Source organism: Salibacterium halotolerans (genome assembly GCF_900115625.1).
GTDB lineage: Bacteria > Bacillota > Bacilli > Bacillales > Marinococcaceae > Salibacterium > Salibacterium halotolerans.
In genome coordinates this window covers 57,672-114,589 of the sequence record NZ_FOXD01000011.1, presented here as the reverse complement: position 1 = coordinate 114,589, position 56,918 = coordinate 57,672, and the positions used below count along the sequence as shown (strand labels likewise).

61 protein-coding genes and 2 riboswitches (2 of these 63 cut by a window edge) are annotated in these 56,918 nt (G+C 48.7%); of the genes, 16 read left to right on the top strand and 45 right to left on the bottom strand.

Annotation, left to right across the window (positions count from 1 at the left end):
• Both nirB and nirD read left to right on the top strand, forming a co-directional pair.
• Positions 1-2,199 carry the 3' portion of a nitrite reductase large subunit NirB gene (nirB, locus tag BM124_RS10850; protein ID WP_093337506.1) on the top strand. 234 nt of this gene lie to the left of the window's left edge, so 2,199 of the gene's 2,433 nt are visible here — the last part of the coding sequence; its start codon lies beyond the left edge, outside the window; it ends in the stop codon at positions 2,197-2,199.
• A 15-nt stretch (positions 2,200-2,214) separates the two neighbouring features.
• Positions 2,215-2,535 (top strand): nitrite reductase small subunit NirD, encoded by a 321-nt coding sequence (gene nirD, locus BM124_RS10845; protein WP_093337504.1) that lies wholly within the window; start codon positions 2,215-2,217, stop codon positions 2,533-2,535.
• A 152-nt stretch (positions 2,536-2,687) separates the two neighbouring features.
• Here the strand turns inward: nirD and thiE are convergent, their stop codons facing one another.
• The 5 genes from thiE to coaW all read right to left on the bottom strand — a co-directional run bounded on the left by thiE (position 2,688) and on the right by coaW (position 6,557).
• Positions 2,688-3,323, bottom strand: a complete 636-nt coding sequence (gene thiE, locus BM124_RS10840; protein ID WP_244504307.1) for a thiamine phosphate synthase — start codon at positions 3,321-3,323, stop codon at positions 2,688-2,690.
• Entirely contained in the window at positions 3,313-4,134 is an 822-nt protein-coding gene (gene thiM, locus BM124_RS10835) for a hydroxyethylthiazole kinase (protein WP_093337503.1), read from the bottom strand. The genes thiE and thiM overlap by 11 nt, the downstream gene beginning before the upstream one ends.
• A 13-nt stretch (positions 4,135-4,147) precedes the next feature.
• Entirely contained in the window at positions 4,148-4,963 is an 816-nt protein-coding gene (gene thiD / locus BM124_RS10830) for a bifunctional hydroxymethylpyrimidine kinase/phosphomethylpyrimidine kinase (protein ID WP_093337501.1), read from the bottom strand.
• A gap of 73 nt (positions 4,964-5,036) precedes the next feature.
• Positions 5,037-5,145, bottom strand: a riboswitch (TPP riboswitch).
• A gap of 77 nt (positions 5,146-5,222) precedes the next feature.
• The gene (locus tag BM124_RS10825; protein ID WP_093337499.1) at positions 5,223-5,681 is read right to left on the bottom strand and encodes a MarR family winged helix-turn-helix transcriptional regulator; all 459 of its coding nucleotides are present in this window, start codon (positions 5,679-5,681) and stop codon (positions 5,223-5,225) included.
• 24 nt (positions 5,682-5,705) lie between these two features.
• On the bottom strand, positions 5,706-6,557 hold the full coding sequence (gene coaW / locus BM124_RS10820; RefSeq protein ID WP_093337497.1) for a type II pantothenate kinase: 852 nt from the start codon (positions 6,555-6,557) through the stop codon (positions 5,706-5,708).
• A gap of 174 nt (positions 6,558-6,731) precedes the next feature.
• On the opposite strand from coaW, the gene cls reads away from it, so the two are divergent.
• Positions 6,732-8,180 (top strand): cardiolipin synthase, encoded by a 1,449-nt coding sequence (cls, locus tag BM124_RS10815; protein WP_093337495.1) that lies wholly within the window; start codon positions 6,732-6,734, stop codon positions 8,178-8,180.
• Between the two features lie 316 nt (positions 8,181-8,496).
• Here the strand turns inward: cls and BM124_RS10810 are convergent, their stop codons facing one another.
• From BM124_RS10810 to BM124_RS10750, 13 genes are all read right to left on the bottom strand, one after another.
• The gene (locus BM124_RS10810) at positions 8,497-9,642 is read right to left on the bottom strand and encodes a glycerate kinase (RefSeq protein ID WP_093337493.1); all 1,146 of its coding nucleotides are present in this window, start codon (positions 9,640-9,642) and stop codon (positions 8,497-8,499) included.
• 30 nt (positions 9,643-9,672) lie between these two features.
• Positions 9,673-10,143: a hypothetical protein gene (locus BM124_RS10805; RefSeq protein WP_093337492.1), complete on the bottom strand. Its 471-nt coding sequence runs from the start codon at positions 10,141-10,143 to the stop codon at positions 9,673-9,675.
• 159 nt (positions 10,144-10,302) lie between these two features.
• Entirely contained in the window at positions 10,303-10,758 is a 456-nt protein-coding gene (locus tag BM124_RS10800) for a GtrA family protein (RefSeq protein WP_093337490.1), read from the bottom strand.
• 41 nt (positions 10,759-10,799) lie between these two features.
• The gene (locus BM124_RS10795) at positions 10,800-11,942 is read right to left on the bottom strand and encodes a glycosyltransferase family 4 protein (protein WP_093337488.1); all 1,143 of its coding nucleotides are present in this window, start codon (positions 11,940-11,942) and stop codon (positions 10,800-10,802) included.
• Positions 11,943-11,962: 20 nt separating this feature from the next.
• On the bottom strand, positions 11,963-13,111 hold the full coding sequence (locus BM124_RS10790) for an NAD-dependent epimerase/dehydratase family protein (protein ID WP_093337487.1): 1,149 nt from the start codon (positions 13,109-13,111) through the stop codon (positions 11,963-11,965).
• Positions 13,112-13,756: 645 nt separating this feature from the next.
• Positions 13,757-14,770 (bottom strand): ThiF family adenylyltransferase, encoded by a 1,014-nt coding sequence (locus tag BM124_RS10785; protein ID WP_093337485.1) that lies wholly within the window; start codon positions 14,768-14,770, stop codon positions 13,757-13,759.
• Positions 14,770-15,537, bottom strand: coding sequence for a thiazole synthase (locus BM124_RS10780; RefSeq protein WP_093337484.1), 768 nt, complete (start codon positions 15,535-15,537; stop codon positions 14,770-14,772). Before BM124_RS10780 ends, BM124_RS10785 begins: the two co-directional genes overlap by 1 nt.
• A gap of 6 nt (positions 15,538-15,543) precedes the next feature.
• Positions 15,544-15,747: a sulfur carrier protein ThiS gene (gene thiS, locus BM124_RS10775; RefSeq protein ID WP_093337482.1), complete on the bottom strand. Its 204-nt coding sequence runs from the start codon at positions 15,745-15,747 to the stop codon at positions 15,544-15,546.
• Positions 15,731-16,879 (bottom strand): glycine oxidase ThiO, encoded by a 1,149-nt coding sequence (gene thiO, locus BM124_RS10770; RefSeq protein ID WP_093337480.1) that lies wholly within the window; start codon positions 16,877-16,879, stop codon positions 15,731-15,733. Before thiO ends, thiS begins: the two co-directional genes overlap by 17 nt.
• Positions 16,876-17,472 (bottom strand): thiamine phosphate synthase, encoded by a 597-nt coding sequence (locus tag BM124_RS10765; RefSeq protein WP_093337479.1) that lies wholly within the window; start codon positions 17,470-17,472, stop codon positions 16,876-16,878. Before BM124_RS10765 ends, thiO begins: the two co-directional genes overlap by 4 nt.
• Positions 17,473-17,553: 81 nt before the next feature.
• A riboswitch (TPP riboswitch) is annotated at positions 17,554-17,663 on the bottom strand.
• Positions 17,664-17,743: 80 nt separating this feature from the next.
• On the bottom strand, positions 17,744-18,508 hold the full coding sequence (locus BM124_RS10760) for a FixH family protein (RefSeq protein ID WP_093337477.1): 765 nt from the start codon (positions 18,506-18,508) through the stop codon (positions 17,744-17,746).
• Between the two features lie 68 nt (positions 18,509-18,576).
• On the bottom strand, positions 18,577-19,476 hold the full coding sequence (locus BM124_RS10755) for an AEC family transporter (protein WP_093337476.1): 900 nt from the start codon (positions 19,474-19,476) through the stop codon (positions 18,577-18,579).
• 40 nt (positions 19,477-19,516) lie between these two features.
• Positions 19,517-20,983, bottom strand: coding sequence for a potassium/proton antiporter (locus BM124_RS10750; RefSeq protein WP_093337474.1), 1,467 nt, complete (start codon positions 20,981-20,983; stop codon positions 19,517-19,519).
• Positions 20,984-21,069: 86 nt separating this feature from the next.
• Here BM124_RS10750 and moaC point away from each other — a divergent pair, with 86 nt between their 5' ends.
• Positions 21,070-21,558 carry a cyclic pyranopterin monophosphate synthase MoaC gene (moaC, locus tag BM124_RS10745; protein ID WP_093337472.1) on the top strand — a complete coding sequence of 163 codons (489 nt, stop codon included), beginning with the start codon at positions 21,070-21,072 and terminating at the stop codon, positions 21,556-21,558.
• A gap of 65 nt (positions 21,559-21,623) precedes the next feature.
• On the opposite strand, the gene BM124_RS10740 is transcribed toward moaC, so the two are convergent.
• From BM124_RS10740 to BM124_RS10720, 5 genes are all read right to left on the bottom strand, one after another.
• Entirely contained in the window at positions 21,624-21,953 is a 330-nt protein-coding gene (locus tag BM124_RS10740; protein WP_093337470.1) for a DUF1516 family protein, read from the bottom strand.
• A 93-nt stretch (positions 21,954-22,046) separates the two neighbouring features.
• The gene (locus BM124_RS10735; protein ID WP_093337469.1) at positions 22,047-22,361 is read right to left on the bottom strand and encodes a DMT family transporter; all 315 of its coding nucleotides are present in this window, start codon (positions 22,359-22,361) and stop codon (positions 22,047-22,049) included.
• A gap of 3 nt (positions 22,362-22,364) precedes the next feature.
• Positions 22,365-22,697 (bottom strand): DMT family transporter, encoded by a 333-nt coding sequence (locus BM124_RS10730; RefSeq protein WP_093337467.1) that lies wholly within the window; start codon positions 22,695-22,697, stop codon positions 22,365-22,367.
• 126 nt (positions 22,698-22,823) lie between these two features.
• Positions 22,824-23,489: an anti-sigma factor family protein gene (locus BM124_RS10725; RefSeq protein WP_170841103.1), complete on the bottom strand. Its 666-nt coding sequence runs from the start codon at positions 23,487-23,489 to the stop codon at positions 22,824-22,826.
• Positions 23,479-24,048 carry an RNA polymerase sigma factor gene (locus tag BM124_RS10720; protein ID WP_170841102.1) on the bottom strand — a complete coding sequence of 190 codons (570 nt, stop codon included), beginning with the start codon at positions 24,046-24,048 and terminating at the stop codon, positions 23,479-23,481. The genes BM124_RS10725 and BM124_RS10720 overlap by 11 nt, the downstream gene beginning before the upstream one ends.
• 193 nt (positions 24,049-24,241) lie before the next feature.
• Between BM124_RS10720 and BM124_RS10715 the strand changes: the two genes are divergently transcribed.
• Genes BM124_RS10715 through BM124_RS10705 form a run of 3 tightly spaced genes read left to right on the top strand, consistent with a single transcriptional unit; the run spans position 24,242 to position 27,257 of the window.
• Entirely contained in the window at positions 24,242-25,360 is a 1,119-nt protein-coding gene (locus BM124_RS10715; protein WP_170841101.1) for a COG1470 family protein, read from the top strand.
• 2 nt (positions 25,361-25,362) lie between these two features.
• A complete protein-coding gene (locus tag BM124_RS10710) occupies positions 25,363-26,307 on the top strand; it encodes an ABC transporter ATP-binding protein (RefSeq protein ID WP_093337461.1) in 945 nt (314 codons plus the stop codon).
• Positions 26,304-27,257 (top strand): ABC transporter permease, encoded by a 954-nt coding sequence (locus tag BM124_RS10705; RefSeq protein WP_212634959.1) that lies wholly within the window; start codon positions 26,304-26,306, stop codon positions 27,255-27,257. Before BM124_RS10710 ends, BM124_RS10705 begins: the two co-directional genes overlap by 4 nt.
• Before the next feature lie 71 nt (positions 27,258-27,328).
• Here the strand turns inward: BM124_RS10705 and BM124_RS18970 are convergent, their stop codons facing one another.
• A complete protein-coding gene (locus BM124_RS18970) occupies positions 27,329-27,490 on the bottom strand; it encodes a hypothetical protein (protein WP_170841100.1) in 162 nt (53 codons plus the stop codon).
• A 276-nt stretch (positions 27,491-27,766) separates the two neighbouring features.
• Positions 27,767-29,941, bottom strand: a complete 2,175-nt coding sequence (locus tag BM124_RS10700) for a type IA DNA topoisomerase (protein WP_093337522.1) — start codon at positions 29,939-29,941, stop codon at positions 27,767-27,769.
• A gap of 141 nt (positions 29,942-30,082) precedes the next feature.
• Here BM124_RS10700 and BM124_RS10695 point away from each other — a divergent pair, with 141 nt between their 5' ends.
• The gene (locus BM124_RS10695) at positions 30,083-30,889 is read left to right on the top strand and encodes a 2OG-Fe dioxygenase family protein (protein ID WP_093337459.1); all 807 of its coding nucleotides are present in this window, start codon (positions 30,083-30,085) and stop codon (positions 30,887-30,889) included.
• A 38-nt stretch (positions 30,890-30,927) separates the two neighbouring features.
• Here the strand turns inward: BM124_RS10695 and BM124_RS10690 are convergent, their stop codons facing one another.
• On the bottom strand, positions 30,928-31,170 hold the full coding sequence (locus tag BM124_RS10690) for a DUF2584 family protein (RefSeq protein ID WP_093337458.1): 243 nt from the start codon (positions 31,168-31,170) through the stop codon (positions 30,928-30,930).
• 220 nt (positions 31,171-31,390) lie between these two features.
• Positions 31,391-32,308 (bottom strand): EamA family transporter, encoded by a 918-nt coding sequence (locus tag BM124_RS10685; RefSeq protein ID WP_093337521.1) that lies wholly within the window; start codon positions 32,306-32,308, stop codon positions 31,391-31,393.
• Positions 32,309-32,533: 225 nt separating this feature from the next.
• On the opposite strand from BM124_RS10685, the gene BM124_RS10680 reads away from it, so the two are divergent.
• Positions 32,534-33,922: an MATE family efflux transporter gene (locus tag BM124_RS10680; protein ID WP_093337456.1), complete on the top strand. Its 1,389-nt coding sequence runs from the start codon at positions 32,534-32,536 to the stop codon at positions 33,920-33,922.
• On the opposite strand, the gene BM124_RS10675 is transcribed toward BM124_RS10680, so the two are convergent.
• From BM124_RS10675 to BM124_RS10665, 3 genes are all read right to left on the bottom strand, one after another.
• Positions 33,843-35,507, bottom strand: a complete 1,665-nt coding sequence (locus tag BM124_RS10675) for a YndJ family protein (RefSeq protein ID WP_093337454.1) — start codon at positions 35,505-35,507, stop codon at positions 33,843-33,845. The two genes, BM124_RS10680 and BM124_RS10675, sit on opposite strands and share 80 nt — an antisense overlap.
• Positions 35,500-35,994: a GNAT family N-acetyltransferase gene (locus tag BM124_RS10670; protein WP_093337453.1), complete on the bottom strand. Its 495-nt coding sequence runs from the start codon at positions 35,992-35,994 to the stop codon at positions 35,500-35,502. The genes BM124_RS10675 and BM124_RS10670 overlap by 8 nt, the downstream gene beginning before the upstream one ends.
• Before the next feature lie 146 nt (positions 35,995-36,140).
• The gene (locus tag BM124_RS10665) at positions 36,141-38,222 is read right to left on the bottom strand and encodes a methyl-accepting chemotaxis protein (RefSeq protein ID WP_093337451.1); all 2,082 of its coding nucleotides are present in this window, start codon (positions 38,220-38,222) and stop codon (positions 36,141-36,143) included.
• 336 nt (positions 38,223-38,558) lie between these two features.
• Between BM124_RS10665 and BM124_RS10660 the strand changes: the two genes are divergently transcribed.
• Both BM124_RS10660 and BM124_RS10655 read left to right on the top strand, forming a co-directional pair.
• Positions 38,559-39,332 carry a class I SAM-dependent methyltransferase gene (locus BM124_RS10660; RefSeq protein ID WP_093337450.1) on the top strand — a complete coding sequence of 258 codons (774 nt, stop codon included), beginning with the start codon at positions 38,559-38,561 and terminating at the stop codon, positions 39,330-39,332.
• A 97-nt stretch (positions 39,333-39,429) separates the two neighbouring features.
• Positions 39,430-40,587 (top strand): acyl-CoA dehydrogenase family protein, encoded by a 1,158-nt coding sequence (locus BM124_RS10655; protein ID WP_093337448.1) that lies wholly within the window; start codon positions 39,430-39,432, stop codon positions 40,585-40,587.
• Between the two features lie 22 nt (positions 40,588-40,609).
• Here the strand turns inward: BM124_RS10655 and BM124_RS18965 are convergent, their stop codons facing one another.
• Positions 40,610-40,777, bottom strand: a complete 168-nt coding sequence (locus BM124_RS18965) for a hypothetical protein (RefSeq protein WP_170841099.1) — start codon at positions 40,775-40,777, stop codon at positions 40,610-40,612.
• Between the two features lie 145 nt (positions 40,778-40,922).
• Here BM124_RS18965 and BM124_RS10650 point away from each other — a divergent pair, with 145 nt between their 5' ends.
• Positions 40,923-41,792 (top strand): SDR family oxidoreductase, encoded by an 870-nt coding sequence (locus BM124_RS10650; protein WP_093337447.1) that lies wholly within the window; start codon positions 40,923-40,925, stop codon positions 41,790-41,792.
• 43 nt (positions 41,793-41,835) lie between these two features.
• Here BM124_RS10650 and BM124_RS10645 read toward each other — a convergent pair whose 3' ends face one another.
• Positions 41,836-42,723, bottom strand: a complete 888-nt coding sequence (locus tag BM124_RS10645) for a DMT family transporter (protein WP_093337445.1) — start codon at positions 42,721-42,723, stop codon at positions 41,836-41,838.
• A gap of 148 nt (positions 42,724-42,871) precedes the next feature.
• On the opposite strand from BM124_RS10645, the gene BM124_RS10640 reads away from it, so the two are divergent.
• The 4 genes from BM124_RS10640 (at position 42,872) to BM124_RS10625 (ending at position 46,350) form a co-directional block, all read left to right on the top strand.
• Positions 42,872-44,179, top strand: a complete 1,308-nt coding sequence (locus BM124_RS10640) for a globin-coupled sensor protein (protein WP_093337444.1) — start codon at positions 42,872-42,874, stop codon at positions 44,177-44,179.
• Between the two features lie 106 nt (positions 44,180-44,285).
• Positions 44,286-44,750: a MarR family winged helix-turn-helix transcriptional regulator gene (locus BM124_RS10635; RefSeq protein ID WP_093337442.1), complete on the top strand. Its 465-nt coding sequence runs from the start codon at positions 44,286-44,288 to the stop codon at positions 44,748-44,750.
• Positions 44,751-44,753: 3 nt separating this feature from the next.
• A complete protein-coding gene (locus BM124_RS10630) occupies positions 44,754-45,731 on the top strand; it encodes a ring-cleaving dioxygenase (RefSeq protein WP_093337441.1) in 978 nt (325 codons plus the stop codon).
• A 13-nt stretch (positions 45,732-45,744) separates the two neighbouring features.
• Entirely contained in the window at positions 45,745-46,350 is a 606-nt protein-coding gene (locus BM124_RS10625) for an alpha/beta hydrolase (RefSeq protein WP_093337439.1), read from the top strand.
• Between the two features lie 260 nt (positions 46,351-46,610).
• Here BM124_RS10625 and BM124_RS10620 read toward each other — a convergent pair whose 3' ends face one another.
• The 13 genes in view from BM124_RS10620 to BM124_RS10560 are tightly spaced (at most 32 nt apart) and all read right to left on the bottom strand, a layout consistent with a single transcriptional unit that may run on beyond the window.
• Positions 46,611-48,077, bottom strand: coding sequence for a hypothetical protein (locus BM124_RS10620; protein ID WP_093337437.1), 1,467 nt, complete (start codon positions 48,075-48,077; stop codon positions 46,611-46,613).
• Positions 48,078-48,101: 24 nt separating this feature from the next.
• Positions 48,102-49,583 carry a hypothetical protein gene (locus tag BM124_RS10615; protein WP_093337436.1) on the bottom strand — a complete coding sequence of 494 codons (1,482 nt, stop codon included), beginning with the start codon at positions 49,581-49,583 and terminating at the stop codon, positions 48,102-48,104.
• Between the two features lie 21 nt (positions 49,584-49,604).
• Positions 49,605-50,111 (bottom strand): hypothetical protein, encoded by a 507-nt coding sequence (locus tag BM124_RS10610; protein WP_139217117.1) that lies wholly within the window; start codon positions 50,109-50,111, stop codon positions 49,605-49,607.
• Positions 50,098-50,553, bottom strand: coding sequence for an RDD family protein (locus BM124_RS10605; RefSeq protein ID WP_093337433.1), 456 nt, complete (start codon positions 50,551-50,553; stop codon positions 50,098-50,100). The genes BM124_RS10610 and BM124_RS10605 overlap by 14 nt, the downstream gene beginning before the upstream one ends.
• A 3-nt stretch (positions 50,554-50,556) precedes the next feature.
• Positions 50,557-50,970: a TadE/TadG family type IV pilus assembly protein gene (locus BM124_RS10600; RefSeq protein ID WP_093337431.1), complete on the bottom strand. Its 414-nt coding sequence runs from the start codon at positions 50,968-50,970 to the stop codon at positions 50,557-50,559.
• A 15-nt stretch (positions 50,971-50,985) separates the two neighbouring features.
• Positions 50,986-51,399, bottom strand: a complete 414-nt coding sequence (locus BM124_RS10595) for a TadE family protein (protein ID WP_093337430.1) — start codon at positions 51,397-51,399, stop codon at positions 50,986-50,988.
• A complete protein-coding gene (locus BM124_RS10590) occupies positions 51,393-51,869 on the bottom strand; it encodes a prepilin peptidase (RefSeq protein WP_170841098.1) in 477 nt (158 codons plus the stop codon). Before BM124_RS10590 ends, BM124_RS10595 begins: the two co-directional genes overlap by 7 nt.
• 32 nt (positions 51,870-51,901) lie before the next feature.
• On the bottom strand, positions 51,902-52,075 hold the full coding sequence (locus BM124_RS10585; protein ID WP_093337427.1) for a Flp family type IVb pilin: 174 nt from the start codon (positions 52,073-52,075) through the stop codon (positions 51,902-51,904).
• Positions 52,072-52,776 (bottom strand): SLAP domain-containing protein, encoded by a 705-nt coding sequence (locus tag BM124_RS10580; protein WP_093337426.1) that lies wholly within the window; start codon positions 52,774-52,776, stop codon positions 52,072-52,074. The genes BM124_RS10585 and BM124_RS10580 overlap by 4 nt, the downstream gene beginning before the upstream one ends.
• Position 52,777: 1 nt before the next feature.
• Positions 52,778-54,622 (bottom strand): hypothetical protein, encoded by a 1,845-nt coding sequence (locus BM124_RS10575; protein WP_093337424.1) that lies wholly within the window; start codon positions 54,620-54,622, stop codon positions 52,778-52,780.
• Between the two features lie 23 nt (positions 54,623-54,645).
• Positions 54,646-55,539 carry a type II secretion system F family protein gene (locus BM124_RS10570; protein ID WP_093337423.1) on the bottom strand — a complete coding sequence of 298 codons (894 nt, stop codon included), beginning with the start codon at positions 55,537-55,539 and terminating at the stop codon, positions 54,646-54,648.
• A 10-nt stretch (positions 55,540-55,549) separates the two neighbouring features.
• Positions 55,550-56,461 carry a type II secretion system F family protein gene (locus BM124_RS10565; protein WP_093337421.1) on the bottom strand — a complete coding sequence of 304 codons (912 nt, stop codon included), beginning with the start codon at positions 56,459-56,461 and terminating at the stop codon, positions 55,550-55,552.
• Positions 56,458-56,918 carry the 3' end of a TadA family conjugal transfer-associated ATPase gene (locus BM124_RS10560; protein WP_093337420.1) on the bottom strand. Its footprint extends 919 nt past the window's final position, so only the last 461 of its 1,380 coding nucleotides appear in the window; its start codon lies beyond the right edge, outside the window; its stop codon occupies positions 56,458-56,460. The genes BM124_RS10565 and BM124_RS10560 overlap by 4 nt, the downstream gene beginning before the upstream one ends.

The following is a 56,918-nucleotide window of genomic DNA, read 5'->3' as shown; positions in this document are numbered from 1 at the left end:
TACACGGGAGATCCAGTCGTTGACATTGATACTGAAAAGCAGGTCGTAACGAGTGAAAACAACAAGACTGTAACCTATAACCGTCTTATTCTTGCGACCGGCTCCAACCCCTTTATGCTTCCGCTTCCAGGTGCTGATAAAGAAGGTGTCATTGCCTTCCGCGATATCGAAGACTGTGAAACCATGATTAACGCTTCTTCGCATTACCAGCGTGCTGCCGTGATCGGCGGAGGCCTTCTCGGTCTGGAAGCCGCCCGCGGCCTGTTGAATCTGAATATGGAAACGGAGGTCATTCATCTTGCCGATTCCCTCATGGAACGTCAGCTCGACAGCACCGCCGGACAGATGCTGAAAGAGGAACTTGAACAGCAGGGCATGCGGTTCCATATGGAAAAACAAACGGAACAGATTGTCGGCGGAGACCGCGTCGAAGGATTGTACTTCAAGGACGGCACGAAATTATATGCCGACCTCATCGTCATGGCCGTTGGAATCAAACCCAATATCGCATTGGCACAGAAGACAGGCATCGGAACCAATCGTGCCGTAGTCGTCAACGACTACATGGAGTCCGACGCTTTGAATGTGTACGCCGTCGGGGAATGCGCAGAGCACAACGGCATCGCGTACGGCCTTGTCGCACCGCTTTACGAACAGGCAAAGGTGCTCGCCGACCGGCTCTGCGATGACAGCTCGACCGCCTCCTATACCGGTTCTCTCATGTATACGCAGTTGAAAGTGTCCGGCGTGGACGTTTTTTCCGCCGGTGATTTCATGGACGGGGAAGGGAAGAAAGCGGTACGCGTTCACGATGAATTCGAAGGCGTCTATAAGAAAGTAATGGTTCAGGACGAAAAAGTCGTCGGTTCCGTTCTGTTCGGTGACACCTCCGACTCTCCCCGGCTTCTGGATATGATGAAAAAGCAGGAAGATATCAGCGGGATGAGCAAAGCTGTACTGCTGCCGTCCGAGGACGGCGCCCGGACGGAAAGCCCCGTCCTGTCCATGGCACCTGACGAAACCATCTGCGGCTGTAACGGCGTTTCCAAAGAGGCGATCGTTCAGTCTATTGAGCAGGAAGGTCTGTCATCGGTCGAAGAAATCAAACAGCACACCAACGCCTCGCGCTCATGCGGCGGCTGTAAACCGCTTGTTTCCGACCTGCTGCAGGCTGTGCTCGGCGATGAGGTCACAGAATCCCAGGTAGAGCCGATATGCGGATGCACGACGATGTCCCACGAACAGGTGCAGGACGCCATCCGCACCAGACAGCTCACCCATCCACGCGAAGTCATGAACGTGCTCGGCTGGGAGCATGAGGAAGGCTGCACGAAATGCCGTCCAGCTGTCAACTATTACCTTGGCGTTATTCATCCCGAAACGCATGAAGACGACGACCGGTCGCGTTTTGTGAACGAACGGATGCACGCCAATATTCAGAACGACGGCACGTACTCGGTCGTGCCGAGAATGTACGGCGGGGTGACCAACTCCGATCAGCTTCGCACCATCGCCAATGTAGCTGAAAAATACGACGTGCCAATGTTAAAACTGACGGGCGGACAGCGCATTGATATGCTCGGAGTTAATAAAGAAGACCTGCCGGATATCTGGTCTGACCTTGATATGCCGTCCGGACACGCTTACGGCAAAGCTATCCGAACCGTCAAAACATGTGTCGGGGAAGACTTCTGCCGCTTCGGCACGCAGGACTCGATTGGTATGGGCATTGCCATTGAAAAGAAATTCGAACGTCTCCAGACTCCCCACAAAATAAAGATGGCCGTATCAGCCTGCCCGCGGAACTGCGCAGAATCCGGTATTAAAGATATTGGCATTGTCGGAGTGGAAGGGGCATGGGAGATGTATGTCGGCGGAAACGGCGGAGTTGAACTAAGAGCCGGCGACAGACTTGTGAAAGTATCTTCGGGAGATGAACTGCTCGATATCATGAGTGCCTTCATGCAGTATTACCGCGAAGACGCCCGCTATCTGGAGCGGACGTCCCACTGGGTGGAACGTGTGGGACTGGACCACATCAAGAGCACGATTATTGATGACAAAGAAACCCGCCGTTTCTATCAGGAGCGCATGGAGCACGCCCTCGAACACAAACCGGAAGATCCGTGGGCGAGCTTAACTCATAACGAAAACAAACGGAAAGAACTGTTTGAGCGTAAAGCCGTAGAAATGGTATAAAAAGGAGAGAAAAATATGGATGCGCTGCAGGGAAAAAAACTATATATTCTGGATTATGAAGAACTTGATTCCCATCTTCCGAAAGAAGTTCTCATAGGAGAGCAGTCTATTGCCGTTTTTTTGAATGACGGAGATGTCCACGCGATTGAGAACAGCTGTCCGCACCGCGGCGGACCGCTGTCGCAGGGAATGGTAAGCGGAAAATACGTCTTCTGCCCGCTCCATGACTGGAAAATTGACGTAACCGACGGCATCGTCCAGGGCGCCGATGAAGGCTGCGTCAAAACATTTGAAACCACCGTGGAAAACGGAGCTGTTTACCTGAAGTACGAGTGACACGCACGCGGGCAGTTCCCGCTTCCAAAAATTGATCCAAAGAAAAGCACGGCCGGTGACTACGCCTCATCATCGGTCGTGCTTTTGTCTTCCGGGCATTGTTACATGCCCGGCTCGTATGTGAGATGGTGCTTATGGTAACGTCCCGTCTCTCACCGCAATACATTCCGCAGTGACTGCGCCGCCTGCTGGATATCAGGGGCCCGGCTGATGGCCGATATGACCGAAACACCGTCCGCCCCGGCTTCCATCACCGATGCCGCATTTTCGGTGCCGATGCCGCCAATGCCGACAATGGGCAGCGTGATACCCGACTGCCGGAGCATGCGGACTGTTTCCGGCCCTACCGGTGCTTCAGCGTCTTCTTTGGTGGATGTGGCAAACATCGGGCCTGCTCCAAGATAGTCCGCGCCGTCCTGTACAGCCTGCTCTGCTTCAGCCTTTGTTTTAGCAGACACGCCGACCGTCATCGAGCCGGAGCACCGTTTTTTTATATCGCGGAGCGGCGTATCCTCCTGACCTGCGTGTATTCCGTCGGCGCCGAGTTCGAGCGCAAGATCCACGTCATCGTTCACAATAAACGGAACCCCGGCCTCCCGGCAGATCACCTGGAGACGCTGCGCCAGCTCCTTTTTCCCGCTGGCTTCGCGGGCGTCCTCCCCTTTTTCCCGGAACTGAAAGCAGGTGATTCCTCCCTGCACGGCTTCACGCAGCGCCTCTTCCGGATCCTTGTCCGTATTATTGCTTCCCATTATAAAATACAGAAGATACTGCTCTTTATTCATCATCGTTTGTCACCTGTTTCATGTTGAGGCTCTGGCGGAGATCAAGTTCGCCCACATGATACAGGGCATTCAGCAATTCGACCTGGAACGTGCCCGGGCCTTGATTGGCGGCAAAACCTTCCGCCCGTTCCGCTGCCGTGCCGTAAAACCCGAGTGCGGCCGCCGCAGCTTCTACCACTTGATCCGAAACGGTCAAAAAAGACGCCGCCACGGCGCTTGCAAGACAGCCGCTTCCGGTGATTTTTGCCATCATGGAATGTCCGTTGTATATTTGGTACGTTTCCCGGCCGTCAGACACCGCATCAACCGGACCGGTAACAGCAACCGGGATACCAAGAGTTTGGGCCGCATGTTCGGCAATCACCGCTGTGTCTTTTCGGTCCCCGGAAGTATCCACACCTTTCATATCACTTTCGAGCCCGGTAATGGCCGAAACTTCCCCTGCATTGCCGCGGAGCAGGGTGACTTCGAGCTGTTTCAACAGTTCCCGGGCCGTATCGGTGCGGTACGGCGTGGCGCCGGCCCCTACCGGATCCACGACAATCGGTATGCCTTTCCGGGACGCGGCGCGGCCTGCTGTGAACATGCTCTCGACCTGTTCCGGATGAAGGGTGCCGATGTTTAAAACGAGAGCGTCTGCCGCCCCTGCCATGTCCGCTGCCTCTTCCGGGGCATCCGACATAACCGGGGACGCTCCGGCAGCAAGCAGACCGTTTGCGTTAAAATTGGCAACGACCGTGTTGGTTATATTGTGAATCAATGGATTCTGCGTTCGAACCTGCTCCAGATAAACGGAGGCTTCTTTTGCTTTCATTCCCGATCCCTCCTTATTTTTTCAGCAGTTCCTCTATAGTAAGCCGCAGCCCCCAGTGATTAACCGGCCCGTTTCCTCTACCGATTCCAAGCGTTTCGGAAATCGCATGTGAGATAAAGTCTTTGCTTTTTTGAATGGCGCCCTTTACGTCTTCCCCCCGGGCAAGGTAAGCTGCTATAGCTGCCGAAAACGTGCACCCGGTGCCATGGGTATGCTTGGTTTCTGTTCTGGGAGCACGTACAACATCCAGTTCCCCATTGTAGTAGATAATATCTTCTGCATCGCCGTCCGCGTGGCCGCCCTTCACGACAGCCGCCGTTACGCCCATGTCCTCAACTATCACACGCGCCGCTTTTTCCCCGTCTTCCCGGGAACGGATGGTGATGCCCGTCAAGAGCTCGGTTTCAGCCATATTCGGTGTCACCACTTCAGCAAGAGGAAACAGCCGCTTTTTCATCAGCGACGTTGATTCATCCTCCATCAGTGAATCACCGCTTGTTGCCACCATAACCGGATCAATGACAAGCGGAATGTTGGTGCCGTCCAGCAGGTCCGCCGTCTTTTCAATCATGGCCGGTGTTGCTATCATGCCTGTCTTGACGACACGGGGTTCGATATCTTCGAGAACCGCCTTTATCTGTTCTTCCAATGCTTCAACGGGAAGGTGCCATACGTTACGGACCCCTTCTGTATTCTGTGCCACGACCGACGTGACAACCGCCATGCCGTAAGCCCTGCATTCCTGAAACGTTTTAAGGTCTGCATGAATTCCGGCTCCCCCGCTCGGATCGGTTCCCGCAATGGACAGCACACTCGGAATATCGTTCATCGTTTTATCCTCCCTTATTAAAAAAACCGCTCTTCTTCAGGAAGAGCGGCTGCACGTTTACCACTATACACACTGTGCGCCCGCTCCACTTTCCTCCGATGGTACTAGCCATATCAGGTTCTGAGGGACCGGTGCCCAAGCGGACACCATCTCAGCTGTGTTCAGCGCCCCTAGTGGTAGCTGTGTCGATTTGTCTTTCATTCTATCGTACCGGACGGGACTCAGCCCTGTCAATCGGAACAGATGGAAATCCCGCTCCCTACTGTCCGGTACTCTGTTCTCCTTCTTTGATTATACGCTCAAATTTTCTGAACGTTTCAAGCACCTGTTTCAGATCATCCAGATGAAGCTGTGTTATATAATCCTCGATGATGGACGCTTCGAATGTCTCAAACTCTTTTTTCAGCTGCCTTCCCGTTTTTCCGAGACTCATCGTCACTTCCCGGCGGTTCTGCTCATTGATGGAGCGGATAAGCAGACCTTCATTTTCAAGTTTATTGACGGATTGTGTCACCGCGCTTTTTGAAATGCCGAGCCGCTGCGCCATGTCTTTAAGAGACATGCCTTCTTGACGAATAAATATTATCATGATGGACTCCTGCCGGGCGGTGAGCTGGAGTTCACTTAAAATCGGCAGTTTCGGCTGCAGATACGATGCTATATTCTCCAGAGCATGGAGCGATTCCAGATATATTTTCTTATATTCCTCCGTATTCATGATATCCCCTTTTCTCTCTCCCCATTACAATAGTGCATCCGACCAGCCGTAATGAAGGAGTGCTCCTACGGCTCCGCTGTATTCCCCCCTGGGGAGGAAGTAAGGTGTCTTTCCTCTTAATTCGGTGTATCCTTTTATAATTTCTTTCAGTGTATCATGACCGGCAAAGGTCGAGCCAATATAGACGACTGTATCCGTTCCGAGACGGTCCGCGACCTGAACACTCATCGTCGTGATGGTTTCCCCGATCATTCTTACGACCGCTGCGATATAATCTTCACTGGAAAACTCCTTTTCTTTCATGTTGGCGGTATGACCGAAATTACTTGCGGTCAATGCTCCTGAAATCGGCGGTGTTTCGTGGGAGTAGATGTCGCCGACGGTAATGTTCAGTGCCTGTCCATTCCCCTGCTGTCCCATTTCTAAAATGGTTTCAAAATCACTGCGACCCGTAAGCAGGTAAGACAGACCAAGAAGCGTGCCGCCTCCCATGCCGCTGCCCCCTATACGTTCATAGGAATCTGCATAAACATAATGTATCGAGGTCCCGGTGCCGACGTTGGTCACCAAAAACCCGCTTCCGATACCGGAAGACAGGGTTTCTTTTTCAAGAAGCCAGCTCACTCCTTCACATGTCGCCTCGAATTCATTGACCCTCCATACCCTGTCCGGACAGGCTTCCGCGAATACACCGGCTTTTCCGCCGGTTATATGTATTTCAGGATTCGTAAATCGACGGTTAATCCATTCAATGATCTCATCTATCCGGTCCGTAGCCATCTTTTCAAACTGCAGGTGTCCTTCATGGCTGTATACTATCTTTACAAGTGTGCCGCCGGCATCAATACCGACATACTGCTTGTCCATCGACTCCATGTACCCCTTTCCCGCTGCTGCCAGCTTAACTTCACCATATCTCCGTATATTTTATACCAAAACGCACACAGAATGATAGAATATTTTATACGTTTGATGGCTTCTCCGGCAGACGAAAACCTCTTTTTTTGTTATACTTTGATAATCACTGAACACAGTTAGGCAGGGAATTATATGGGTGTTTACTCCATTTTAATCAGTCTCGTTATTTTTCTTAATTTAATTTTTGCTGTTATCATTATCTTTCTTGAACGAAAAGATGCCACCTCGACGTGGGCATGGCTGATGGTCCTGCTTTTCGTTCCGTTTCTTGGATTTATCCTGTACTTGATATTCGGCCAGAATCTCAGCCGGAAACGGCTTTTTGACTGGGAGGATATTAAAAAAATCGGCATCGAAGACCTGATTCAGGAACAGATTCATTCCCTGCGGGAGCAGCGTTTTCATTTCTCCGATCCGGACGCGAGGGATTACAGGGATCTTATTTACATGCATCTTGTCAATAATGATGCCCTTCTGACAGAAAACAATCAGGTCAGCATTTATACCGACGGCAAGGAAAAATTTGATCAGCTTATCGAAGACATTAACCATGCTGCGGACCACATTCATCTGCAGTATTATATTTTCCGTAACGATGAACTTGGAACAAGGTTACTTGACGCATTGACAAAAAAAGCCCGGGAAGGCGTCCGGGTACGGGTTTTATATGATGAAATGGGATCCAGAAAACTGCCGAAGCGCGCCTTTCATACATTGAAAAAAGCAGGCGGCAACGTTGAAATCTTTTTCCCGCGGCGGATTCCACTCATCAATCTGCGCCTGAACTACCGGAACCACCGCAAAGTCGTTGTCATTGACGGTAAAGCGGGTTACCTCGGCGGATTTAATGTCGGAGACGAATACCTCGGACTCGATCCGAAATTCGGGTACTGGAGGGACACTCACCTGCGCATGACGGGTCAGGTTGTGAAAGCCCTGCAGACACGTTTTATTCTGGATTGGAACCAGGCTACCCATCATCACTACATTCACTATGATGAGCGGCTGTTCCCGGAACACGAAGCAGCAGGGGATACCGCTGCCCAGATTATTTCAAGCGGTCCTGATTCAGAATGGGAACAGATTAAAAATGGCTACATCAAGATGATTATGGCTGCCAAAGATTCCATCTACATTCAGACTCCCTATTTCATTCCCGATCAGAGTCTGATGGATACACTGCGCATCGCGGCGCTGTCGGGGAAAGACGTGAGGATTATGATCCCCAACAAACCGGATCATCCGTTTGTATACTGGGCGACTTATTCCCACATTGGTGAACTGTTAAAGACCGGAGCGAGTGTGTATGTATATGAAAATGGCTTTATTCATGCCAAGACCATTGTCGTCGACGGAAAAGTGTCGTCCATCGGCACCGCCAATATCGATGTCAGAAGCTTCCGTTTGAATTTCGAAGTCAATGCTTTTCTGTATCACAGGCCGACGGCAGAGCGTATGGCTCTCACCTTTGAAACAGACATGAAACACTGCCGTGAACTCACTTTGAAAGATTACAGAGAGCGGTCCCTCTGGATCCGGTTCAAAGAATCAATATCCCATCTCCTATCCCCCATTCTGTAAACAATAAAGTAAAAAAACACTTTCGATTATCGTCTACGATAATCGAAAGTGTTTTTTTAGTAATACGTATTGAAAAAAAAAGAGGGTAACGTAACATAGAACGGTTCGTGATTACGTTTACCGGCTCCGGGAAAGGGAGAAACGTCAGCATGGGCGGACTAAAGCTGCGTTTTCATGCGCCGGCGCTGTGCAAACGTCGTTATGAAGCCTCTAAAGAGACGTTTTACACACACTGGCGGGAGCCAAACGTAACCAAGAGCGTGCAGGCGCGGAGTTTTGCCGGCTGCCTGACGTCGTTCATCCCGACTCCAGTTGATTAGTCCATGGTTCCGGCTTTCCAGAGCGCGGCCGTATTTCTGGCCAGGCTTTCTATGTAGGCTTCTCCGTTTTTCATGGCGGACTCCACCGTTCCCGGTCCCGGCATGAGGCTGAACGCCGTGGTAATACCGTGGTTGAATACTGCTTCGTATCCATCTCCAAGCTGGCCGCAGAACGCCATCACCGGTACTTTTTTCACCTGTAGGGCTGCTTTGGCTACACCGACCGGGGTCTTTCCGAACACCGTCTGATAATCCATTTTTCCTTCACCGGTGATAATAAGGTCGGCGTCTTTTATTCTCGTGGCAAAACGGGTTTCTTCCAGTACAATGTCAATGCCCGGTTCAAGTTCCGCCTGTAAAAAGGCTTTCAGACCCGCTCCCATTCCACCGGCCGCACCAGAGCCGGGAAGCGTATCCACATGAACGCCCAGCTGTTCTTCTATAACCTGCCCGAATCGGTACAGCGCCTGATCGAGAAGATTCACCATCTTCTCGTCCTCTCCTTTCTGCGGACCGTATACCGCGCTTGCTCCGTTTTCTCCCGTCAATGGATTCGTTACGTCACAGGCCGTTCGGATGTCGGTGCGGGCAAGCCGGGGGTCCAGGCCGGACGTATCAATACCGGCGAGTTCCGTTAATGCGCCGCCGCCTGCCGGAAGATCATGTCCGGAGGCATCCAGCAATCTCCCGCCCAGCGCCTGAAACATGCCGGCGCCTCCGTCATTGGTAGCACTTCCGCCGATACCGAGGATGATTTTCACAGCTCCTTCATCCAGTGCTGCTTTTATCAGTTGCCCGGTACCGAATGAAGTGGCGGTTACAGGGTTTCTGTCTTCTTTGGGAACAAGTGCAATGCCGGAAGCCTCCGCCATTTCAATCACCGCTGTCCGTCCGTCCCCGAGAAGGGCAAACTCCGCTTGAACCGGGATACCCGCCGGACCGGTCACTTCTTTTTTTATCATGTTCCCTTCCAGCGCATCTGCCATGGACCGGGTCGTTCCTTCTCCTCCATCGGCCATCGGGATCCGCTCTGTTTCGACAGCATCTCCGTACACCTGTCTGAATCCCCGCTCCACTGCTTCAGCCGCCTGCATCGCTGACATGCTTTCTTTAAAAGAATCCGGTGCAATCACTACTTTCATACGTTTCTCTCCTGTTCTGGAATAATCATATTATTCGTAAAGCTCCTCTTGATGCCGCCTGAGAACCGTTTCAAACAGATATTTCTTCTCAGGCAGAGGGAGCATGCACAGTTCACCTTCCAGGTCTCTCTGCTTCATGAGCCCGATAATCGATTGGCAGTAGCCGCACCAGCTGCTTTTATGCGTCATCGGATTTTCATCCGGATACCAGTCCTCTCTGGAAGGAACATAGTAACCGTGCATCGCCAGTTCCGTGCCGTCGGTCAGTTCCAGCCTCATGTGCAGCATGTCTCCCTGTTTCCACGACCCTTCTTCGGCATAGTCCCGGACAATCGATTCTGTTTCCACCTGGATTCTGGAATCCTTCACCTGCAGAAACCCGGGCAGTTCTTCTTCCCGGAGCTCCCGCCATCCCGGCGATTCCTGCCCGGTTTCCTGTAAATACGCAATATGTTCCTGATACCTTGAAAGATATAAATGAACCGGCTCCCGATCTGTCATGTCATCCCCCTTTTATGTGCTGCGCCTTACGTCAGGCCGTATTACATATTTCGATATAATGTTCCCGATTCCTTTTTTTATAGTGAACAACGTGAACCGTTACACCAAAATCCTGTACAAAGAAAGGGACTGCCTCTTTGGCGCCCCTTTTCTTTCCTGCTATTTACGAAAGAACTTCCGGTCCGTGTCCTGAAATACAAAGAACTTGATCATAAAGAAACTGGCCGTAAAGGACAAAAACATCGCGCACCCTTTGGCCGCATTATAACGCAGCCATCTCGGTACACCTGCCATTTCCAGCAGCTGGTTAGCTCCCAGGAATACGATGTTGTTCACGCCGAGGCTGACAATGCCCTGCAGAATGAACATCAGCCTCTGCCGACGGCTGCCTTCCGCTGAGTTACGAAACGTTATCATCACGTTCCAGAAATAACTGTTCGCCACCGCAAGAGAATAGGCGATTGTATTAAAAAGGGCCAGCAGTCCCCGTTCATCGGTCGGAAACAAGAGAAGCAGAAGGTTCAGCGTTCCAATATCGACTCCGGCATTGGTGAGTCCGATGACGCTGAACTGCATGAACTGAAATGGACCTTTTGTCTGTTCTTTCTTCGCCATGATACCCCTTCTATTCCAATGACTGGATCAGAGGGCGTGCGCTACGTTAATTTCTCTTTTTTCCGGGCAGCCTCATCCAATCCAACCGCTTCGTTATATAATTCCAGCAGCTGGCCTGCTGCTTCCGACCAGCCGAGCTCGCCTATATCTTTACGGGCATTGGCTGCCAGTCGTCTGCGCAGCGTTTCATCTTCAAAACGGCGCACCGTGTTGACAAAATCCCCGGCTTTCTCCGCATCATAAAGCAGACCGGTCCGTTCGTCCTCTATCTGCTCACATGTCGGGCCGCTCCGCGCCGCCACAAGAGGAAGTCCGGACGCCATCGCCTCCAGTATAACGAGACCGAGCGTTTCCGTCGTCGAAGGGAACACAAACACATCGGAAGAGGCATAGGCCTGTGCCAGTTCCTCCCCGTGCATAAAACCGGTGAAGACGGTTTTTGTCCCTTCAAAATGCCTTTCCAGAGGCTGCCGGTGCGGGCCGTCCCCGACAATGGCCAGCGAAAATTCATCCGATGCTTCGAGCACAGAGCGGATTTTCTCGATTTCTTTTTCCGGAGCCAGCCGTCCAACATACAGAAGCAGTTTGTCTTCCGTTCTGCCGTCGGTCAGCTTTTCTCTCATAGACGCACTGTAATTGCCGGGGTGAAAGTTTTCGGTGTCCACTCCCCGTTTCCATACATGTACATTCCGGAAAGAGCGCTCGTTCAGTTCCTGTTGAACCGTCTGCGAGGTACAAATATTCAGATCCGCCTGATTATGAAGCTTGCGGAAATACCACCAAATCACGCCTTTGAAAGGGGAAAGATGGTAATAATCCAGATACTGGGCCACGTTCGTATGATAGGAGGCCACAAGCGGATATCCGAGCCGGCGTGCATGCTTCACTCCTGAGTATCCGAGAATCGCAGGATTCACGACATGTACCACATCGGGATCATAGTCTTCCAGATACTCTTTGACGACGCGGTTCGGCAGGGCAAACTGCTTCGACCTGTAAACAGGCAGCGTCCGGGCCGCAACGCCCTTGACGGGAGCGCCGTCAAACTCATCCACCCCGAGGTCCGGAGCAATGATCAACACGTCATGGCCCGCACGATGAAGCCATTTGATACAAGCGGTCAATCTGGTAACTATTCCGTCTGTGGAAGGTAAAAATGTTTCCGTTACAATCGCGATCTTCAAGGAGGTCACTCCCAGTTTCTTTATTTCCAGGATACACCCGGCAGTACATTCTCTTCGATAACGCGGTCTTTATGATGCATCACGGCTTTGAGAATGTCCCGGATGACTTCGTCCGTTAACAGATGCGGTTCAAGTCCGAGATCTTTGAGTTTCGTGTTTACCGCATGGAAGTAGTGTTCTTCAAGTTCGACCCTCGGGTTGTCCAAGTGTGCGATATTCGTGCCGAAGCCTTCTTCCTGTGCCACTTTCTGCACTTTGGCGGCAAGGTCCAGAACGGAGAACTCTTCTGTGAACTGGTTAAAGACCCGGAACTCTCCACGGTCCGCGGGATTTTCGGCTGCGATTTCAATGCAGCGCACTGTGTCTTCGAGGTTCAAAAATCCACGGGTTTGTCCACCTTTTCCGTATACAGTCAGGTCGTGGCCTATGGTGGACTGAATGATGAACCGGTTCAGCGCGGTGCCAAATACACCGTCATAATCGAGACGGTTGGAAAGGACCGGATCCATCTTTGTTTCGTCTGTTTCGTGTCCGTACACAACCCCCTGGTTCAGATCGGTGGCACGGATTCCCCAAATTTTGCAGGTGAACATGATGTTATGGCTGTCGTGCACTTTTGACAGGTGATAGAACGAGCCTGGCTGCTTCGGATATGGAAGCACATCTTTGCGTCCTTTATGTTCCACCTCGAGGTATCCTTCTTCAATCGGAATATTCGGTGTTCCGTATTCACCCATGGTGCCCAATTTGATAAGATGGCAGTCCGGTACAATCTCTTTAATGCCGAAAAGCACATTCAGATTGCCGACAACATTGTTCACCTGGGTATACACGGCATGCTCGCGGTCAATCATTGAGTAAGGAGCGGAACGCTGCTCAGCAAAATGAACAAATGCTTCCGGCTTTTCTGTCATCAGAACCTGTTTCAGAAAATCATAATGATTCAGGTCCCCTTCGTATGTACGAATTTCTCTGCCGGTCAGTTCCTTCCATTTCTCCACACGTTCACTCAGGTCGGCAATCGGTGTGATCGAATTGGAATGAAGCTCGTCGTCCCACTTTCTACGGGCCAAGTTATCGATAATGGAAACATCGTGTCCCTGTTTGGATAAATAAAGGGCCGTCGGCCACCCGCAAAAACCGTCTCCTCCAGCTATGATAATATTCACGTCATAACCTCCACTCTCTTCTTAATATTCATTGGATATATGAAACGCCATATATAATGGCAGATTCTTATACCTGCTGATGATACCAAAGAAAAGGTATCATGTTCCAGTCCATTTCGCAAATGTTATTCCGCACTATGGGTGGATCGTCTTATACTTACTGTGACATTATAACATTTTCTATTCCATTGTATGTGTCAAATTGAATGGAATATTTATTGAAATTCAACCTTAACAAAAACTATATAATTCTATGTGTCTTTAAGGTGGTGAAGGCCGCGGTCCGCCGGACTCACCTGCACCTGCCCTGCGTTTGTACCGGGACGCAGCGGCTCCGTGGACACTAAACCACCCGATGGCACACATAGTGTCTACGGAGGTAGTGTTTAGGGACACTAAAACTCCGGCCGTGGCAGATAGTGTCCCTTGATTTCCGCCGGCGTCCACTAATTTTTGATTTCATCAGCATAGTGTCCACCAAACGATGTTCTATGGACACTACGCCCTGTTTTTCGATGTTAGTGTCCACAGCGGAAAAGGCACCAGACATATCGGGCAGACGCTTTCCGCTCCTGCCAATCGTTACATTGTCTTTCATAAAAAAGGAGCTGTACCTTTTGATACAGCCCCTTTCTTTTTCCTGCTTTATCCTCCGATGTACTTTTGGTAGAGGGTGCGGGCGTTTCCTTTATCGTTCTCGCCGTGAATGATTGTGCGTCCGTCCTGAAAAATAACAAATCGTTTGTCTTCAAGCTGCAGCACCAAAAGATACGGATTTTCTTTTTGCACCTGACCTTCGTACCTTTGTTTCAAATCAGAAAGAGAAAGGTACTGCTGTGCGCCGGGTCGTACTTGAACAGCGTCCCGGCCGCAGAGCACTTCTGTTTTGGCCCGGTTTTCATATTGCAGAAAGGGATAATGCGCCTGTTCTCCGCAGGACGGGCAGTCTGCTTTTTTCAGCGCGTTCACCTGCAGCTCGGACTTTTCATTCGTCCATAGATCAAAGGACAGCAGTGTTTTCCTCAATTCGTGCGGCTGTTCTGTGAGCAGCTTCATCGCTTCGGTCGTCTGATGGGCACTGACCATCTGAACGGCCGGGGCAATAATTCCGACTGTATCACAGGTCTCCCCGTCAAGTGGAATATCTTCCATCAGGCAGTGCAGGCACGCCGATTCCCCCGGCAGAATCGTGTATGTCAGCCCGTAACTCCCCACACAGGCGCCGTATATCCAGGGAATGCCGTGTTTCTGTGAAAAATCATTGAGAAGCATGCGGGTATCAAAATTATCAAGGGCATCGATCATGACATCCACCGGGCTGAGGCGTTCCAGAAATGCAGGATCTGCTTCTCCGACGACGGCATCAACAGTGATGTCTGAATTTACCAATTCCAGTCTATCTTTAGCCGCTTGGGCTTTCGGTTTTGGAAGTGCGGCATCACTTTCTGTATAAAGCTGCTGGCGGTTCAAGTTGCTGTATTCCACATAATCCCGGTCAATGATAGTAATCCGGCCGACACCTGCACGTGCCAGTGTTTCCGAAGCGGCACTGCCGAGTGCGCCGGCTCCGACGATAAGAACATGTTTTTCAAGAAGAAGGTTCTGCCCGTTTCTGCCTATTCCGGAAAACATGGTTTGACGTGAATACCGGTTTTCCATCACAGACGGCTCAGTCCTTCCGTTGGACTGCTTGCCTGGGCATAATACTTCTTCTCGATACGTCCGGCCTCATACCCGAGTTTTCCTGCTTCCAAAGCGTAATTCATGGCTTCAGCCATTTTCACCGGATTACCTGCCCCGGAAACGGCGGTATTGAGTAGAATGCCGTCCGCGCCGAGTTCCATCGCCTGGGCCGCGTCTTTCGGACTGCCGATGCCTGCATCTACAATGACCGGAACATCCGCTTGCTCCACGATATGGGAAAGATTATACGGATTAATAATACCAAGACCCGTGCCAATCGGGGCGGCACCCGGCATAACCGCGTGTACGCCAAGATCCTGCAGACGTCTGGCCAAAACAACATCGTCCGACGTGTAGGCAAGCACCGTGTATCCTTCTCCGAGCAGCGTTTCGGATGCTTTTATCGTCTCAACTGGATCAGGCAGCAGCGTTTTGTCACAGCCGATCACTTCAACCTTAATCATGTCGCACATGTCAGCCGCCGCTGCAATGTGGGCGATGCGCACCGCTTCTTCCGCGGTTTTTGCGCCGGCCGTGTTCGGCAGCAGCCGGAACCCGGATAGATCCATGCTTTCAAACGGGTCGGGCTGGCTTTCATCAAATAAATTCATTCTCCGCACTGCAAAGGTGAGCACCTCTGTGCCGGAAGCCTGAACGGCTTCCTTCTGCGTCCGGGCATCGGCGTATTTCCCGGTTCCAAGAAAGAGCCGGGATGCAAACGTGTAACCACCTATTTTCAACATATTCTGTCATCCTCCTCCAACAAAATGGACAATTTCAAATGTATCTCCATCCTGCACCGGCTCTTCGTCGTGTTTTTCTTTTTTAATAATCGTTCCGTTACGTTCCACGACCGCTTTTTTGCCGCCAAGCTGCAGGTGTTCCACGAGACTTCCTACGGTTTTTCTATCTTCGGGTATATCACGGGGGGTTCCGTTAATAATCAGTTCCAATGATTTCTTCCTCCTTTCGATGAATCAGACGCTGCGGCGAGAAGGCATCTATCCATTCCTGTTCCTGCGCCTTTCCTTCCAGTAAATCAGCCATCCAGGTGCCGGTCACCGCAGACAGCAGAATGCCGTTTCTGTAGTGTCCGGCTGCCATCCACAAGCCGTCAAAAGCAGTTTGACCGAGGTACGGTTTCCCGTCTGCGGACTGAGGGCGGACGCCGCTCCAGGCATACTGCCACGATGCCCGGCCGAGACCCGGCACGAGACGGCATGCTTTATGGAGAAGATGCTGCACCGCTTCCGCGCTTACTTCTTTTCCCATCTCTCCTTCCCGTTCGGTAGCGCCGATGATAATAGATCCGCCTGGTTTGGGGACAATATAAAAATCGGAGGCATGCACGGTTTTCTCCACAATCGGTCTTTTCGAATGAAGCCCTACACATTCGCCTTTAACAGGGATAAGCGGCGGAAGCTCTTCTCCAAGAGGCGGCATAAAGCGCGACCACGCCCCTCCGGCGAGCACAATCTGATCAGCGTAAAACCGTCCCTGCGGCGTTTCGACTCCTGTCACACGGCCGTTTTCAAAAATAAACCCGAGGGCTGGCGTGTATTCATAAAATTCAGCACCTTCACGGACAGCTGCTCCGGCGTAAGCTTTTGTCAGTTCCGGCGCTTTCACCTGGCCGTCTCCTTGAAGATAAATAGCGCCGAAATAATCACCGCCGATACTTCTGTCAATCGTTTTCACCATGTCAGGCTGGAGCCATTCCACTTCTTCTCCCGCCCGTTTCTGAAACGCATACATGCGTGCCAGCCGTTCCTGTTCTTCCGGCGTATCCGCAACTTTAATCATGCCGTTACGCACATAAGATACGGCGGTCCCGGATTTCTCTTCCAGTTCCGGCACTAATTCCGGAAACATACTCCGGCTTCGTCTCGCAAATTCGAAAAACGGACTGTATTCTTCCATTTCCGACTGTGCGCCGAGCATCCCGGCCGCGGCACTTGAAGCTTCTGCCCCGACTGTATTTTTCTCAAGTACCACCGTCCTGCGGTTCCGTGAAGCTGTTTGGTAAGCAATCGAGCAGCCGTTGATTCCAGCGCCGATGATGAGAACATCGTACGTCTTATTCATGGTCTGCCTCCTTTCCGTAAAGCGTCCCGGTAGGCTTTCGCTGCCGCTTTGGGATCAGGAGCTTCATATATTCCGGACATGACCGCCACGCCGGAAGCACCATTTTCCAGGCATCGCCTCGTATTCTCCGGTGTAATCCCTCCGATAGCAGTCACTGGAATCGATACAGCTGATGCCAGCTGTCTGAGAGCATGAAGTCCCCTTGCCGGCTGTCCGGCTTTGCTGTCTGTTTCAAAGATATGACCGAAAAAAAGGTAATCCGCTCCCTCGCGTTCTTTCCGGACCGCTGCGTCTTCACTGTGAATCGAACAGCCTTTCCACGCTGAAAAAGATGGGGCCTTCGAAAGCGGAATTGTTTCCGGAAAGTGCACACCCCCGAGCTTCATATGGCTCACCAATTCCGGATGGTTGTTTAGAATGATGCGTGTACGCGGCACACCTTCTGCTTCCAGACGGTGCACCGCTTCCTGAAGCTGTGCTTCGCTCCACGTTTTTTCACGTACATGAACATAATCTACTTCTTCATGAATCCGCACCGTTATATCAAGCCACTTCCAAAAAGACTGGCGGCCTGTTGAAATAACATGGAGCATACTGTCTGAAAGCTCCTTCCTGATATCATAACGACCTAAAAAAACCGCTCTCCGTAAAAGGAAAGCGGTGTGAGGTCCTGATGTCCCGACATCCCACTTTCCTCCGCTGGAATCATCCAGGTCAGGTTCCAAGGGTTTTAAAGGTCCACTTTAATCTCAGCCCTTCTGAAAGGGCACCCCCAGTGGTATTATTTGATATTATGCATTTCACTTCGTATACGTAAGAACGTATGTCAATCGTAAAATATACGGCATTCCCTGTCAATTGATATCATTCAGAGGAATACTCTGCTGCGGTGACAACGGTTTCTGCATGTTCATTCAGGCCGTCTTCGGTTTGAGCGTGGACGGTCAGTGTATACTCTCCTGCTGCTTCAAAAATGTGCGTGCCGGTGTAGACCCCGGTGCCGCTTTCTTCGGTTTCGAGCTGGACGGCGGAGCCTCCCTGCGGCGTCTGCAGGTCAAATGTAACATCCGCCCCTGTCAGCGCTTCCCCTTCGTGCTGGACTTTCACGCTTACATCAGAAGGCTGTCCTACCGTGATATCCTGTGACTGCACGGTGACTCCAAGCTGCTCCTGACCGCCTGTATCAGCATTTTCTTCGGAATTTCCGCTTTCTGTCTCTGCATCGCCGACCGTCACTTTTGTCGTCGGCATGTTGTGCATATCGCGGGCGGTGACGTGGGAAGTCACGTGATAAACGCCTTCCTCTTCAAACGTGTAGGGAATGGAATAACGGTTTTCCTCCCTGTTTTCAGAAAGAATTTCTTCACTGTTCTCTTTTGCTCCGTCTTTCCAGATTTCAAAACGAACTTCATCCGCGTCCGTCACCGCTTCGTCTCCCTGTGTCACAGAAGCAGCAAGCTCAACTTCCGTTCCCGATTCTGGATTATCCGGCATATCCGGCTTTACGCCAATGGACTGAACTTCCGTGTTTTCTCCGCCGGTGCCGCTTTCTTCTTCCGCCCCTTGACCACATGCGGTTAGAATCCCGGCAGTCAGTATAACGGCGGAGACAGCATACAAACCTTTCATCCCATGTCCTCCTTTTTTTCATTATACAACAAATGATTTACATTTTTGTACAGGTTCTCATGATTCGTTTATACTCCGAAAATAGATAACAGAATCCATAATGAAGGAACACTGCACAGTGTCGTCACGAGCGTGATACTGGACACCATGTTCGGACTGGAGTTGAACTGAACAGATATCATCGCAATCGTGGCCGCAGTCGGCATCGCAGCCGATACGATGAGAACCGCGCTCAGGGTCGGCCCGGTCTGCAGCGCAAGAGTGAGCAGAAATGCTGCGGCCGGAGAAATAATAAGGCGGAGAGCCGTGCCGATTCCAACCAGCTTCCAATCCAGAGAAGATACGGAAATCTTCGCCAGCTGCATGCCGAGTACAATCATGACGACAGGAATCGCAGCGTCAGCAAGCATATTCACGGCATCCATGTATGATTCTGTTATTTCCAATTGTACAGCCTGACACAACACTCCGGCAATGAGCGCATGAAAGACCGGCATCTTCAGCACGACCCGGAACGCATCCCCGGCTGACAGGCTGCTGCGGTTCGCTATGTAAACCCCGATAGTGCTCATGAACAGGGCCTGAATGACCATAAATATAATCGAATAGGAAAAGGCCGTATCTCCGAATGCGAAAAGAATCAGCGGAGCTCCGTAGTTTCCGGAGTTCATAAATGTTGTCGCCAGTGTCATCCCGCTAGTTTTTTCAGTATCCCATTTCATGAGGACACCGATCAGTTTATTAAGAAGAAGCATGACAATGAGAAACAGAATCGTAAATAAAACGATGCGGAACAGATCCGCATCCGGTTCCGTCGTATAAAAAGTACGAAAAACAAGAGCTGGATTTAATATGTAGAGTGCCACAGCGGACACAGACCCTACCTCCAGGATCTGTTTTCTCTGAAGCAGAAAACCCGCCGCAAAAATCAGAATAATCGGCACAAGGACGTTCAGAAACACAGACATAACAACGACCACCTTTTCACTCCGGTCACTGCTGATTGATTCAGGCTTTCAGCATCTGCCGGAGCTTCTTTTTTTCTTTTCTGCCAACAAGGATGTACAGGAAATCCCCCTTTTGTATCTCTGTTTCCCCGTCAGGCGTAATCAGCTTATCGTCCCTTACAATCGCGCTGATCAGTACAGAGTTTGGGAATTGGATATCCTGCAGCGACTTCCCGACGATGGATGTTTTATCATCGGTCTGAAATTCAATGATTTCGGCGTTGGCCCGGCCGATGGAAATCAGTTCAAGAGAATGCGTAGGGGTCTCTTTTTTCGGACCGGACAAATGCAGCTTTTTCGCTACATAGGAGAGTGTCGAGCCCTGAATCAAAGCAGAAGTCAGTACAATAAAGAATACGATATTAAAGATCATGCCGCCGTTTTCGATGTCCGCTACGATAGCAAAGGTGGCGAGTACGATCGGCACCGCTCCGCGCAGCCCTGCCCAGGAAAGAAATATTTTTTCTCTCCATGTGTATTTCATTCCCGCCAGTGACAGAAAAGAAGCCGCCGGCCTTGCCGCAAAAATAAGAACAGCCGACAAAAGCAGGCCCCCTCCCATAATTGTCGGGGAAAGAATCTGTTCAGGAAAGGCAAGAAGACCGAGTATAATAAACATGAGAATCTGTGCCATCCAGGCAAAGCCTTCGTTGAAACGGAAAATCGAATGGCGGTAGGTGAGCTCGGAATTGCCGATAATAAGCGCGGCAACATAAACAGCGAGAAAGCCGCTCGCCTGCGAAAGAGATGCGACACTGTAGGTAAGCAGAGCAAAAGAAAGCGCAAATATGGGATAAAGACCGCTGGAATCCAAATTGATCCGGTTTATGGAAGCAGACGCTATCTTCCCGAGAACCACCCCGACCAATAGGCCGATGCCCATCTGCCAGAAAAAAGATCCGATGAGGAGCCAGTAATTGGGCTGATCGACCATAATCAGTTCAATAAATATCAGTGTCAAAAAGACAGCCATCGGGTCGTTGGTGCCGGATTCGGCTTCCATGGTGGCTGCTATTTTTGTTTTTATGTTCCTTTCTTTCAACGAAGCAAACACCGCCGCCGCATCGGTAGATCCTACGATCGCTCCGAGCAGCAGGGATTCAATCCATGGCAGGTCTACGATGTATCTTGCCGCCACACCGACAATGAAAGATGTGATGATGACGCCGATTGTCGCCAGGCTCAACGAAGGCCAGATCACCGGCTTGATCACCGACCATTTCGTCTGGCTCCCGCCTTCAAAGAGAATGATGACAAGCGCGATAACACCTACCAGCTGAGCCTGCTCTGCGTTATCAAAGTAAATAATACCGAGACCGTCGCTTCCAATAATCATTCCGACAAGGATAAACAGAATCAACGAAGGCATCCCAAGGCGTGCGGAAAATTTCGTCACCGTTACTCCGACAATTAAAAGAAGAGCGGCCAGTAATACAAATGAATCTATGTCAAAACCACCGACAAACATACGTGATCTCCTCTCCAACGCACAAACGTGTTACTATAATAGTATCATATCTTTTCCAACTGTCTCACGCGAAAGGAGCTGTATGAATGGCTGATCTCTCTCACCTGAACGAACAGGAACGCGCCAGAATGGTCGATATATCAGAAAAAACAGACACCGTAAGAACCGCACGCGCGAGATCGGGAATTACTGTGTCAGAAGAAGCCTATACACAAATCGAAGAAGGTACGGGTGAAAAAGGAAACGTTCTTGCAACAGCACAGGTCGCCGGTATAACAGGGGCGAAAAAAACGTCGGACTGGATTCCGTTGTGCCATCCGCTGATGCTGAGCGGCGCCGATATTCAGTTTGAATGGGAGCAGCACGAGCCGGACACGTATTACTTATCCATCACGAGTGAAGTCAAAGTGAAAGGAAACACAGGAGTGGAAATGGAAGCACTCACCGCAGCCTCCGCAGCGGCTCTCACCGTCTATGATATGTGTAAATCGACCGGAAAAGACATGACAATCGGGCCGACGTATCTGCTTGATAAGACCGGCGGCAAAAGCGGAGATTATCACAGAGAATCATAAATCCCGGTATACACAAAAAGCCGGCGGCAGGATAAAATCCTGTTCCGCCGGCTTTTTTCGTCCGATTAAATAACCCCGTAGCCGATCAGTACAATGAGGATAAGCAGAATAACGAGTAATCCTGTCATACCGGCGCGGGCTTCTCCGCGTTTTTTGCCGGCTATCGTAATCTCCATCAAGGCAATCGCAATCAGCGCAAGCACCCCTTTGAAGATATAGAGAAGCGGAAAGCCTAAGGACAACAGCATTCCAATGCCTGAAATCAGCATAATCACGGCGAATAAACGCATAATCATAAGCGTTATTTTCTGTTTCGGTACGAAATAGCTGATGAAAAAGAAGATGACAAGCAGGAACCATGAGCCTTCGTGTGTCGCTTGCAACATATCAAACATATTATTTCTGTCTCCTTTGCAGGTAGTAACTCTCCCCCTAATATATAGGACAAGACAGGATACCGCAAGCCTTCAGGGCATTTGCAGCGGGTACTACGAAATTAATTTAAGACCGGCGGCGGCTGCGACAACCACGGCTATGCAGCTGATGCGGAAAGCGTCTTTTGGTTCCTGATACAACAGCATACCAAGAACAGCTCCTCCGGCTGCTCCGATTCCCGTCCACACCGCGTAGGCCGTTCCCATCGCCAGCGTCTCCATGGCCATGGAAAGCAGCACAAAACTCATCCCAAAGCTCCCCATCAGATAAAGGAGAGCCCTTATGTTTTTGTCCCGGTGGAGCTTATTGATCATCGTGACACCGGTCATTTCAAAAAGACCGGCCGCTGTAAGATATATCCACGCCATCCGTCATTTCTCCTTTTCCGTCCGGTCTTCCGCCAGTTTCAACCCAATAACCCCAAAGAGCAGGATCCCTATAAACAACAGTTTCAATCCATTCACCGGCTCTTGAAAGAACACCATGCCGCTGACGACGGTTCCGGCAGTTCCAAGTCCCGCAAAAACGGCATACACGGTTCCAACCGGCAGCTTCCTCCCCGCGGCGATCAAAAGATAAAAACTCACAACGATACATACCGCCGTCATACTCCACTGCTCTGCAGTTTCCGCGTGCTTGAGTCCAATCACCCAGCCGACTTCAAATATAGCTGCTATAAAAACCTTTATCCATTGAATATACATGACTTCTCCTCCAAAAGCCAGTTACAGCAGGGGACATCCAACATGGTGTCCCACTTTGCATTTTATACATTTTCACAAAATGTCCACTGCATACTGAGAATATATCCTAACGTACATTCCTCTTCTTCATCGCTGTTTCGAAAATGTCAAAGGCAGGATTTTGACATATTCTCCTTCTCCCGATTTTACCACAAGAAATTCAGGAGGGTCAGAAATAGATTTCCGGCGGTAGAGACGGCCTGTTTGTTTATCCGATACCATTCTGCCAAGCCTTAAAACGTTATGTTCCTTTGTATGGACTTCGGCTCTCGGGGAATCTTTTGTCATTCCTTCAACAAAAATATACATTTCTTCCGTATGATCATTCACCCACATATACCCTCTCAAATCAGAATGAGCGGAGGTCGCGGACGTATAGAAAGCTGTTTCAGGATTATGGATGAACGAAGGAGATGACACCGGGTCAGCCATTTGCTTTTCCGTATTTAAAAGCGGGAGTATAGTCAGGAGTATACTTAACACCACAGCAACGGATACACCTGTCCGGATTTTTTTCGACTCCCTCCTTCTTTTTTGATTCTGTTCAATAGTCTTCGCGAAAACCTGCCTTCTCGTTGCTTCGGAAGGCTTTTGAAAATCATTGACAGAAACGAGATCATACCATTCGTCGACACGACTTCTGCAGTCCGGGCAGTTGCTGAGATGTTCCTGAATACTTTTTGCTTCCTGATCTGATATTTCTCCGAGCACGTAAGCTGCCAGGTTTTGATTGTTTAAATGTTTACAAGTCATGCTTATCCCTGCTTTTTTTCTTTGAACCGTCATCGAACCATTGCTTTTGAAGAGATTGGATCCCCTGCCGCACCCATGACTTTACCGTACCTAAGGGCTTTTTCATCGAAGAAGCAAGCTGGGCGTGGGATTGATCATATAAATAGTTTCCAATCACGGCATTTTTCTGTTTTTCAGGCAGACGGGAAAGCATCCTTTTTGTCTTTTCCCATTCCAGCTTTTTTACTACCTCTTCCTCAATCTGCTCTGTGGATTCCACCTCAATATCTTCTTTGACCACCTCGGATCTCTTCCGAAGACGGTCCATACAGCGGGAACGAGCTTTTACCGCCACCCACGAACGCACCGATCCCCTCTCCGGATCAAATTGATGAGGATACCGGTAAATCTCAATGCAAACTTCCTGAACCAGATCCTCCGCGTCTTTCTCGTCTTTAAGCAGTTTCAGGGCAATCGTATATATTAAAGGAGAGTAAGCTTCATAAAAGCAGATAAAACGCTCTTCATTCTTATCTTTTTGTGTCAGAAATTCATCTGCTGCCTCTCTATCATATTTCACTTTTGAACTCCTTTTTCTATTATGGACTAACGTTTTGTCTTTAGTTTTATCAAAAATTAAGTATCCTGACAAAAGAAATTTTGTATAAACTTCATCCAATATATATATATATTCGTACCAAGTATAGATTTCAATTAAGGGAGGTATGAATCCTATGTACAAAAAATCATTCTTTTCCTTTGTTTTAGCTTTTATGTTCCTGATTACAACAAACCTGCAGACAGCCTATGCCGTTAATGGGTTTGAGTTATTCAGCCCCTATTCAGGCGTATCGGTAACCCCCGGAGAGACTGTTAATTATGACATAAAAGCAATCAACGATACCGGGGCTATTCAAAAGGCCGACCTTTCCGTTAATGGGCTTCCGCAAGGTTGGTCCTACAATCTTACTGCAGGGGGATTCCAGGTCGACAGCCTTAATGTACAGCCTGGCTCCCAGCAGTCGCTCGCCCTCGAACTTGAAATTCCGCTGGAAGTGGAGAAGGGCACATACGAGTTTGAAATACAAGCGGCAAATGCAAACGGCCCTGATGATACAATGAATCTCTCTGTTACCGTACAGGAACAAGGAATATACCAAACAGAGTTTACTAGCGCCCAGCCAAACCTTGAAGGAGATTCAGAAACGAAATTCCGCTATCAAGCAACATTAAGAAACCGTACCGCACAGGAACAGGTCTACGCAATGGAAGCTTCTGCTCCGGAAGGATGGACAGTTCAATATGAATCAGGCGGAGAAAGCGTATCGTCTGTTTCAGTGGCATCCAACCAAGAAAAAACCGTAACCGTCATTGCCACCCCTCCAAACCAGATAGAAGCCGGCAGTTATTCATTTGATGTCACAGCATCGGCAGGCGGCACATCTTCTTCTCAAACCTTTCAGGCTGATGTAACCGGTCAGTATGGGCTTGAATTATCCACACCGTCCGGCCAGTTGAACACCTCCTTAAATATCGGAGGCAGTCAGACCATGGAACTGATCGTAAAAAACACCGGAACTATACCTTTGAATGAACTTTCTTTATCCGCCCAGTCTCCTCCTGATTGGAATGTATCTTTTGAGCCGGCTTCCATACCGGTAATAGAACCCGGCAGCCAGCAAAGTGTGCAAGCCACTGTTAACGCCAGTGGTAATGCAATTACTGGAGACTATGTTTCTACGATTACCGCGGAGAGCGCCCAGGCAAGCGACAGCATTGACACTCGTATGTCTGTCCAAAAGACCAGTGTCTGGGGGTGGGTCAGTGTCGCCATCATTATTCTGGCAGCAGCAGGCATTTACTTCATCATCCGCCGGTACGGGAGGAGATAAACATGAGTGAACCGATTGTTCAAATCCAGCATTTGAATAAATCTTACGGCGATACAACGGCAGTTAAAGATTTAAATCTCGAAATTGAACGAGGTGAAATATTTGGATTGCTCGGTCCCAATGGAGCCGGTAAGTCAACCACTATTTTGTCGATGCTCGGTTTAACAGATATCGATTCCGGAAACGTCAAAGTCAACGGCTTCCATTCGCAGCGCCGGCCTATCCGCGTCAAGACAGTAACAGGATATTTACCGGATCAGGTTGGTTTTTATGAGGATATGACAGGTATGGAAAATTTAATGTTAACGGCCAGATTAAATCGTATTTCCGACCAGCAGGCACTGGAAGATGCAGAGAACCTTCTCCAGCTTGTGTATCTTCAATACGCCAAACACGACAAAGTCCGAACATTTTCAAGAGGAATGAAACAACGGCTGGGCCTTGCTGATATACTCATGAAACAGCCGGAAATCATCATAATGGACGAACCTACCCTTGGCATCGACCCAAAAGGTGTCCAGGAATTACTGACCTTGATAAAACAGCTCAGAGAAGAGAAACAGTTGACTGTAATACTGTCTTCCCATCATTTACAGCAGGTGCAGTCCATCTGCGACCGAGTCGGTCTATTTATGAACGGCTCTTTATTTGCCGTGGGTACAGTGGAGGAGTTAAGTGAAAAGTTGTTTGCGAATGAAGATGTTTCCTTTGATATTGTATTTGAAAATGCTTTGTCTCCCGCTGACAAAGAAGACCTAAAACAGCTGACAGAGGGGAAGGTGCAGTTTCTGACGGAGTCACACATCACCATTTTAAGTTCCTGCGAACACGATTTTATTCAGTGGTTGAATGACCGCCCTCTTCCGCTTCGTCAAATGGTGAAACAAGGCTATGAACTGCAGGATATATATGAAAGATATTTCACAGAGGGGGGAGAAACGACGTGAAGGATCTAATAAGAAAATGGCGGGAGGAAAACGCGTGGCATCCTTTCTCGGTGCTTGCAAAAAAGGAACTGGCCGACCATATTCGAAGTTTTCGGTTCATCGTGTTATTCGTTCTGGTCATGCTTATCTGTGTTGGATCGCTATATGTTGTTCTCTCCAACATCCGTGATGCTGCTGCGCAGGTGGATGCTGAAAACGCGAATCTGTTCCTGAAAATCTTCACACTATCCAACGGCAATCTGCCTCCCTATTTTGCACTGCTTGGACTGATTGGGCCGCTGGTAGGAATATCGCTGGGGTTTGATGCCATCAATGCTGAAATGAATAAGCGTACGTTAGGACGGATTCTAGCCCAGCCGATTCCAAGAGATGCAGTCATTAACGCCAAGTTCACCGCAGCAGCAGCCGCCATATCAATCATGATTTGTTCTCTCAGTTTCTTCATGATCGGTTTTGGAATCTGGTTCATCGGTATACCGCCGACGTTTGAAGAATTTCTTCGAATTCTGATATTCACCATAGTTACCATCATCTATATCGCATTCTGGATTAACTTGTCCATTATTTTCTCAACGTTATTTAAACAACCTGCGACATCAGCGTTGACCTGCATAGCGATATGGCTGTTTTTCTCTGTTTTCTACAATATCTTGCTAAGCTTTCTCGCCGGCCCCTCCAGCACCGGGGGCACCTCAGGATGGACGTATTATCTGAGTCAGCTATCTCCTAATCAAATTTACAGCAATGTGACATCCGTCCTGCTGACTCCAGGCATTCGTTCCGCCGGGCCGTTGTCCGTTTCCCAAGTCGCCGGTTCCGTCCCGTCACCTCTGCCGCTGCAGCAGAGTCTTCTCGTCATCTGGCCGCATTTAACAACGTTAATAGCCGGAACATTTATATGTTTCGGTATGGCTTACCTGCTCTTTATCCGCAAAGAAATCAGATCCTAAAAGAAGAGAGACAAAGAATAGAATCCGGGACAAAACCATTCAGAAATGATAAAAGAGTCTGGGACAAACCTTTATAAGATAGAAGCATGCCGGCCGATTTTTTCAAATTGGCCGGCATGCTTCGTTCTAAGATAAACCGCTGCGCCAAAATACTTTGCTTTCACTCCAGAGTACAAGGGCGACATCGATTCGCTGGGGCTCATCGTGTCTTCTTTGCCGCGGGCACGGCTCAAAAGGAGGAAGATCGGCTAAGAAAGAGGACCTTCTACTAAAACCGCGCACGTCCTGTGCCGGGCGTAGAAGTCACCACATCCTGCGGGGTCTCGAGACACGTGCTGTTCTGAGCAGGAGACGAAGCATTTTGGCTCCGCTATTATACGGCTCTTGAACAACGCCGCAAGATATTCGTGTCCTCTTCCGCCTATTTTTCTTTTGTCCCAGACTCTTTTTTTGTCCCACACCCTGTTTATTTTAAGCCGTTACCGGGCTGCTCGTTTTGTCAGCAGTGTTTATTGCTTTTCAGTAGATGTTGATGGAAAGGAAAACTCTGTTTTCCCGTTCACCATCACAAGGGAGGCATCGAAGTTCCTCTTTCCTTGGAATCCTTTTATCAAAGGAGTACGCCCTTTTTCACACAACGCACGGATATGGGCTTTCGTGATGGTTTTCCCGAGGATGGTTCGGTTGAACGTCTGCCTGCATCCATTGCTGTACTCCGTGCAGCCGTAGAACGTTTTCCGGAGTACGATACTTCCTTTTCCACAGGAAGGGCACTCCGCGATTGGGGCATTCTGCTGACGTTTTGCGCCGCCTTTTCCTTTCTTCGGTGCTGGAAGTCCTTCTTTTGGAATCTCCATGTTTTCCACTTCTTGCGCTGCCGTACTTACAAGTTTCGTCGTGAAAGCTGACGTGTTATCAATGAAAGTCTGCCTGTCAGCCTCCCCTTCCCCGATTCTGCGCAGAAACAGCTCCCATTTTGCCGTCATTTCAGGTTTGGACAGAAGGGATCCCTGTACTGCTTCGCAGAGAACCTCCCCCTTTTTTGTCACATGGACTATATTCTTCTCAACCTGGATGTACTCCTGGCGTATTAATGTTTTAATGATTCCGCTTCTCGTCGCTTCGGTGCCGAGGCCTTCCACTTCCTGCAGCGCGGCTTTGGCTTCCTCGTCTTCTTCCACCAGTCTCCCGCACGTTTTCATCATATTGATGAGATTTCCTTCCGTGTAGGGTTTCGGTGGTTTTGTCATCTCTTCATGAATCTGCACATGTGCGCCTGCTTCCATTCCCTGCTTCAGAGGAGGAAGTTCCGGCAGCTGTTGTTTGGAGAAGCTGCCCGCGGTGTCGAACAGGGTTTTCCAGCCTCTCTGCTTCTCGATTTTCCCTTTACTGAAAAACGCCAGGCCCTTCACATCAGTTGTAACTGTCGTTTCTTCATAAACATAATCCCGATGAAAAACAGCGAGCACGCTTTTTATGATTTCCTCGTACAGGTTTTTCTGTTCACGGGTCAGCTTCTGCAGTACCGCTTCTGAAGGAACTTTTTTTGTCGGAATAATCGCATGATGCTCTTTCACTTTGCTGTCATCGACATATCGCTTTAACGCCCGGGGTTCCTGCGTTTCAAAATCATCTCCGGTCACCCGCTGCCATCCGGAGATATTTTGTTTGACGTAGCTGTATTCACTGTTTGTAATATGACGGGTATCGGTTCTTGGGTATGTCACGAGTTTCAGCGGTTCGTCATACAGGCTCTGCACAATTTCAAGTGTGCGGGACGGACTGTATTTGTACTTTTTGTTCGCGAGCGTCTGCAGGCTCGACAAGGAGTGAAGCATCGGAGGTTTCTCCCGCTTTTCTTTAACTTCCACAGCTCGGATCCGCCCGGTTTCGCTATCCTGAATACCATGCCTGTGGAGCAGATCTGCCGCAGCTTCTCTTGATGAGCAGGTTTCTTTCAACTTCCCTTCATACGCTCCCGTCTGCGTCTGGAACTTAGCCTTGATTTCAAAATAAGGTTCCGGTACGAATTGTTCAATCTCTTTCTGGCGGTCATAAATCAGTTTGAGCGTCGGTGTCTGCACTCTGCCGACACTGAACACATGTTGCAGTCCTTTCTTCTGAAGCAGCAGGGTGTACAGCCGGCTCGCGTTCATTCCGACAACCCAGTCCGAAATCTGACGGGCCTGGGCTTCCTGGTACAATGGATGAAAAGCTTCCCCGTCCTGCAGCCGTTCAAACCCTTTTCGTACCTCTTCTTTTTCCAGGCTGTTGATCCAGAGCCGCCGCTGCGGCTTGTCGGATACACCGGCTTCGTGAATAATGCTTTGGGCGATGTTTTCCCCTTCGCGGTCGCAGTCGGTGGCGACGATGATGAAGTCAGCCTGCTTGAGCAGCCGGCGCACAATCTGGAACTGTTTTTTCGTCTTCCGGGACGGACGGAACTCATAGGTGCCCGGCAGCATCGGCAGCTGCTGGAGATTCCATCGTTTCCACGATGCTTCATATTCCGCCGGGCTTTTCAGTTCAATGAGATGGCCGACTCCCCATGTCAGGACGGCCCCTTCCGGAAAAACGGAACAGGCGGGAATTGTCATGTATCCTTCCTTTTTCTGCCCTTTTGGGAATGCGGCGGCATATGCTTTGGCCTGACTTGGCTTTTCTGCCAGAATAACCGGCATCATGTATGCTCCTTCCTGGATGTTATCGAATGTATGTTCTTTCAGTATATAGGATTTCACTGTTTTTCGAAATGCTTTCTCTTATCGGCGGGAGAAAAAAATGATAGACTTTTAGAGGAATTCTCATAGATGGAGGTCTTAGCTGTGAGTCAGTTAAAACAAGCAGGATACGAATATTACCATTTCAAAGATAAAATAAATTATCCAAGCATCGACGATGATCTGGCTGCGCTGCAGCATGCGTTTGACCACCTCCCCACTGATGAATACGCTCCGCACCTGAACCGGTACCGCCGTTACGGGCGGGCGCTGGTGATGCCGGGCACTCATGACGTCACCTGGCTTCCGGAAACCTGGATCGATGGACATGCGTATTATGAATATTTTCAGGGAAGCTTTAATCCGGAGTATATGGGGGAATACCGGCGTTTTCCGGCTCTTTGGCCGTCTTCCATGGAAAACAGACTGCTCCGGGAAATGATTGTTCAGGATTTCAGGGAAACGTTCTGGACGAGGGAAGATGCGCTGATGCCTTTTCACGCCGGCGTGCATTTTGTAAAACTGAAGGTGGAGAACCCTGGAGATGTGGCGGTGTCTTCACCGAATACACTCCATCAGGACGGGGAGCCGTTTACGTTTGCCCACCTGATCCGGCGAAAGAACATAAGCGGCGGGTTAAATGCAGTTTCTGTGCCCCGGCACCGCGGAAAAATGCCGGCGGATATCCCGCAGGATGATATCAAGCAGTCCTTTTACCTGGATGAGCCGCTTGAGTCCTACAGCGTGTATGATCCACTTGTCACGCATTATGTCGGGGATGTTACCAAGGGAGAAACGGAAGGTTCCGGGGAACGGTGCGCTGTCCTGATTGATTACCAGCCGACAGTTATCGCCGATCCTGATCAGATCAGAAGTACAAGGGGCCCTGCGGATACGATGATTCACGTATAGAGAAGGTTGTTTCAGCCATCAGGTGTCTTTTGTCTTTGTTAATTCACCGAAGTCAGGGAAATAAGTTCATAGAAAAGCGTTGTCCGCCCCGAACTCCATTCTACTTTTGTGATGACCGCCGTTCCAAACGGTGGTCTTTTTTCTTCGGTTTGTATAGCAACGACCGAATCGAGCGGGTACAGATGGTATCCATCTTTCACGAGACGGAATGTTCTCTCTCCAAGGCGTTCCGCGTGGTTGTGCGTAATGATTTCTCCATTCATTTCTATCGAAAATCCCATCACCTATTCCACCTTTCCTTACACCTTGAAGATAGATTTCGACACCAATCGGATAATTCCTTCCACCTTCTGAGGTATTTAAAATAAAAAAGAGTACTGCACTACTTTGCAGCACTCTTTTCTTTCTGTATTTCGACATCATTTCCCGGGAAATATATGACGTAACAGAGTTATCTATTACTCCTATTCTATCACTTACAAAACCTTACACGGCATCCCTTCAGTCGTGAAAACGCGCTCTCGATCCTCTGGGCCCGAATTTATTTCCAGTCGAAAAAACCGATAGAAGGATGGAAGAAAAAACGAGAATAATCCCGGCACTCTGCCATCGTGTCAATTCATCGCCGAAAACAAAAACCCCGGCGGCGATACCGACAACCGGCTCAATCGTTGCAAGAACAGCAGCGTGACTGGATTCAATATATTTTAAACCGGCCGTATAGAGTACGTAAGCCAAAATAGTGGATACGACAACGCTGCCCCCGGCGTATACCCAGACCATAGGCTCCAGAAAAGGCGTCAGATTCTTTTCAATCCCGCTGACCGGCAGAAGAAACAAACCGCCGCACATCATCGAATAAGCTGTAATGGTAACGGAATGGTATTTGCGGCTGACGGATTTTCCGATGATACTATACAGTCCGCAAAAAAAACCGGACGCCAGCCCAAACATAACGACTGCAGGAGACAGAGTCATTGATCCAAGCGGAAAAAAGCCGGCGACAAGACCGCACCCAGCCGTTGTCAGCAGAACAGCTCCGACCTTATTCAAGGTGAAAATCTCCTGGAATACAAACCTCGAAATCACCGCCACAAAAACAGGGCTCGTATATAACAGGACGACCGCCACAGACAAGGAGGCCTGATCCATTACCGTGAAATAGAACCAGTTAAATAAAGCAATACTGATAATACCCAGTCCGATGAAATATGGGATATCGCGGAAATGTATTTTTAAAAGATACGGGCGGAACATCCCGATTATGCTGAACATAATGACCATCGACAGCGTCATTCGTATCGTTACAACATGAAGGGGGGAAAAACCATACGTATACAAATTCTGAACAAACAGTCCGGTCAGCCCCCAGAAAGATGCTCCGAGCATAGTAATGCCATAAGCTGCAACAGGTTTCATCGTCTCACCTTCTCTGCTTTTCAAGAATATAGATGCCGCATTCATCAAATACGACTCCATCTTCTCACCTGCAGGTCAAAAATACGACAGGAATACGATATTATATTAAAATAGTTTTGATGTTTATTGACCTTTGATTTCACCAATCTTATATCTTGCCAAAAACAGAAGATACTGCTACGTTAAGCATTGCGCCCATTATCCTGACATCCGGAGGCTCTATTTATGTACCACGCCGTTACGCTGCTTGAAAAAATCAAACTGTTCGTTATTATTCTATGGCCGATTCTCGTTACCGAGTTAAGTTATTTCGGCATGAACCTTATTGATACGATTATGTCCGGTCAGGCCGGGACAAACGACCTGGCCGGCGTTTCGATCGGCGCCAGTTTGTGGCTGCCTGTCTTCACCGGCGTGAACGGGGTACTGCTCTCTCTCACGCCGATGATCGGGCAGCTGCTTGGAAACAATGATCGCCGCAGCATCACCGATATTGTGACACAGGGTTTCTACGTTGCCGTCCTCTTCGGCCTGCTGATTCTCGGAAGCGGATGGCTTTTCCTGGATTCTGTGCTGTCGGTTATGTCGCTCGACCCTGCCGTACACCATATTGCCAAACATTATCTGATTGGACTGTCTTTTGGCGTCATTCCTTTTTTTCTTTCGATGGTCGTACGGAACTTTTTTGATGCGCAAGGATACCCGCGCATTACGATGACAATTATGCTGGCGGTTCTCCCGCTTAATTTTCTATTTAACTATTGTTTGATATTCGGGAAATTCGGTGCACCGGAGATGGGAGGCATCGGGGCAGGATATGCGACCGCTTTGTCGTACGGCATTGTACTTATTTTAAGTGCTGTGATGACATTCCGGGTGGATATTATGAAGCCGTACCGGATTTTCAGGCAATGGACGGCTCCTTCATGGAACGCCTGGAAAAAACAGCTGCGTATCGGTATACCACTCGGCTTGTCGCTGTTCTTTGAGGCCAGTATTTTTTCTGCGGTGACGCTTTTCATGGGGGCGATGTTTGATACGGTGACGATTGCTGCCCACCAGGCGGCATTCAGTTTCACTTCCATTATTTTTATGATTCCGTTAAGCATTTCTCTCGCTTTGACTATTGTCACAGCGTTTGAAGTCGGGGCACGGAGGCTTGATCATGCCAGACAGTACAGCCGGATCGGTGTCGGGGCGGCCGTCTGCATTATTTCTGTTTCTTCCTGTCTGATTTATGTGTTCCGTCACGATATCGGCTGGATTTATACGAATAACCCGGAAGTTGTGGCGCTTGCGGGACAGTTTCTCGTGTTCGCTATCTTTTATCAGTTCTCCGACGCCGCCCAGTCGACGCTGCAGGGTGTGCTGCAGGGGTATAAAGATGTGACGGTTCCTTTTTTCACATCGTTTGTTTCGTACTGGCTTCTGGGCCTGCCGGCAGGTTACGTGCTTGCCGCTCATACAGCACTCGGCCCTTTCGGCTGGTGGATTGGGATTACAGTAGGATTAACATCCGCCGCGGCCGGATTTTTCATACGTCTTCGAATCGTTCAGCGCCGTCATGCCGCTTCTCTTGATGTTCAACGAGCGGCAGATGATACGTTATCGTAAGAAAACGGAAGCGGCCGATTGTCATCGTATGATCGGCTTTCAGCTGATTCTCTTTTGTCTGATGCATGTGAAATGTCTCCTGCAGCGGCGTTTTCCACGTCCAGCGCCCGATCGTGACATATATTCCCTCATCTCCGCGGAGATCCGGCTGTTTACGGCTCGTAAGAACAAGCGCACCGTCTTCTTTGTGTTCCGGCCGGAGAATACCTGTCATCACACCGGCGGGAAGAGGCAGGGCAATATTGAAATAGGTAACCTCCTCTTTCCTGTGACAGCCGTACACAGCTGTAAATACCGGGCGCCCTGTATCTGCAAGGCTCCGTATCCAGACACGCGGGGCCGCGTGCCCGTCCTCTGATTTTTCCATTTTATATACATTTCCATTGATTTCTCTTTTTCCTGAAGCCGGAATGTTAAGCTGTTTTATTTTCCCGGTAAAAAAAGAAGAAACACGGTACATGAAAGAAAAACGCCACTGAATGTCTGCTTTCATACGGTACTGTTTGGTATGGGTATGAAAGGCGGACACCAGAGGATCAAGCTTCTCTGGATGAAACCTTTCCCCTGCATACAGATCCCACGACGAAATCAAGCCGTCTGTCTCTTTAAGCGGCTGATTCTGTTCCATTTTTTCTGCAATGCGGGCTTTTCCCCGGATTCCGCTGATGGGAAACGAGGCATATACCGCCCGTGGATCAGGCGATACGACAGCCCATCCGATTAACGCTATGGTAGAAAAAGCAAATGCATTCCAGGCCCCATGCCACGGGATCATTTCTGCAATGCCGATTATTTGATAACCAATCGCGCGTCCGGTGCTGTAAAGAATCGACAGGGTCATCGTCCCAAGCAGCACTAGAGAAGAGACTGTTATCGTTATCTTGGACAAAAGCGGCATGAAGAACGATTCTTTCATACTCCACGCCGCAAACCAGTAAAGAAATACAACATAGATGCCGACGAGAACGGCTTCAAGCGGCGGGCCCTGATCGACGGCCACGGCTGTGAGAACCGGGCCTGAAAGGACACCGGCAGTCAGCACCCTGTACGAAAAACGGCTGCCGGAAGCATGGTAACGGAAATGGTACCGGCCAAGTGCCCCGGTTAACACCGGCAGCAGAAAAGCCGCATAATGAAAGTGAACCGCTGTTAAGTCCACAATCACATCGGTATATGGAAGCCACGAAGCAGATCCAGCCCGCGACAATACAAACCATACTCCACCGACAACACTGTACACAAGCCCTGCATCAACAGCCGTTTCCTCTAAAGGAGCCATTCCTCTTGCCATCCACCTGATCAAACCTTTCCAGGCGGTGTACCCGGTAAACAGAAACCACACAGCAGCGAGCAATGCGGCACTTACTTCTGTATCCAGCATCATGGACAGAGCTCCACTCCAGGCCGCAGCAAACCAGCAGACATCTGCCCGTCCCGGAAAGGATACAGCAGAAAGAATAAGCACAGCCGGTACAATCAGAAAGAACGCGGCGGCAAGGGCGGTTTCTATCAGCCCCGGCTGCGCGAAGGCAGCCCAGAGGATAAAACTGAAAACACCAGGAAGCAGCGTTCTCCTTTTAGTCATGGCTCGACTGCTCCACCGGTATTTTCTTTTTCATCGAAACGACGTCAAATGACGGCCATTCCGGTCTGTCGACAGTAAATGTATCGTAAATATGATACCCAAGCCGTTCGTACCGTCTCACATTGTGAGGGGTGGACGCCCGCACCTTACAGAATACGATCTCTTTTTCAAGCTGCAGCGCTTTGCTCTCCACCCAGCGGATTAATGCCGCTGCGATACCGTTTCCCCGTTCTTCCGGAAGAACCGACAACCGGAAAAAATACAAGGCGCCGTCTTCTTCTCTGACTCTCACGATACCAACGGGTCTGTTTTCAATCGAACATACTGCCGCCGTCTCTTCTCCGCCTGCGATAGATGCCTGAATCGATTCTGTCGTTTCCTGCATTGCCCCCGACGGGACAGGGTCGTTATTATATTCAGCAAAGGCCCGCTGCATCACATATTTTACCGTTTCCGCATCTATTGCGTGTACTTCTTCTATTTTCATGATTTTTTCCACCAATTCTTGTGATCTTTTATCATTTCCATCCTATCATTACGTTTGTGAATTTCAATCACAAACCCATTGTACACGAAAAAAAGAAGAGTGGCAGAAACATATGTTCATGCTGCTGCCACCCCGCGAAATTTCCATTAATCATTGTCTTCTCTGCTCTCTTCCTGTTCTTTTGGCTGATCCTGGATGTGGAAAGCCCGTACTTTCCTGTCGGCTTCTTCGCTCATTTCCTGCAGCTGTTCCGCCGTTTCTGCCACTCCCTGGAGTGCCTGCACCTGTTCATCGGTCGATGCGCTGATTTCTTCACTCGCCGACGCTGTCTGCTGAATGCTTGCATTGATGTTGTCGAGTCTTTCCGTGATATTATCTTTTTTCTCGTTCATGTTTCCTGCATCGCCGGAGATAGCGTTCATGGCCTCTGCCATTTCTCTTGCCACACCCGTCAACCGTTCAAATATCTCTCTTGTCTGGGAAACAGCTTCCCGCTGATAATGATTGGAGCTTTGGACGTCTTCCATCGACGTCACAGCTTCCTGCGATTCCTGTTTAACCGATGCTATCCGTTCTTTGATCCGTCCTGTCATGTCCGTTGTCTGTTCCGACAATTTCCGGACCTCTCCGGCGACTACCGCAAATCCTTTGCCGTGTTCGCCGGCTCTGGCTGCCTCAATGCTTGCATTTAAAGCAAGCAGGTTGGTCTGTTCAGAAATTTCTTCGATGCTTCGCACCACGGATTCAATACTCTGGACATGTTCAGACAGCTCCTGCACGGTTGAACCGGCTTTATCCGTCTGTTCAGCGGCAGATTCCGAAGCGTTCTGCAAGGTTTCCATCTGCTTGAGACCGTCCTTGTGGTCTGCTTCCTGCTTTTCGCTCAGTTCCCTGACCGATTCCACCCGGTTCGTAATCTTTTCGATGGAAGATGCGAGTTCTCCGGAAGCCTGATTGGTTTCTTCCGTCTGCTCGGACATCGTTGTAGCGGTCGCGGCGACATCCTGAACCGCTTTGTTAATGTCCTGGCTGGAAGCCGTTGTTTCTTCGGAGGTGGCACTCATCTGCTCCGATGACTCGCGCAGGGTGAATACCGTATTCCGCATGGAGGTGAGCAAATCGTTCATGTCACCGATCATTTTGTTGAACTCCCGGCCAAGCACTCCGATTTCGTCGTTGGAGTCAATGGATGTGTTGACGGTAAGATCTCCTTCACTCACTCGTCCCATCTTGTCTTTCAATGTGTTCAAATGCCGGGTCAAACGTCCTGAAAACAGGAAGATTACAATCGATCCCAGCAATGCCACCACCACTGTGTAAATGATTAACTGGGTCAAAAGCTGGTTCAGCGGCGCGTACAGTTCCATTTCCGGCACCGCAAGCGATAATGTCCACCCCGTCGTCGGGAGGGTCTGCTGATAGACAAGGTGTTCTTCGCCATTGTATTCGAGTCTTTGTATCTCTTCCACTTCGGTGGAATACGCTTCCCCGAATTCTTCTTCATCGCTGACACCGGCCGACATCACTTTGTCCCGATTCGGGTGTGCAATGTACTGACCGTTTTCATCGGTTAAAAAAGCAAAGCCGGAACCATTCATGCCGGCGGAACCGATGTGATCCTGCAGGGTGCTCAAATCGATGTCCGATGTTACGACACCTATTGTTTCCCCGGACTCATTCTGAAACGGCACCGACGTCGTGAGCATCGTAATACCGGTTTCGCCGTCCTTATACGGCGCCGTCCAAACCGCTTCTCCATCGGAGTTCATCCCTGCTTTATACCATTCGTAGCTTGGATAATCATAGTCGGGTTCTTCGTACATTTCGGTATACACCGCTTCTCCGTCTTCTTTATACACATACGGACCGAAATACTCAGTATTTTCATTGTAGGCATAAGGCTCAAACCAAACGCCGGCCCCCAGTGTCTGCTCGTTGTTCCAGATCATATTCTCAAGAATGTCCGCTATTTCTTCTTTTTCAAGCGATGTCCCCTGACTGCTCAAAAGGGATGATAAACTATCGCCGATTCGTTGATGAGCGACAAACCCTTTTTCTGTCGTCTGTGCCAGTTCCGCCGTACTGGCGGTCATATTCTCCTCCAGCGCATTTTCAAGGTCATCTTTGGCGGTGAAATAGGATACGGCTGAAACAGCTGCTCCTGATATCAACACCAACGGAATGAAAATAGCAAGCATCTTCTTGCGCAGCGTCATGTTCCCCTTCACTTCAATCCCCCACTTTTCATTAATACATAAGTCTTAATTAACGCAAATCTCATTCTATCTAAAAACAAAAAATAAGCAAATAGTCTTATCCTACGGCTGTAGAAAATGACAACGCTTCACTCCGCTATTTATGCAGTTTAAAATATTTTTAACTTTTTTTATAAATTGGAATACTTATAGAAACAATACATCTTTATCTAAGACTGAATTTATAGATCTATAATCCCTGCTTTTTTCATATGTCAAAAAATCATTTCTCCATCCGGGTGACACCATCATTTCTTTTGTTTCTTTGATACAATAGAAAAAGTAAAGTTATGTAAAGCGGTGAAAAAGATGCTTGAAGATACAGGAGAACGTATAATTCCAAAAGAAATGAATCCGGAAAACGGGATGCTGCTGGAACACTTGGCACGGTATATGTTTGCTCTTCCCTACGTATATGGGCGTGTCCTTGATATAGCAGCCGGAAGCGGCTACGGCGCGCAGATGACGGCCAAAAAACAGAAACACAGCATTACGGAAGTTATCGGTGTAGATGTTGATCCGGAAACCATCCGGTACGCCAGGCGTCACTATCATCATCCGCTTCTCACGTTCAAGGAGGCAGATGCGCTGGACCCGGACATTACAGATAAACTCGGCACGTTTGATACCATTCTCTCCTTTGAAACGATGGAACACGTGCCGGATGACCAGGCTTTTTTTCAAAACCTCTTGAAGCTGCTGCGCCCCGGGGGAACGTTGATATTATCGACACCTTTCGGCCAGGGACGCGGCAGGCCGGCCAATTCGATTTTTCATTACCATCAGGTCACGGAAGAGGAATTCAAGGAGCTGTTTCGTGATTACCCTGCCACGTCCTTTTATTATCAGCGCGGGGTGACGATTGAGCCGAAACGTGCGGAGCGTCACTATCCCATTGGTGTGGCAGTCTGCCGCAAAGAGGAGGGAAGCGCGCCTTCGGTATTAACCGTATCGATCCAACATGGAACAGAGGGACCGGTTTACATTGTCCATGATGCGGCAAACGGAGAACATATGGTGAGCCGGGAACGGTTTTATCACATCCTTCAGAATTGGGACACGCAGGGGGACGCAAAGGGTTAAATGGAAATCGGGCGTTACATGCGGCTTCTGCCGAGTGACGTGTTCTTCTGCTTTGCTTTAGAATGAAGATGTAATCCATCGAAGGAGGAATGACGGGATGGAAATGTTGGAACAGCAGACTATGAACGAACGGCTGAATGTACTTAAGCGGCACGTCCAGCCTTTCAGGGAAAGAGCGGCCAGGCATGACGAAGAGGCCTCTTTCCCCGTGGAAAATATAGAAACCCTGAAAAATATCGGATATACGGCTCTAACCGTTCCCGGTCGGTACGGAGGAAAAGAAATTTCCCTCCTGGAACTGGTAAAAGCGCAGGAAATCATCGGAAAAGCGGACGGATCGACAGCGCTCTCCATCGGCTGGCACATGGGAATCGTCCAGAACCTTGGCGAACAAAAGAGCTGGCCGGAAGACGTGTATGCTTCCTTCTGCCGGGAAGTGCTTGAAGACGGTGCGCTCCTGAACAATACCGCAACCGAACCGGCCACCGGCAGTCCAACCAGAGGCGGAAAGCCGGAAACCACCGCAGTCCACGAAAACGGGCAGTGGAAGATAAGCGGCCGGAAAACCTTTGCGACGATGGCACCGGTGCTCGATTACTTTGTTGTCAGCGCCACCCTCGAAAAGGACGAAAGCGTCGCAAACTTTCTGATTCCAGGAAACAGCTCCAGCCTGTCCATTGAGGAGACGTGGGACTCCATTGCCATGCGCGGCACCGGCAGTCACGACCTCGTGCTTGACCGGGTGCAGGTACCTGATAATCATCTTGTCACCTACTTGACGCCCGGAGATAAACCGGCGGCCGGCTGGCTCCTGCATATTCCGGCATGCTACTCGGGCATTGCCGAAGCAGCGAAAGACTACGCCGTGTCCTTTGCCAAAGAATATTCGCCGAACAGTATCGATGGTACGATTTCGGACCTGCCGAACGTGCGCCAGAAAATCGGAGAAATGGAACTGCTCTCTAAACAGAACAGGCACTTTCTCTACAGTGTAGCTTCCACATGGGATGAATCCTCTTACGCCGAGCGGCAGCAGATGAAACCGGAACTTGGCGCCGTGAAATACAGCGTCGTGAATCAAGCAGTGAACATTGTCGACACCGCCATGCGGATTGCCGGCGCCCGGAGTCTGTCTCAGCAGAATCCACTGCAGCGGTACTACCGCGATGTCCGCGCCGGCCTTCACAACCCTCCGATGGATGACATGACCATTATGCAGCTCGCCTCCGAACTCATTAATAAAGAGGAAACCTGATTTCAAGCGGGTTTCCTCTTTTTTATAAAAGCTTCCAGATCATAATCACCCCGGCCAGAGCCAGTCCCTGAAAAAAAGTGACAACAATGTCTCTTGCAATGGACGATGCGTTCCAGAAAACATTCACAACACGCGCGATCAAAAATCCGCACACAAATATCACAGCTGCCACGGCGGCAAACGTATACATTTTCTGTCCCTCCCGAAGCTGCGCCGATTTTAACGTATATTTCCTCTTCCTTCTTTCATTTTACAGAAAAATAATGGATTTGTTCAGCCGTATTTGTGGAAAGATAACGATAACACGGATTTTCAGCACACAAGGAGGCGCAGCCATGACAAATCCACGTTACCAGCAGACAAACGGGCAGCCGGCGCAGACTCAGCCGTCCCAGCCCGGCATTGAATCACAGATGAACCCTCTCCCGGTCCAGCCGAAAGAATACGTCGGAGTCGGGAAACTCTCCGGCAGAACCGCTCTTATCACAGGAGGCGACAGTGGTATCGGACGGGCGGTGGCTATGGTCTATGCGAAGGAAGGCGCTAACGTGTCCATCGTCTATTACAATGAACACAGCGATGCCAAAGAAACGAAACAGCTCGTTGAAGCAGAAGGTGTACAGTGTCTCTTGATTGCAGGAGATATCAAAGACGAAGCATTCTGCAAAGACATCATTCAGCAGACAGTCGACACGCTCGGGGGGCTTGATATCGTCGTAAACAATGCTGCCGTGCAGTATGTACGCCAGGATATATCCGAGATATCGACCGAACAGCTGGAGGAAACGTTTCAAACCAACTTTTTCTCCTATTTTCATGTTACAAAAGCAGCTATTCCGTTTCTGAAAGAAGGCAGTTCCATTATTAATACAACATCCATTAACGCCTACCGCGGGCATCCGCAGCTGATTGATTACTCCGCCGCCAAAGGCGCCATTGTTTCTTTCACAAGGAGTCTTGCCCAGCCGCTGTCCAATTTGGGTATCCGCATTAATATGGTCGCTCCCGGACCGGTCTGGACGCCTCTCATTCCATCGACCTTCCCGGCCGAGCAGGTCGCGCAGTTCGGGACGAACAGCCCGATGGGACGTCCGGGACAGCCGTCGGAGCACGCGGGCATTTATGTTTTTCTTGCCTCCGAAGAATCCTCCTATATGACCGGGCAGGCTGTTCATATTAACGGCGGGGAGTTTGTTTCCTCTTGATCATAAAAACAGACAGACGGGGTGTGCCGCAGCACATCCCGTTTTACCCTTTTTTGCCGGGAGGGTTATTTGTCGTTAAAACGACGCCGCTGATTACTACAAGCGCACCGAGAAACTGAACAAGCGTCACAGTCTCGCCGAGCAAAAAGAATGCTCCTGCCATAACGAATACCGGCAGCAGGTTTAAAAACACAGAAGCCCGGGACGGACCGACTTCCTCCACCCCTTTATTCCACAAGACAAGAGCGATGAGAGAAGGAAAGATACCGAGATATAAGAGCCCTGCAATGCGCCCCGCCTGAAAGATATCCGGGAACCCGCCGGCACTCCATTCCAAAAAAGCAATCGGAAGCAGCACGATATTGGCAATCGCGAGCATCACAACAAGACTGCCGTACACCGGAAACTTCATCATATGGATTTTAACGAGAATGGAATAGATCGTCCACGCTGCCACCGCCGCCAGCATGATCACATCTCCCGTATTAAACCCGAGACCGCGGATGATCTCCCATGACCCTTCCGTAATCACCCAGAAAGCCCCGGCCAGAGACAGCCCCGCACCGATCCACTGTTTCCCGTCCAGCCTCTCGCGCAAAAAGATCATACTGCAAAGAATGGTGAACACGGGTATGGATGCTTCCATAATCGCCACATTGGTGGAACTGGTGAACTGAAGGGAAGCATAGATAAAAGAATTGAAAAACGTCACCCCGGTCAATGCCAGAAACAATACTGCTTTCCATTCTGAGAGAAACGTCCCGCTGTACTCTTTCACTTCCTTCCACCCCAGCGGCAGAATGACAACAAACGCAATAAGCACCCGGAAAAAAGCAATCGTAAATGGCGGCAGGTCGTTCATGGCTTTGCCTGCAATAATATTGCCGGAGAAAATGACAGCTGTAAGAAATAATAAAAAATATGCTTTCATAAACAAAACAGCCTTTCCTGATAACCTCCTTCATTGTACTTGTTTTTTTTCGTCATTATAAGTCTGCGGGTAAACTATTCCTACTTTATGCCGAAATAAGTAGTAACAGGTTTGTGTTAAATGTTTACATAAGGGGACGGATATAACGATGAAATTCGGACTGCCATTTTCAAAAAAAGAACAGGCCGCGGCTGCTGCACCGGACATTCAGGACTACCAGCTGAACCTCAGCGGTCATGAAGATCTGCAGAAACAGGCGGACTTAATCTCACTGACTGAAAAGGACCTTCGCATCATTGAATCACTGGAGCCCATCGTGAACGATCACATCTCAGAAATCACGGATGAATTCTATGATGCAGTGACCGCCCAGCCAGGTCTTCTTTCCATTATAAAGGAACACAGCAGTGTCGAACGGCTTAAGAGAACATTCAACCAGCATATCAAAGAAATGTTCTCCGGACGCATCGATGATGATTTTCTGGACAAACGCCGCCGGATCGCTTATGCGCACGTGCAGGTCGGGCTGCAGACGAAGTGGTATATGGGAGCTTTTGAGAAATTATATGTTTCTCTCCTCGATGCGTTTGAACAACAAATCGAAAACCGCACGGATATGTTCGAGGCTGTCAAGGCCGTAAGTAAGCTCGTCAGCATGGAACAGCAGATTGTGCTCGATGAATATGAAAAAGAATTTTGGCGGATGAGCGAAAAACACGCCGAAACAGAACGGGAGCTCTCCCGGCATGTACGTTCGACAGCCGACGAACTGGCCGGCCTGTCCGGACGTACCAGCGATGCCGTCAAAAAGCTGAACGAACAGGCTTCAGATGCGATGGGAATGGCAAAGGAAGGAAGAAGACTGGCCGTTGAGTCCCAGCAGCGTTCTGACACCGGGAAAGAACAGCTGCAGTCGCTTCATGCCGATATGAATAATGTGAGCAGCAGTGTCACCAACATTTCCGGACATGTGGAAAAATTAAACGGCATTTCCGCGCAGATGAATGAAGTGATTGAACTCGTTGATAAAGTATCCGAACAGACGAATCTCCTTGCCCTGAACGCTTCCATTGAAGCCACCCGCGCCGGCGAACACGGAAAAGGATTCTCTGTTGTGGCCGGTGAAATACGTAAACTTTCATCCCAGACCAAGTCATCGACCTCACGAATCGCGGAATTAATTGAAAATACGAAAGAACAAAGTGCAAAAGTAACAAGTGCGGTGGACAGTATCGTTGAACTTGTGGACAGAGGAGTGGACAGCCTCTCCACGACAGACGAGCATTTTAATGAGATTCAGCACGCCATGCATCAGACAAAAGATCAAAACGATAATATAGAAAAAGAGCTTGAGAAATTAACAGCTTCCGTGAAAGATATTGACAACGCATCGAGTGAAGCTGCTTCGGCCTCCAGTCATTTGAAAGAATCGACGCAGCATTTCACCAACGTGTAAAGATTATTTCCATCATATGCCCCGCGTCCAGGCATATGATTTGTTTTTTTATCAGTTTAGATATAAACTGATAAGGGAATCAGATACTCAGAAGGAGGGAATGATGATGACCGATAAAGAAACATCTTCTCTGCCTTCACGGCATGAAGAACGACTGGGTCTTCTGCTGTGGTTCCGGCTGTCCCGGTTTTATAACCAAAGTCTCCGCCGCTCCAACGCCCATCTGAAAGAATGGGGTGTAACGATAACACAGTTCGACGTGCTCGTCCAAATCGGCACGCATGAGCCATTAACCCAGAATGAGCTCGCGGAAAAACTTTTCGTTACAAAAGGCAATATGACGCAGGTTCTCGGGCGGATGGAAGAACTCGGCTGGGTTCACCGGGACCAGGAATGGAGAAAAAAAGTACTGACATTAACAGGTTCGGGATGGGAACTGTTCAACCTCATTGTCACGCGCCAGGAACAGTTTCAGGCCTCCCAGTTTCAGGGATTGAACAAAGAAGAACAAAAACAGCTGCTTGATCTTCTACGCAAGCTGCAGCAGTACAATGAACATATGGAGGGATAACAAATGACTCTCAAAGGCATCCACCATCTGTCGGCTATTACCGCCGACGCCAAAGGTAATCTTGATTTTTACACAAATATTCTCGGCATGCGTCTCGTGAAAAAAACCGTCAATCAGGATGATACGTCCGTTTATCATTTATTCTACGGGGATGAGCGCGGCAACCCGGGCACAGAATTAACGTTTTTCGAGATTCCGATGGCCGCACCGAACAAACCAGGGGCGAGCAGTATTTCCGCTACTTCCCTGCGCGTTCCAAACGATGAAGCCCTGCAGTTCTGGAAACAGCGTCTGGATGAAAAAGGCGTGTCTCATGAAGAAATCAAGGAACGCGGCGGGCGGAATACGATGGCCTTTCATGATTTTGAAGGACAGCGTCTCATCTTCGTATCGGATGAACACAACGACGGTGTACCCGGCGGAACTCCGTGGGAACGCGCGCCGATCCCGCAGGAGCACGGCATCACCGGACTCGGGCCGATTAAATTGACCGTCCGCAAAGCCGAGCCTACGTCCCATGTTCTGACTGAAGTAATGGGCTTTTGCCGCAAGAGCAGCTATCCTTCTCCGGAATCCGATAACCCGGACATTGTCGTTTATGAAACCGGAGAGGGCGGCAGCGGTGCCGAAATTCACGTGGAAGAACGGCCGGATCTTCCATTTGAACGGCAGGGCCGCGGCGGGGTCCACCACGTCGCCTTCCGCGCCGCCGACATGGATGAACTGAATCAATGGATTGAGCATATCAGCAGCGTTGGCCTGCCGAACTCCGGCTTCGTGGAACGATATTACTTCCGCTCCCTCTATTTCCGCGAGCCAAACGGCATCCTGTTTGAGATCGCCACCGACGGTCCCGGTTTTGACGGCGACGAGGACCTGGAGCACCTCGGCGAATCCCTCGCGCTGCCACCGTATCTCGAACCACAGCGCGAGGAAATCGAAGCCAAATTAAACCCGCTCGATTATAAACCGGGCGTATAAGGAGGATTCTGTCATGAAGCATATTTTTCGGGAAGGAAAACCAGATGCCCCCGTTCTGCTGCTTCTGCACGGCACCGGGGGCACGGAAGAAGATCTGCTTGAAGTCGCCAAATTGATTGACGAAGACGCATCGGTACTCAGCGTGCGCGGCAATGTCTCTGAAAACGGCATGCCCCGCTTTTTCCGCCGGCTTGCCGAAGGTGTTTTTGACGAAGAGGATCTGATCCACCGCACCAAAGAACTGTATGATTTCATCGACGAAAGTGCGGAGCAGTACGGCTTTGACCGAAGCAATGTCATCGCCGTCGGGTACTCAAACGGCGCCAACATCGCCGCCAGCCTCATGTTCCATTATGCAGGGGCGCTGAAGGGCGCGCTTCTCCACCACCCGATGGTACCGCGCAAAGGAGTGGAGCTTCCTTCCCTGAACGAGCAGCACGTCTTCATCGGCGCAGGGGCCAACGACCCTATCTGTCCGGCCGAAGAAACCGAAGAACTCTCACGCCTGCTCGAACAGGCAGGTGCCCACGTCCACATTCAGTGGGAACACAACGGCCACCAGCTTACCATCGACGAAGTCCAAGGCGCCGCCGCTTATTACGAACAACATTTGAAATAAAGAATGACGAAGGAGCTGCGTGACAGGGACGCAGCTCTTTTATTATCCAGTAGAAAACAGAAAGGTGCAGTGCAGCCCCCATGATTACGTTTAGACTACTTTCATGCCCTGTAAACGTCGTTATGAAAGGTTCTTCGTTACGTTTTAGGGGGCTTCAGGTGTTATAAACTGTCTCATGAACAGTTTATGGTTACGTTTGTACAGTCGTTTACGGTCTTTCCGGCCGCATGGCATGCATGGCAGTCGTATCATGCAAGGTTTCATCCTGCCATTGAACGGCCATTTTTCTCGCACCATTTTTCCAGTGCTTCGACAGCAGCTTCCTTGTCTTCCGGTTTAAACTGCACCTTTAATGGACCATTATCCTTTCGCATATCGATTTCCAAGGTCTGCTCATCTGTCCAGGACACCCCTCTCACCAAATGACTCCATACCTCAAGGGGGCCTACTTTGATCCACGATTCGTGAAATTCCACCTTGGTCCAGGATAACGAGGTACGATCAGCTAAAACTCCGTACCCATACAACAGACCGGCAACGATCAAAAATATGGACAGGACCATCCAATTTCTTAAAAAAATGTGCATGATACCTCCCGTGATCACAGCCAGAACCGCGAACGTCTTAGAATCCGTCGTACTTCCCATATCTTTGACTTCAAAACGCGCAATCACCATGCTTTTATCTTTAAGGATTTCTTTCCACTGGAAAATCAGATGCAGGGTCGCCCACATCCAGTACTGTTGAAGAATAGGAATGAAGACTACCAATTGTACACCGATTGTAATTAAAATACCGATGTTCCACGTTCCTAAAAACAATAAGGCTTCCAGAGGAATGATGGCATAAATCATCGCCTGATAGATCTTTTTCAAGACGGGATACGGTTTATATTTCCCTTTAAAAGAAATAGGAGGTTTCGGGTTATCAGGATCGATACGGGTCTTTTCAAAATGCCAATTCAGCAGGTAGTTCCAGTCTCCATCAAAATAATCTAAAAGATGAGAAATAGAGGAAGCTGTCGTTCGAATATAATTCCTTTCCAAAAACGTATTGTATGCATACTTTCTTTCCTGGGAATCTTTTGCTTTTTCTAATTGTATACTAAATCTTTGAAAGGTTATGGAATCGATAGTAAATAGTTGTATTATCCAAGGCTGGTATGCTTCCTGCAGTTCTTTCCACAGCTTTCGAATTTGAGCAGCGTTGGGTTCGGACAAATATCCTTCCGATTCTGTTCTCCGGACAACGTTTCTTAACTCATAAAGAAACCTCAGAATGTCATGTTCGCGCATCGTCTTATTTCGAAACAGCGTTATATACTCCAGTATCTCTTCCGTATCGTCCTCATGAAGCCTTTGTTTCAACTGCTCGGCGCTCCATCGAATTAACTGTTCCAGGGCTTCTGAATCCGGATGCAGCTGTTCCCGTTCTTCCAACAACGGAATGAGGCTGTCCGATAATGTTCTCGCCCACTCCCACGCCATGTAAGATTCATGAATCGGTCTTGCTGTTTCTTTGTCCACCATTGTTCCTTCGTCATCCAGGACCATCCACTGCATAAAATGGTCTTCTTCATCGATCTTTATCTGACCTACAAGATAAAAATACCTGCCGTCCTTCTCGATGGGAAACGTCCGATAGATGGGGAATTCCGGCAGAGCATAAGGTTTGTAAGCCTTTTTCTGCGCTTTGGTCAGCTTTTTTGTCTTATAGACCGGTTTCATGAATATCCTTTCCTTTATGAACGATTAAGCACTGTTCACAGAACGGCCGTTCTTCTCGCACCATTTTTCCAGCGTTTCAGCAGCTTCCTCGATATCCTCCGGTTTGAATTGGATTTCAAACGCTGCTTTGTCTTTACCCTGGTCAATTTTTAAGGTCCGCTCCTCTTCCCAGGACAGCCCTCTTATCTGAGGATTCCATACTTCATTAGGTCCGATTTTGATCCATGCTTCATGAAATTCCACTTTAGTCCGGGACAACGACGTGCGTGCAGAGAGTTCACCATAGCCATACAACAGGGCTGCGACAATCAAGAAGCCAAGCAGCAGCGGCCATTCCCTGGAAAAAGCGTACATAATGCTTCCAATAACGGCAGCCAGGATTGCCCCAGTCTTAAACGCCGATGCGGATCCCGTGTTGTCGACTTCGAAACTCGCAATCACCATGCTTTTATCCTTCAGGATCTCTTTCCACTGAAAAATTAGATGCAGGGTCGCCCACATCCAGTACTGTCGAAGAATAGGAATGAAGACTAACAGTTGTACTCCGATGGTAATTAAAACACCGATGTTCCACGTTACTAAAAACAATAAAGCTTCCAAAGGTATAATGGCATAAATCATTGCCTGGTAGATTTTTTTCAAAACGGGATACGGTTTATATTTCCCTTTAAAAGAAATAGGAGGTTTCGGGTTGTCAGGATCGATACGGGTCTTTTCAAAATGCCAACCCAGCAGGTAGTTCCAGTCTCCATCAAAATAATCTAAAAGATGAGAAATAGAGGAAGCTGTCGTTCGAATATAATTCCTTTCCAAAAACGTATTGTAGGCATACTTTTTTTCCTGTGAATCTTTTGCTTTTTCTAGTTGCATGCCAAACCTTTGAGCAGTTATTGAATCGATGGTAAATAGTTGTATAATCCAAGGCTGATATTCTCCTTGAAGTTCTCTCCACAAATTTTGAATTTGAGCAGCGTTCCGTTGGGATAAGTATCCTTCCAATTCTGTTCTCTGAATAATGTTCTTTAACTCATATAGAAATGCCAGAATGTCATGTTCGCGGATCGTTTTATTTCGAAACAGCGCTATATACTTCAGTATCTCTTCTGTATCATCCTCACGACCCCTCTCTCTCAACTGCTCGGTCAACTGCCCGGCGCTCCATCGAATCAACTGTTCCAGAGCTTCTGAATCCGGATGCAGCTGTTCCCGTTCTTCCAACAAAGGAATTAAGCTGTTCGATAATGTTCTCGCCCACTCCCACGTCGTGTAGGCTTCATGAATCGGTCTTGCCATTTCTTTATCCACCATCGTTCCTTCATCATCCAGGACCATCCACTGTATAAAATGGTCGTTCTCATCGAGCCTTATCTGACCTACGAGATAAAAATACCTGTCGTCCTTCTCGATGGGAAACGTCCGATAGATGGGGAATTCAGGCAGAGCATTAGGTTTGTAGGCTTTTTTCTGCGCTTTGGTCAGCTTTTTTGTCAGATGGACCTTCTTCATCGATTGATCAGCCTCCAATTATTATTCTTTCATCCAGGGTTCCAGTTCCTGCATAATCTCCTCTTCTTCGCCTTTTTCAAAATCATAATACTCCATTAACGATGCAAGAGCATTACTCATCTGTTCATTACTTTTTTCTATTTCCGCAGAATAATTTTCTTCCAGGTCCGTACTTAGATTATCATCGTACATGGCTTCATATTCCCCTTCTAATGGTTCATATGCCCGCTGCATCGCTTCAAAACCCTGTACAAAATTATTTCTTATTTTCTTCACATCTTCTGTCTGAATGTCCAATTCATTTAGTGTTGTTATTTGATTGTTCAAACCTTCCATCACCTGCGGATAATAATGTTCAATCTGTCCGGCATTCAAGGTCTGCACCGCCATAAAATCATCATATGTCTGCCAGAATTCTTCATTTAATGCCTGGCCTCTCACTTCTTCCGCTTCCTCGACAGCGTTATTCCCACAGGCGGCCAGCAAAAGAAGGAGCATCGTTATTGGTATTATACTATATTTGCTCATTTTCACCTGCCTCTTCCCCAATCTGTAGATCATTTACCTGTTCCGTGTAGGATACATCCAGTTTTGTACCGGAAATTAAGTCATGCAGCATACGGTCATCTTTTCTCAGCAACTGGGTTATCATACTGACTATATAAAGCAGTCCAAAAGAGTATAAGTATAAAAGATATGCAATAAAAAAATGGATAAAAAGCCTGAGAAAAGAAGGAACCTCGTACGTTACTGTTTTTATCTCGATAGATGCCAGTTTTTGTCCCCATGTCTGCCCTTCACGCCGATAGGCGGAAACCGCTAGCAGGAGCAGGATCATTCCATGAACAAGGAGTAAAGATATAACACTGGAAGAGATGAGCATATCCATCAACCATTTTAGTGGATAAAACAAAATAAAAAACCAGATTACTATATCTGTGAACAAGGCGTAGAATCGTTTAACTGCCATCTCTTATCCACCCCCCAGCGAAGCTCCGGAAGAAGCTTCAATGGAGACCTCATTGATTCCGGCAACTTTCATAAAAAAAAGGGGAGAGGAAACAGAGGCTTTGACATAAACAGAGGTGGAATCAGACTCAAATATTTCCATTCGTGCTTCCGGATAATTTGCATGTAGATAATCATCGGCGAGATTCCTGGCACCGGCTGGCTGTATGTCAATTGTACCGTCTTCTTCCCAAGCCGTCTTGTCATAAGAATCAAGAGCTGCATGTGCTGCAGCATCTACAGCTCCTGTAAGTTTCATATAATTAGCTGCCATTAGTCCGCCGTCTATAAGCAGTCCGCATAAAGCGATAAATACGGGGAGCATCACAGCAACAAACGGTACCGCGAAACCTTCTTCCCTTTTTAATATATGTTTCATAAATAAAGAATCCCCTTAATCAAAAATGCGGTACTCTGATTTATGTTTTAATTGGAACGATCCGCCGTTTGAGAGGAACGGAAGCGGCACATTGTAATAACAACGCACCTCCACCACAAAATCACTCCCGCTTTCTGTCGGATTTACACTTGCACAGTCTCCGCCGGCCGCAAAAGATAGAGTGTTATCTGCTGTTTGCCGGGCCTCTGTGGAAGCCTCCCACGTTGTACTTCCTTCTTCTGCTGTAGCAGCTGCTCCTGTCCGGGCTGCCTGATTCGCTGCTGTAACTACAATGATTTGATTATAAGTAATGATTCCAAGCAAAAGCCCTCCCACAATAAACATAATCAGGATCGGCATCACGACCGCAAATTCAGACACCGCCTGTCCGCGCTCATTATGAATAAGTTTCTTTAGTTGATTTACCATATGACCACCACCCAGGCGAGAAAGATGATTGGAGCAAAGGGAAATGTATCGTCTTTTTCCCGTTTGTCGGTTTTATAGATGATACTCATTCCCCATCTCCAAAAAATATCTATAATACCGCGGATCCCGTCATAGCGAAGAATTTGGGTGGCTGATAATAACACGCCTCCCCCAATGGTGAATATCCAGAACCAGTATGTATCGGGAAATGAAAGGGTCAGGGCTGCAGCAGCTGCCAGCTTTGCATCTCCTGCACCCAAAAATCCACTGATCCAGAGCAGAAAGAACACTATAAGTGTAGCTGTCATACTGACTACATACAGCCACCACTCAACTGGAGTGTTTATCAACAAGTGGAGAATACCTGATAGCAGGATTATTACAATGAAATAGTTGGGGATGCGATTTTGTTTTATGTCTTTGTAAGCTGCATAGAGTAGTAGTACTGCTGTTACTATTAATACTGTCAATTCCGCATCCCCCTTTCTTAAGGTGGGTATTCTTACCCACCTATATTTAATGAGCTGCTGATACTATCAAATATATTTCTAATCTGTTCGCCCATAGTTGAAATAAGCCCGACGGCTGCAACAAGAATAAGCCCAAGAATAACACCATACTCACTTAATGCCTGACCTTCTTCTTCCTCCCAGAACTTTAAAAGCAAATTTTTCACTTTTTTTCCTCCTTTTTTAAAGTATAGTTCAGATAATAACCGTAGGCATCGTAATCAAAACCTTTAATTCGAATCATCTTGTTTGTAAAACGGTGTCTGAAAGGCAGTGCCTCTCCGGGCTGCAGAACGGATTTTGATAAATAAGGTTCAAAGGAAGAGGATGCCAGAGCGTTCATCGTTTCATTTCTCAATGTTATCGTGCCATTCTCCAGTTTTTCCTGTGTAAACTCCTTATTTTCATAACCATTTCGGATCACACCCGTTACAACTAAGTCTGCTCCATCTCTTGTCATCATCGTTGCCAGCATATCGATGGTGTCTTTTTGAACGGGAGGATAGCGTTCCATCATATCTTGTTCGAAGTAACCAAGCGTCTGCTCCTCAAATTCTATAACGTCTTTTTCTGTAATTTTCAATGTCGTATTCTTCCAGCCGCTCTTTTCAATAAGAGCCTGTCCTTCCGCCCGTATAGAAGGGCTGCTTTCCTCTTTAGAAGTACTCTCGTTTAGTGTCTGCTCTGCCGATGCCAATGCTTCCGTCATGTCTCTTTGCTCCATGCGGTGAAGCCATTTTTCATCCAGATTCTGTTGACTCATCACCTCCTTATCTTCGTTTTCGGAAGAGGATGCAGCATTGGTGCTGCATCCCGTTACAATACTGACGATCACCATAAAGCTCAGGACAGAATATACTATCTTCATCTTAGCTGCTACCCCCGAATATACTGGATACGCCGGAGGCAATACTTTCTCCTACATTTTTAGCCGCATCTTTAGCGGCAGAAGCAGCGTTTCCTACCGCATTCTTTGCAGCATTCCAGCTGTTTTTCGCGAGTCCACTGACTCCCTTAACAAGTTTTGGTCCGTACATGACCCCAAGTGAAACAATGCCCGCAGCAGCGGCACCCGTTGCAAGCAGCGGCGCAGCTGCCGCCGCCGCTGTGCCAGTAAATACAGTTGTTGCGGCTACAGCAGCCAGACCGAGTCCGCCACTGGCAATATCAGCATACCCGCTAACCGTGTCCTGCCATCCATCGCCAGATGTGACTTTTTTATATCCATCATAAAGCGATAATCCACTCAAAGCTCCACCAGCAATCTTCCCTACTGGAGAAGATGCAAGATTTCGTACTTTTTTTCCAACTTCGGAATCCATCGCTTTATTGATAACATTGGCTGTACTGTTCCATGCGTTTCCTACTGCCTGGCGTCCGCTTTTCAGCATATCACCAACGGCTTTACCAGTATTGGAATTTTCAACGGCCTCTCCAAACTGACTCATCCGGGAAAACCCTTTGCTGGCTGCCGTCAGCGTCTCTGTCAATCCTTTATTCGTCCATTCCGTTGCAACAGCCTTCATATTATTCCATTTATTTCCTCTGGCTGCTTCCCTTTTTGCGTCTGCATATTTCAATGACTGTTCAGTCTTGGCCGCTCCGGCATCGGCCATCTTATGGAGTCGCTCCGATACATTATTGACCATCATTCCGGCTGCTTCCACATGCTCATCCAGTTCATTTAAGGCTCCTTTTGTTAAAGCTTTTAAACCATTCCCGGCCATATTCACCGGTTTATCTAAGAGTCCATTAAAGAGACCTGCGTGAATTCTTCCTGAACGAGCTTCTATTTCATAAACATTTAATTTTTCACTAAACTCTTTTGCTAGACCATTATCCCCGATTAAAGCTAATTGTCTCGTTAAATAGTTCTTCTCTTTCATGTTTTGTTGTATACCAAATTCATTCACAAGTTGCTGGTACTGCCTGGCTGTTAGACTATTTTGTAACGTGCTGACAGTTCTCGAATAGGCCTCACTATCCGTATCTCTTGTTCCAGCTAAAGCAAAAGCGAGAGAAGTAATATTTTTCCCTTTCGCTTTTCCATCCCGAAGATTATTCAGACTCCCGAGTACTTCGTCACCATTTTTGACATCATTCAATATATTTTTAAACTGACCTGTATCTCCGCGGGATTCTGATGCTCCGGGATTTCGAGTACTTTCATCACTGCCCTCTGTTCCATTTTCTTCTGCTCCGGAACTATCTTCCCCAGATGCACTGGAGTCTTCATCGCTGTTACCAGTATCGTTTTTGTCTCCGGAACTGCCTCCATCATTGTTCGTGTTGTCTTCTCCGGAATTATCTTTTTCGGATGTGCCGGATTCTTCATCCCTGTCACCAGCATCGTTTCCGTTACCGGAACTGCTTCCATCATTGTTCGTGCTGTCCTCTCCGGAGCTCCCGGAGGAGTCATTACCATCTGTATCAGTACCGCCACCTGTTCCTTCCGGGTCGGTATTCGATCCTCCGGTGGTGCCGCCGTTTCCATCTCCCCCTCCGGATCCGGAACCAGGCATCCCATGGCCTCCTCCATTTCCAGAGTTGTAAGACTCATCGGACTGATCAATTTTTGGCACAGGAGGATCTCTGTCCTCCTCATCCTCTTCCGCCGATGCCGAAAGCAGAAGGAGTGAAGCAGAACCAGCTGCCGGCTGGACTGCCAGAAATACAGCGAGAAATAAAGCCAGTACGGTACGTAACTGTTTCACGTCTTTTCCCCCTCCCTTTTACTTCACTGTCCATTTTGAAAAAAGTCAAACAGACTTAGAACAACAGGACCTATCATAAAAATCATCATGGCAGGAAACGCCAGCAGCACAAGGGGGAGAAATAATTTCATAGAGGCCTGCTCCCCCAACTGCTGCGCATGTTTTTTCCTGCGTTCCCACACTTCTGCTGCCTGCAGTCTCAGTGTTTCCGTTATTCCGGCACTTCCTCTTTCAAGATTCTGTGTGATAGACGAAACAAACCGGCTCACTTCATCGACTTGACAGCGATATCCCACCTCTTCCAGGGCACGGCCCTGTGGAACGCCCATATTGACATCGCGAATGACCAGCGTCAGTTCCTTTGAAAACTCACCCTTCTGTTTCTCTGCAACTTCCTGAATGGCAGGGAATAAATTGGTTCCTGCGTCTGCCAGAATGGAAATGGCATTCAGTGCATAGGGCAGCTCCCTTCTTATTTTTTCCTGTCTGGCTTTTATCCGCCCGGAGAGCCAAACGTCTGGTATTTTATATCCCAATGGGAGAAAACCAGCGGCCAGAAAGAACATAGTCGGATTTCCGCCAACTCCCCCAAGAAAGAGGAAATAAACAGCAGCCGTTGCAGCAGACAGCACTTTAAACGTGATAAAATGATCAACCGACATCTTCTCCTGATAGCCTGCCCGGTTCAGCCTCGACTGGAGAAATTCTTTTTTTTGATGGCTGATCCGGATATTCAAAGCAAGCATCAGGCTTTGTACAAGCGGATTGAAACGTTCAAGAATACCTTTCCGCCTGACTTTTTCTTCAGGTGACTCTTTCATCAGCTTCTTTCGGAGAATCATAGCCCGGATGGAAGCTGCAGGAAAGAAGATAAGAATGAGCACCAGGAACACAAGCACAGAAATAACCAATTTCATTTTTCATCACCTATAAGTCAATGTTTGTTACTTTCTTGCCGATAAAGAAATTGGCCAGAAGTAGTAAGGCCCCGATAAACAGCATGAATGTTCCGACTGTCGACTCATACATCGGCCGTAGATAATCCGGGCTCACCACCATAATGAGTAACACGAAAACGACTGGAAAAATACTGAGCATGTTCGCTTCCATTCGTTTCTGAGCCGTCGCTACCTGTATTTCCTGCTGAACCATAATTTTGTCCGAAATGCGTTCAGACGTATTGTGAATAACATGATTAATGTTTCCTCCTTTGGAACGAACAGCCAGCAGAGAATCTACAAATTGGGTGACATCTTCCAGCTTCATCTTTTCTTTAAATTGACGAAGGGCTTCGTCTACAGACATGCCGAACTGAATGTCATGATTGATTTCATTTATCTCGTCCAAGACCGGCTTTGATTTGTGGGCGATAAGTTCTTTTTTCAAATCGTCCTCACACCTCTTTAACGCAATCTGCAGGGAAGTCCCTGCACGGATAGAGGTAGCGATAGACCCCATGGCACTCCTGAACTGCTGAAGAAACAGCTGTGTTTTTTTCCGCTCCATTCTCCCCCTTCGATATTTCGGAAAATAGAGAGCCGGAAAGATAAAGAGAACGGCCAGAAATATCGACCGGAAGAACATAAGGCCGACACTGAACAAGACGGAAGCACCTAAAATAAAGACAATTACATCTGTTTGATTAAACCTCTTGTCCCTTTTTTTCTGCTTCCTTTTTTCCACCGTTTCCCTGTACACGCCGGCTTCTTTCCAGCGTTTACCGATGCCTTTCTGATGGGGAAGACGTTTTTTTGCAAATAATGTTAAAAGATCAAGAAAGGCTGTGAGGACGGCAAGTGCTGAAAAAAATACAAGCAGTAGCAATAACGGAGTGTTCATAGCGCTCCCCTCACTATCGGAATGTTTTTCATTCGATACTTGCTGAAACCGGCCCCTTCCCACTTTTCCGTCTGCGATATTTCTTCCCCTGTGGGTTGAAGGGACCCTTCTAGCTTTTCCCTGGTGCTCTGTTTCGGGTCCATTTCCCACTTCAAAATATCTTTGGTCTGGATTTCATTGTTTTCCAGGTTTTTTACCTCGGTGATTTGCAGCACTTTTCTCGATCCATCACGAAGACGTCCAAGTTGAACGATAAGTTCTACAGAAGAGGCTATTTGTCTGCGTATCGCCGGGATAGGAAGTTCGAGACCAGACATCAGCACCATTGTTTCCAGTCTGGAAAGCATGTCATCGGCCGAATTCGCATGCCCGGTTGTCAATGAACCATCATGACCTGTATTCATGGCCTGAAGCATGTCCAACGCTTCTCCACCGCGGACTTCCCCGACTACAATCC

Excerpts from the sequence above, each read along its gene's own strand:
- BM124_RS10725 (WP_170841103.1), bottom strand. The coding sequence starts at position 23,489 with ATGACTTGTAAACATTTAAACAATCAAAACCTGGCAGCTTACGTGCTC.
- BM124_RS10700 (WP_093337522.1), bottom strand. The coding sequence starts at position 29,941 with ATGATGCCGGTTATTCTGGCAGAAAAGCCAAGTCAGGCCAAAGCATAT.
- BM124_RS10810 (WP_093337493.1), bottom strand. The coding sequence starts at position 9,642 with ATGAAAGTAGTGATTGCACCGGATTCTTTTAAAGAAAGCATGTCAGCG.
- BM124_RS10625 (WP_093337439.1), top strand. The coding sequence starts at position 45,745 with ATGAAGCATATTTTTCGGGAAGGAAAACCAGATGCCCCCGTTCTGCTG.
- BM124_RS10825 (WP_093337499.1), bottom strand. The coding sequence starts at position 5,681 with ATGAATACGGAGGAATATAAGAAAATATATCTGGAATCGCTCCATGCT.
- BM124_RS10755 (WP_093337476.1), bottom strand. The coding sequence starts at position 19,476 with ATGTCTGTGTTTCTGAACGTCCTTGTGCCGATTATTCTGATTTTTGCG.
- BM124_RS10785 (WP_093337485.1), bottom strand. The coding sequence starts at position 14,770 with ATGGAAAACCGGTATTCACGTCAAACCATGTTTTCCGGAATAGGCAGA.
- BM124_RS10630 (WP_093337441.1), top strand. The coding sequence starts at position 44,754 with ATGACTCTCAAAGGCATCCACCATCTGTCGGCTATTACCGCCGACGCC.
- BM124_RS18965 (WP_170841099.1), bottom strand. The coding sequence starts at position 40,777 with ATGTATACGTTTGCCGCCGTGGCAGCTGTGATATTTGTGTGCGGATTT.
- BM124_RS10780 (WP_093337484.1), bottom strand. The coding sequence starts at position 15,537 with ATGTTGAAAATAGGTGGTTACACGTTTGCATCCCGGCTCTTTCTTGGA.
- BM124_RS10730 (WP_093337467.1), bottom strand. The coding sequence starts at position 22,697 with ATGTATATTCAATGGATAAAGGTTTTTATAGCAGCTATATTTGAAGTC.
- thiE (WP_244504307.1), bottom strand. The coding sequence starts at position 3,323 with ATGATGAATAAAGAGCAGTATCTTCTGTATTTTATAATGGGAAGCAAT.
- BM124_RS10640 (WP_093337444.1), top strand. The coding sequence starts at position 42,872 with ATGAAATTCGGACTGCCATTTTCAAAAAAAGAACAGGCCGCGGCTGCT.
- BM124_RS10765 (WP_093337479.1), bottom strand. The coding sequence starts at position 17,472 with ATGCTCCATGTTATTTCAACAGGCCGCCAGTCTTTTTGGAAGTGGCTT.
- BM124_RS10660 (WP_093337450.1), top strand. The coding sequence starts at position 38,559 with ATGCTTGAAGATACAGGAGAACGTATAATTCCAAAAGAAATGAATCCG.
- BM124_RS10735 (WP_093337469.1), bottom strand. The coding sequence starts at position 22,361 with ATGGCGTGGATATATCTTACAGCGGCCGGTCTTTTTGAAATGACCGGT.
- BM124_RS10570 (WP_093337423.1), bottom strand. The coding sequence starts at position 55,539 with ATGAAATTGGTTATTTCTGTGCTTGTGTTCCTGGTGCTCATTCTTATC.
- thiO (WP_093337480.1), bottom strand. The coding sequence starts at position 16,879 with ATGAATAAGACGTACGATGTTCTCATCATCGGCGCTGGAATCAACGGC.
- BM124_RS10595 (WP_093337430.1), bottom strand. The coding sequence starts at position 51,399 with ATGGTAAATCAACTAAAGAAACTTATTCATAATGAGCGCGGACAGGCG.
- BM124_RS10740 (WP_093337470.1), bottom strand. The coding sequence starts at position 21,953 with ATGTTTGATATGTTGCAAGCGACACACGAAGGCTCATGGTTCCTGCTT.
- BM124_RS10715 (WP_170841101.1), top strand. The coding sequence starts at position 24,242 with ATGTTCCTGATTACAACAAACCTGCAGACAGCCTATGCCGTTAATGGG.
- BM124_RS10800 (WP_093337490.1), bottom strand. The coding sequence starts at position 10,758 with ATGGCGAAGAAAGAACAGACAAAAGGTCCATTTCAGTTCATGCAGTTC.
- BM124_RS10710 (WP_093337461.1), top strand. The coding sequence starts at position 25,363 with ATGAGTGAACCGATTGTTCAAATCCAGCATTTGAATAAATCTTACGGC.
- BM124_RS10600 (WP_093337431.1), bottom strand. The coding sequence starts at position 50,970 with ATGAAACATATATTAAAAAGGGAAGAAGGTTTCGCGGTACCGTTTGTT.
- BM124_RS10605 (WP_093337433.1), bottom strand. The coding sequence starts at position 50,553 with ATGGCAGTTAAACGATTCTACGCCTTGTTCACAGATATAGTAATCTGG.
- moaC (WP_093337472.1), top strand. The coding sequence starts at position 21,070 with ATGGCTGATCTCTCTCACCTGAACGAACAGGAACGCGCCAGAATGGTC.
- BM124_RS10635 (WP_093337442.1), top strand. The coding sequence starts at position 44,286 with ATGACCGATAAAGAAACATCTTCTCTGCCTTCACGGCATGAAGAACGA.
- thiD (WP_093337501.1), bottom strand. The coding sequence starts at position 4,963 with ATGAACGATATTCCGAGTGTGCTGTCCATTGCGGGAACCGATCCGAGC.
- BM124_RS10615 (WP_093337436.1), bottom strand. The coding sequence starts at position 49,583 with ATGAAGAAGGTCCATCTGACAAAAAAGCTGACCAAAGCGCAGAAAAAA.
- nirD (WP_093337504.1), top strand. The coding sequence starts at position 2,215 with ATGGATGCGCTGCAGGGAAAAAAACTATATATTCTGGATTATGAAGAA.
- cls (WP_093337495.1), top strand. The coding sequence starts at position 6,732 with ATGGGTGTTTACTCCATTTTAATCAGTCTCGTTATTTTTCTTAATTTA.
- BM124_RS10685 (WP_093337521.1), bottom strand. The coding sequence starts at position 32,308 with ATGAAACCTGTTGCAGCTTATGGCATTACTATGCTCGGAGCATCTTTC.
- BM124_RS10670 (WP_093337453.1), bottom strand. The coding sequence starts at position 35,994 with ATGAAAATAGAAGAAGTACACGCAATAGATGCGGAAACGGTAAAATAT.
- thiM (WP_093337503.1), bottom strand. The coding sequence starts at position 4,134 with ATGAAAGCAAAAGAAGCCTCCGTTTATCTGGAGCAGGTTCGAACGCAG.
- BM124_RS10645 (WP_093337445.1), bottom strand. The coding sequence starts at position 42,723 with ATGAAAGCATATTTTTTATTATTTCTTACAGCTGTCATTTTCTCCGGC.
- BM124_RS10655 (WP_093337448.1), top strand. The coding sequence starts at position 39,430 with ATGGAAATGTTGGAACAGCAGACTATGAACGAACGGCTGAATGTACTT.
- BM124_RS10580 (WP_093337426.1), bottom strand. The coding sequence starts at position 52,776 with ATGAAGATAGTATATTCTGTCCTGAGCTTTATGGTGATCGTCAGTATT.
- BM124_RS10620 (WP_093337437.1), bottom strand. The coding sequence starts at position 48,077 with ATGAAACCGGTCTATAAGACAAAAAAGCTGACCAAAGCGCAGAAAAAG.
- coaW (WP_093337497.1), bottom strand. The coding sequence starts at position 6,557 with ATGGAGTCGATGGACAAGCAGTATGTCGGTATTGATGCCGGCGGCACA.
- BM124_RS10750 (WP_093337474.1), bottom strand. The coding sequence starts at position 20,983 with ATGTTTGTCGGTGGTTTTGACATAGATTCATTTGTATTACTGGCCGCT.
- BM124_RS10690 (WP_093337458.1), bottom strand. The coding sequence starts at position 31,170 with ATGGGATTTTCGATAGAAATGAATGGAGAAATCATTACGCACAACCAC.
- BM124_RS10805 (WP_093337492.1), bottom strand. The coding sequence starts at position 10,143 with ATGACAGATCGGGAGCCGGTTCATTTATATCTTTCAAGGTATCAGGAA.
- BM124_RS10680 (WP_093337456.1), top strand. The coding sequence starts at position 32,534 with ATGTACCACGCCGTTACGCTGCTTGAAAAAATCAAACTGTTCGTTATT.
- BM124_RS10610 (WP_139217117.1), bottom strand. The coding sequence starts at position 50,111 with ATGAGCAAATATAGTATAATACCAATAACGATGCTCCTTCTTTTGCTG.
- BM124_RS10760 (WP_093337477.1), bottom strand. The coding sequence starts at position 18,508 with ATGAAAGGTTTGTATGCTGTCTCCGCCGTTATACTGACTGCCGGGATT.
- BM124_RS10565 (WP_093337421.1), bottom strand. The coding sequence starts at position 56,461 with ATGAACACTCCGTTATTGCTACTGCTTGTATTTTTTTCAGCACTTGCC.
- BM124_RS10675 (WP_093337454.1), bottom strand. The coding sequence starts at position 35,507 with ATGACTAAAAGGAGAACGCTGCTTCCTGGTGTTTTCAGTTTTATCCTC.
- BM124_RS10650 (WP_093337447.1), top strand. The coding sequence starts at position 40,923 with ATGACAAATCCACGTTACCAGCAGACAAACGGGCAGCCGGCGCAGACT.